Below are 42,782 nucleotides of genomic sequence, written 5' to 3' on the forward strand. Positions count from 1 at the left end.
TTTAGGCTATTTCCACCAATGGATAATAAAATGCGTAGCATTTCTTTAAAATCTAGCTTTCTTTTTCTTGTAAAATCCTTTTGTGGATTTTTACAAAAGAAATAAGAGTATGTATCCATTTCTAAGAGTATTTTATCTAAATTTCCTTTAATTAAGTCTGCATATTTGTTCATGTGGGAACCTCCTTAATTTTATACTTCCAAGGAATTCACCATAAAATTCATCATATTTGTCAAATTTTTTTGAATAGAAAAAAAGAACAGGGTATGATTTCATACTCTGTTCTTTGATAACCGCCTTCGGCGATGTCTTAACTTAATGACATTGGTTATATAACAGTCCTTTTTCCTGATATAGCACTTATTTCTGAAAATTTAGAGTTTGGATAAGGTTTTGAATATTGACAAAAATCAACCTTGATGATAACATATATAAAAAGAAGTCGAATCATAAAATATATTTTATAAAATTTAATATGTTCGGATGAAAATAGCAGGATGCAAACTGTTATTGGACGAGCCTCTGGAGAGACTCGGTATGAGCACCGAAGGGGAGAAGCTGACATAATATGAACATTCTTAAATAGCGAAACTCTCAGGTAAAAGGACAGAGGATATATTCTAATAAGAGTATATTTTAAACCAGAGGTCAAATCTTAAGATTTGGCTTTTTTTATTTTTGAAAATAATTTAAGGGAGGAATCACATGAGTCAATTGGTAAGTACTTTGAATGGACTAATTTGGAGTAATGCACTAATAATTTTATGTTTAGGAGCAGGGATTTATTTTTCTTTATCAACTCGTTTTTTACAAATTCGTCATATTAAAGAAATGGTAAAATTACTATTTGGAGGTTCTAGTTCAGAACAAGGGGTATCATCATTTCAGGCATTTGCTTTATCAGTTTCAGGTCGTGTTGGTACAGGTAATATTGCTGGGGTTGCTACTGCAATTGCCATGGGAGGACCAGGAGCACTATTTTGGATGTGGGCTATTGCATTTTTAGGTGCAGGGTCTGCTTATGTTGAGTCAGTTTTAGCACAAATTTATAAAATTGAGCAAGATGGTGAATATCGTGGAGGACCTGCATACTACATTGAAAAAGGATTAGGTGTTAAATGGTATGGTGTTACATTTGCTGTTGCAACTATAATTGCCATGGGATTCTTTTTACCAGGAGTTCAATCAAACAGTATTGCTTCAGGAGTTGAAAATGCATTTGGTATTAATCCATTTATTACTGGTATTGTAATAATTATATTTTTAGGAATGATAATATTTGGTGGAGTTAAGCGTATTAGTAAGGCGGCAGAAATAATAGTACCATTTATGGCTGCTGGATATATTTTAATTGCGTTAATAATAATTGTATTAAATATTACTAAATTACCTGACGTTATTGCATTAGTTTTTAAAAGTGCATTTAGCTTTGAACCAGCTTTTGCAGGTATAGTAGGTATGGCAATTTCTTGGGGAGTAAAACGTGGAATCTATTCAAATGAAGCAGCTCAAGGTACAGGACCACAAGCAGCAGCTGCTGCTGAGGTTGATCACCCAGCTCAACAAGGTTTAGTTCAAGCATTTTCAGTATATATAGATACATTATTTGTGTGTTCGGCAACTGGATTTATGATTTTAATTACAGGAATGTATAATGTTTATGATAAAGCTGGTGGATTTATAGTAAATAATTTAGACAATGTTGAGATAGGACCAGCATATACTCAAAAGGCTGTTGAAAGCGTTTTCCCTGCCTTTGGTAGTCAGTTTGTAGCTATAGCTTTATTATTCTTTGCGTTTACTACATTAATGGCTTACTACTATATTGCTGAAACAAATGTTGCTTATTTAATTCAAAAGAGTGGAAATAAAAAATTACTAATTAATGCATTGAGATTTGCTTTGTTAGGTTCTACTTTTTATGGTACAATAAAAACAGCTGAATTAGCATGGGGATTAGGTGATATAGGTGTTGGTTTAATGGCATGGCTGAATGTTATTGCTATATTACTTTTAAGAAAACCTGCATTTAAAGCTCTTAAAGACTATGAAGAACAAATAAAATCTGGCAAAGATTTAAAATTTGATCCTATAAAACTAGGAATTAAAAATGCTGATTTCTGGATAAAAGATAAAAAATCAAAAGAAGTTCGTTAAATACATTAATGTAAAAGGACTGCATAATTGCAGTCCTTTTTGCTATTCTACTTCTTTTTTAAATTCTTCAATACCAACTCTATCTATATAGGATCCTAATCTTTCATGTTTTTTAGCATTTTTTGCATATACTTTAACTATTTTATCTATTATTGGAAATAAATCTTCTTCATCAATATTTTCAAATAATGTATCTCCTATTCTAGGTTTTATACCACCTTTTCCACCTACTTGTATTTTAAAACCTTTTGCAGTACCCATAATTCCTATATCTCTAAAGTGATTTTCTGAACAAGAGTTTGGACATCCACTAACACCTATTTTTAACTTGTTTGGAAGATTCATTCCATGATATAAATTATCTAGCTTCATTCCAACACCAACTGAGTCTTGTTGACCTCTTTTACAGAATGTAGTTCCAGGGCAAAATTTTACACTTCTTACACATAAACCAATTGCAGCACCTGGTTTCATATCTAAATCATTCCAAACATTGTCTAAATCTTCTTCTTTTAAACCTACTATTGCAATTCTTTGTGAAGATGTTAATTTTAAAGCTTGAGCATTGTACTTATCTGCAACATCTGCAATTTTTCTTAGAGTATCTGAAGTTACTAAACCACCTGGAAGATGAGGTGCTATTGCATAAGTCTCCTTATCTCTTTGAAGAACTGCTCCTTTTTCTAATAAATCTTTTGTAGCCATAAAAAAACCCCTTTCATATAAATTATTTTTATTATTACAATGTATAGTATTCCCACTAAATATTCGCTGAAACATAAAATTTTTATAAAATTTCAATTAAAATGTAAAACTAAGTTTAATCCTAGGATAAAAGTAACATAAAAACTAATATATGTTTTTAATGTAGTAAAATTTTGAGACTGTGATATAATTATATCTAGATATAAATTTTTGGGAGTGTGATATATTTTGGATCTGAGTAGTTTGTGGCAATTTTTAGTATTATTTTTATTACTAGGAATATCATCTTTTTTTTCAGCATCAGAAACTGCTTTAATGTCTTTAAGTAAAATAAAAATAAGACATATGAAAGAAGAAAACATTAAAGGAGCAGATGTAGTAAGTAAATTAATTGAAAATCCAAATAAATTATTAGGAGCTATACTTGTAGGCAATAATGTTGTAAATATAGGTGCATCAGCACTAGCTACATCTTTATTTATAAAGCTTTTTAAAGAAAACGGAGCAGCAATTGCAACTGCTTTTATGACAATACTTGTTTTAATATTTGGAGAAATAACTCCTAAATCATTAGCTGCACAAAAATCAGAAGAAGTTTCTTTAAAGGTTTCAAAGCCTATATCTTTTATAGTTATTATTCTTAATCCTATTGTAATTGTATTCAATTATTTATCAAAAATTATAATTAAACTATTTGGTGGAAATCCAGATGCTCATCAACCATTCATAACAGAAGAAGAATTAAGAACAATGGTAGATGTAGGCCATGAAGAGGGAGTACTTGAAGTTGAAGAAAAAGAAATGATACAAAATGTATTTGAGTTTGGAGACTTACAAGCAAAAGATGCAATGATTCAAAGAACTGATGTAGTAGCTATTGATATCGAATCAACATATGATGAAATAGTTGAAATATTTAAGAAAGACCATTTTTCAAGAATGCCAGTGTATGAGGGAAATATTGATGATATAATAGGAATACTAAATGTAAAAGATTTAGTATTTGTTGAAAAGGATAAACAAAATTTTGATATAAAAACTTATGTTAGAGAACCTTTTTTTACATTTGAATTTAAAAAAATTACAGAATTATTTAAAGAAATGAGAGAAGAAAAAGTTCATATGGCAATAGTTCTTGATGAGTATGGAGGAACTGCTGGAATTGTTACTATGGAGGATTTATTAGAAGAAATAGTAGGAGATATTGAAGATGAATACGATGAAGAAGATGATGAAATACAAATTATAAATGAAAATGAATATATAGTAGATGGAAGTGCTAGAATAAATTTAGTAAATGAAATTGTAGGAACAAATATTGAATCAGAAGAATTTGATTCAATTGGAGGAGTTTTAATAGGTCAATTAGGAAGACTTCCAGAAGAAGGAGAAGTAGTAGAATACGATAATATTAAATTTATAGTTGAAAGCATAGATAAAAATAGAATAAAAACTATAAGAATGTTTATATAGTTTTTACAAAATAGAATCCAAAATATAAAGGATTCTATTTTTATTTTTTGAATATATAAAAGCTAAAAAGTAGATACTATGTGCAAAATGATTAATTAAGGTGATTATTATGTTCAATAAAGCTTTTATAAAAGATTTAAAAAAATCATTAATTTTTATATTAATATACTCAATAGTATTTATAATATTTTCTATAACTATATCATATACATTTCCCTTTTTAATAGCTCTTTTAATATCGACAATTATAAGACCTTGTACTGATTTTTTAAAAAATAAACTTAAAATAAAAAGGGAAATAGGAGCAATTATATGTACCTTATTAGTAATAATGTTAATGTTTTTTAGTTTGATAATACTTTTATATAATATAGCTGGTCAGTCAAAAGCAATTTTAAATTCAATACCAGATATGAGTACAATACATAATTATATAGATGGACAGATATATAAATTAAATGGTTTTGATTCTAATTTAGTACAAAAACTGCAAAATCAAATAGCTTATTATACTTCAAGTATATTTGATACAGGAGTTAAAATAATAAATAAAGCAGTTTACTTAGCAATAACAGTTCCAGCTATAATAGTAATTATATTTGTAACATTAATTGCTATATATTTTTTCTCAAGAGATATAGAAAAGATAGAAGAAAATTTTTTTTCTATTTTTTCAAATGAAGGAAAAGAAAAATCTAAAGAAATTTTAAGACAAGCCAATCATATGTTTTTTGGATATATGAAAGCATATTTTATTTTAATAGGAATAGGATTTATTTTTTCATTGATTGGGCTTTCTATATTAAAAGTAAAATATGCATTGATGCTAAGTTTTTTAGCAGCTATATTTGATATAGTTCCAGTGCTTGGAATAGCAATAATCTATTTTCCTTTAGCTATATTTTATTTTATAAATAAAAAGTTTATGTTAGCTATAGGAGTGATAATTCTTTTTGCTATAGTTACTATAGTAAGAGAATTATTAGAGCCAAAGCTCATTTCAGAGTCAGTGGGAATACATCCAGTAACAGCCCTAGCTGTAATATTTATAGGCCTTAAAGCTTATGGTTTTTTTGGTATGATGTATTTAATATTATTAGTTGTTTTTTATAAAATATTTAAAAACGTAGATATACTTTAAAAAATAAATATATAAAAAAATATTTTTATGAGTACAAAAAAATGGTAGAATATAAATGAAAAGGTTTTTTGGGAGGGATATATTATGACAAATGTTTTAGAAAGATTTTTGAAATATGTAAAATATGATACAAAGGCTGATGAAAATTCTAATACTTGTCCTAGTACTAATAGTCAAATTGAATTTGGTAAGGATTTAGTAGAAGAGTTAAAATCAATAGGAATGAGTGATGTAACTATTGATGAAAATGGATACATAATGGCAACACTTGAAGCAAATACTGATAAAGAAGTAGATACAATTGGATTTATAGCTCATATGGATACATCTCCAGATATGAGTGGTGCTAATGTTAATCCTAAAATAGTTGAAAATTATGATGGTAAAGATATAGTATTAAATGAAGAAAATAATATTATATTATCACCAAAAGATTCTCCTGAGCTTTTAAATTACATAGGAAAAAATTTAATAACTACAGATGGAACAACTCTTTTAGGAGCAGATGATAAGGCTGGTATTGCAGAAATAATAACAGCAATGGAGTATTTAATTAATAATCCTCAAATAAAGCATGGAAAAATAAGAGTAGGATTTACTCCAGACGAGGAAATAGGAAGAGGTGCTGACAAGTTTGACGTAGAAAAATTTGGAGCTAAATATGCCTATACTTTAGATGGAGGAGAAATTGGAGAACTTGAATATGAAAACTTTAATGCAGCAGCTGCGGTTATTACTGTAAAAGGTAAAAATGTTCATCCTGGATATGCAAAGGATAAAATGAAGAATGCACTTTTAATAGGTATGGAACTGAATGATATGCTTCCAAAAGATGAAATACCATCAAAAACTTGTGATTATGAAGGATTTTATCATTTAAATGATTTTAATGGTAATGTAGAAGAGTGCAAAATGATTTATATAATAAGAGAGTTTGATAGAAATAAGTTTGAAGAAAGAAAAGAATTAATGAAAAGTATAGTTGAAAAAATTAATGAAAAATATGGTGATAAAACTGTAATACTCGATATGAAAGATCAGTATTATAATATGAAGGAAAAAGTAGAGCCAGTTAAGCATATAGTTGATATTGCAGAAGAGGCTATGAAAGAAGTTGGGATAACTCCTAAAGTAAAACCTATAAGAGGAGGTACAGATGGAGCTAGGCTTTCTTTTATGGGACTTCCAACACCTAATATATTTGCAGGTGGACATAATTTCCATGGCAGATATGAATATATACCAACTTTTTCTATGGAGAAAGCAGTTGAGCTTATAGTTAAAATAATACAAAAATATGAACAAAAATAAATTAATGAAAAATCAAATCTCGTATTATTTAATATGAGATTTGATTTTTTATTTGAATTTTAAATATATTGTTTAGAAAATTATAAAATTTTGCAAAAAAATGATATAATAATATATACATACTAAAGAAGGGAGAATCATAAAATGAGTTTTTTTAAAAATATTTTAGAATTTGTTAATAATATAAGCTTAAATACTCTTGTCAAAAACCTAAATATGTATGTATTATATTATTATATAATTATAAATTTTTATGGATTTATATTAGTTGGCCTTGATAAAAGAAAAGCAAGAAGAAGACAGTTTAGAACTAGAGAAGTTAGGTTTTTTATAACTTCATTTATAGGTGGAGCTTTAGGTGTAGTTATGGGAATGACGGTTTTTAGGCATAAAACACAAAAGAGTAGCTTTTATAAAGGAATTCCAGCAATATTCTTGTTAAATATAATAAGTTTATTATATTTATATAAATATATTATTTTTTAATTAATTTCAAAATAGGGGGTAGAAGTATGTATGCTTTATTTTTAGTTCTAAATAAATTAGATAAGCTAGATGATATACTAGATATATTTTATCATCTAGGACTAGGGGCTACAGCTATAGACAGTGAAGGAATGGGGAAGGTACTACTTGAACATGATGTTGATATTCCTATATTTTCAGGTATAAAAAAACTTATAGAGGGTCATAAGCCTTATAATAAAACTATAGTAAGTGTAATAAGAGATGGATCTGTACTTAGAGAAGCAGTAGATAAGATTAAGAAAGAGCTTAACTATATAGAAAAGCCAGGAGTAGGGTTTTTATTTGTAGTCCCAGTTATAGAATGCCATGGTTTTGGTGTTGATGAAATGAAATAATAAAGTCCTGTATTGTATCTTGGATACAATACAGGACTTTATTATTTCATAGTTATTTCTTTTATAACAGAATTGTTATTTATATTAATAAGTTTAATACTATTATCTTCTATTAAAGCTACAGAGTGAATTTCATCTTTAGGAAGAGATGTACTACCTGGATTTAGAACTATTAAATCCTCATATTTATACAACTCTTTAATATGAGTATGCCCTGATATAAATATATCAGCTCTATAATTTTTTGCAATTTTAATTAAATCTTCTTTAGATTTTTTGTAGCCATGGCATAAAAATATTTTAAGGCTACCTAGTTGAGTAAAAACATAGGGTGCTTGTATTGGGTGGTTTATAACCATTTGATCTACATCACAGTCACAGTTTCCTCTAGTAAATATTAAATTATTTAATGAGTTAATTTTGTTTGCTAATTCTTTTGGGTTATAGCCATCAGGAAGAGGATTTCTCGGACCGTGATAAAGTATATCTCCTCCATGAAGAATATAATCACAATCGCCTAAAATATTAAGAGCTTTTTCAAAAAAAGTTAAGCTACCATGAGTGTCACTAATAATACCTATTTTCATTTGTATACCTCCTATAAAAATTTTTCAGATACTTTGCTCCAAAATTCATAATTTTTAAGCCTTAAAAGTTTTACTTTAAATTTAGAAGATTTTACACTAATTTTAGTTATTTCATTATATTTATGTTCAATACCATCGTTTACTATCAAAATAGAATTTTCAAATCTATATTCAGGACTTACATTTACAACAGAATCATGTGATAAAATTATACTAGAAGTAAATGACCTATAAGCGTTAGTGTTTATAGGTGCAAGTGGAGTTATTTGAATCAATTTTAAATGTGGATCAACAATACTCCCACCCGCAGAATAATTATATGCAGTAGAGCCCATAGGAGTTGAAACTATAATTCCGTCTCCACTAAACCTTTCTATAAAATTATTATTTACACTTATGTTTAAGTGAATAGTTCTAGATACATCTCCTTTTATTACAATTTCATTTATAGCTAAAGATTCAATACAGGTGTTTCTTGTACATATAGATGTTTCTATAGGATTTATTTCTTGTATGTAATAATCATTACTCAAATATGAATCTATAAAATTATTTATTTCAAATGGATGAAGTTCCTGAAAAAATCCTAAATGCCCTGTATTTATACCTATTATAGGAATTTTAGGAAAATTATATTCATGAACTGTTCTTAAAAAGGAACCATCCCCCCCTATGCAAATTATAAGTTCTGCATCATAACTAAATTCATCTGGAACCTTAAATCCTAGAGATTCTAATCTTGTTTTTAGAAGTTTTGCTGTATTTTGAGACTTTGTATATTCATTAGCAGTTATATTTATTATTCTATTCATAACAATCTCTCCTTTATACCCTATACATATTATATCATAAATGCAAAAATCTAATAACTTGCCTACTTAAAATATAAATAATATAATACTTTTGATAGAGTATTATATATGGACTAAGTTAATGTCTATATAGAAGGAGGAAATATTTTGTTAAGTAAAGAAAATCAAAAACATAATTTAATTTCATATGAAATTGAAGATGATGTATTAACTCTTAAGGAAGTTCTTTTAGATAAGTTAAATATGTCAGTTAGATTTATATCTAAAATAAAAAAAGATAAAAGTATATTTGTAAATGGGCAGTTTAAAAGGCTTAACTACGAGGTAAAAAAAGGAGATTTAATAAAAATAAAAATAAAAGAAGATCCTAATAATTTTGAGTGTGAGAATTTAAGGATTAATGTTTTATATGAAGATTTTGATATTATATTAGTAAACAAGCCTCCATTTATGGTAGTACACCCTACTAAAAGTCACCCAAAAGGAACACTTGCTAATGGGCTTATGTTTTATCTAAGAGATAAAAAGGAAAAGCCTAGAATAAGATTTGTAAATAGGCTTGATATGAATACATCTGGACTTTTAGTAGTAGCTAAAAATGCTTATGCACATCACATACTATCAGAGGATATGAGTAAGAACTTAGTTACTAAAAAATATTTAACTATAGTAAAGGGAGTAGTTAAAAAAGATTTTGGTACTATAGATGCTCCTATATATAGACCAAGTGATGATAGTATAAAAAGAATAGTACATGAAAATGGACAAAAATCTATAACTCATTTTAAAGTGATAGATAGGTTAAAAGATGCAACTGTAATAGAAGTGATTCTTGAAACTGGAAGAACACATCAAATAAGAGTCCATATGAATTATATAGGACATCCAATAATAGGAGATGAACTTTACGGATATGTAGACGAAAATCTAATAAAAAGACAAGCACTTCATGCTATTGAACTTGAGTTTAAACAACCTAGAACAAAAGAAAACCTAAAGTTTAAAGCAGATATACCAGAAGATATGAAAGATTTAATAAAGAAGCTAAAGGAGGATGAAAATGCTAATACATAAATTTATAATTCATGTTTTAGATAAAAATTCTGATACACCGATACTTAATGATTTTGAGGGAGAAATTAATGAAGAAGTAGAAGAGTTATTGGTTAAGCATATAAGTAAAGCATTAAAAGATGATGACTTAAAAAAATGTAAATTTAATGAAGGACCAAATATAGTTAAAGAATGCTGTGAGGAAATAATATATGATGAAATTACTTTTGTAGATAATTCAAAGAAAATAGCAAATGAGATGTTTAAAATCATAAAAAGTAATCAAAATATTTCTTCTTGTGATTTAGTTATATGTTTATACTCTATAGATGATGATAAATATGTAGGGTTATTAAAGCTTGATTATAAAAAGTCATATACTCATTCCATAGAATTTATAGAAGAAAAATTCAAAATTCAAATAGTTCCTAATGAGGTAGGGCTTCCAAGTTCATCTCAAAAGATTAAAAAATGTGCGTTTATAGGATTATCAGGAGTAAATGATGATTATCATTTAGAGGTTTTAGACAGAGATTTAAATAAAAGCTCAGATAAAGAAGGGAACTTCTTTATATCTAATTTCTTAAACTGTGATATTATAATGGACAATAAGGATAAAACAAAAATATTTAGAAATTCAACAGAAAAATGGGTAAAAAACAGTCTTTATGATGATATACAAACAGCAGCAATACTTAGAGAAAATTTAGTAAATACATTAAAGTATAAAGATGAAGTAGATATAAATAACTTTGTAGATGAAGTAATTGAAGATGAAAATTTAAAAGAAAGCTTTATAGAGCATATTTCAAGAGAAGGAATTGAGGAAGATAATTTTACAATAGATAAAGATTGGGTTGAAAAAAAGCTTAAAAAGAAAAATATAAAAACTGATACAGGGTTTGAAATAAAAGGAAATTTAGAGGACTTTGAAGATTATCTTAAATATCAAATGAAACAAAATAGCGATGGAAGTGTAGATATAATAATTAAAAATGTAAAATTTTATGAAGAAAAATAAAGAGGGAAATCCCTCTTTTTTAATTACTTATTATTTTCGATGTAATCACAAATATCTCCTATGTTTTTGAAGTTTTCAGCTTCTTCATCTGGAATTTCAACTTCAAATTCATCTTCAAGAGCCATCATTATTTCAACAGCATCAAGTGAATCTGCTTCTAAATCTTTAATTAAAGAAGTTTCTCTTGTTATAGAATCTACATCGTCAACACCTAGTTGATCAGCTATTATTTCTCTTACCTTTTCAAACATGTATTTACCTCCCTAATAAACTTTTTCAATTGAGTATTTTCAATAGTAGTTTAATATATGTTGAATTATTTTTCAACATTTTTTTTTATAGATAAAATTTATTTTTAAAAATTATATATTAAAATTATTGGAATAACAAGTCCAAATTTGAATATAAATATAATGAAACTACTACAAAGGAGGAAAATTATGAAGAAGTTTATAATTATTTTCAATGTATATCTATTAATTTTCTTTATATTATTAGGCTTTTGTCAGAATACAATATTATTGACAATTAAAGATGTAAAGCCCTATGTGAGAGAAATAAACTTTATAGTAGATGACTATAATAATAATCCCAAATATGTGAAATTAAATAAAGATATTTACTTAAATAGAATAAACAACATAAAAAGTGGATTGTCTAATATAAAAAAGCCTTATGCTTTTGATAAATATTTTAAATACAAAATAATGTCAATTGAAAAACTTCAATTAGTTTTAGAAAATGTTAACAAAGATTCAAGCAATATAAATAAATATGTTCAAGAGTATAATAAGTACAATAATTTAGCACAAAAAGAAAAAGAAAAAATTCTAAAAAGCACATTTATAAGAGTAACACATTTTAACGTATCCTCATATCATAAAAGAGAAGGAGCTAACCTTCAATAATATGAATATAGGGGGTATATAAATGGCTACTAAATTAGGAGATTTATTCCGTGGCGGATGTGGCGGATTTGGAGGATTATTTGGAGATGATGATTCTGGTTTTATATTAATATTATTATTATTAGTACTATTCTGTTGTTGTGATTTTGATTTTGATTTTGGATGTGGTGGAGATAATAGTTTTCTATTTATAATTTTAATATTAATTTTAGTATGCTTCTGCTTCAATGATGGTTGTGGATGCTAAAAAGAGCTAGTATTAATCTAGCTCCTTTTTTATATTAACAAACTTAATGCAAAATTCATATTATATAGCAGAAGGTATAACCTTCAATAAAAAATAGGAGGTTAGGTTATGGGTTGTTTTAAAGACTTTGATGGATGGTGGATAATAGGTTTATTCTTTTTATTTGTATTATTCCAAGATTGTATAGACGATATAGAAATATGTGACTGGATTCCATTTTTAATACTAATATTAATACTTTGTTCATGCAATGAATTTGACTGCTAATTAAAAAAAGAGCTAATTTTAGCTCTTTTTTTAAAAGTAATAACACATTTAATAAGATATTCATAGTATAAAGAAGAAGGTATAACCTTCAAATAAATAAAATAGGAGGTTAGGTTATGGGTTGTTTTAGAAATTTTGATGGATGGTGGATAATAGCATTATTCTTTTTATTTGTATTATTCCAAGATTGTATAGACGATATAGAAATATGTGACTGGATTCCATTTTTAATACTAATATTAATACTTTGCTCATGTAATGAATTTGACTGCTAATTAAAAAAAGAGCTAATTTTAGCTCTTTTTTTAAAAGTAATAACACATTTGATAGAAAATTCATATTATATAGCAGAAGGTATGATCTTCAATAAAAAATAGGAGGTTAGGTTATGGGTTTATTTAAAGACTTTGATGGATGGTGGATAATAGCATTATTTTTCTTATTTGTAATATTCTCAGAAACAATTGAAGACATAGAAATATGCGATTGGATCCCATTCTTAATATTAATATTAATACTTTGTTCATGCAATGAATTCGATTGCTAAAAATCAAAAAATTCTCACATAATTATGTGGGAATTTTTTTTATAAATAATAACACATTTTAAGGTAATTTCATAATATAAAGAAGAAGGTTTAATCTTCAAGTAAAAAAATAGGAGGTTAGATTATGGGTTTATTTAAAGACTTTGATGGATGGTGGATAATAGCATTATTTTTCTTATTTGTAATATTCTCAGATACAATTGAAGACATAGAAATATGTGATTGGATTCCGTTTTTAGTATTAATATTAATACTTTGTGCATGCAATGAATTTGATTGCTGTTAATAAGTAAGAATAAAGAGTTAGTTTAAAACTAGCTCTTTATTTTTTGGTTATTTTAGTGGTATAATAAATACTTGACAATTACGAAGAATATTAAATTTAAATAAGGGAAAAATTCAAAAATAAGAAGGAGTGATACTATGGTTACAATAAAGGATGTAGCTAAAAAAGCTGGAGTTTCTATATCTACAGTTTCAAGAGTTATAAACAATTCAAAACCAGTTAGTAATGAAATAAGACAAAGGGTATTAAAGGTAATTAAAGAGACGGGATATGTTCCAAATCCATTAGCTAGAAGTCTTGTAACTAAGAAAAGTCAATTAATAGGAGTGATAGTTCCTGATATATCTGATTTTTTCATGGGAGAGCTTCTAAATGGAATAGAAGAAGTGGGAAAAATATATGATTATGATATACTTTTATGTAACAGCTACGGAGAACCAGATGAAGAATTAAAGTACATAAATCTATTAAAATCAAAACAAGTAGCAGGAATTATATTTGTATCATGGAAAATGGAAAAAAGGCATGTAGAAGCTATAGAATCTGGAAATATTCCAGCAGTATATATAAGTAAGAATGCTAAAGATTTTGATATTTACTCTGTAAGTATTGATAATTTTAAGGCTTCTTATGAGATGACAAAATACTTAATAGAAAATGGCCATAAAAAGATAGCTTTTATAAAATCTTCTGTACAAGATAGTATAATGGACTCAGATAGATTTAAAGGATATAAAAAAGCTTTAGAAGAAAATAATATAAAATTAGAAGAAACTTTAATTAAAGAAGGAGATTCAACTAGTGAGTCTGGGCATTATCTTATGAATGAAATATTTGAGTTTAAAAATATTCCAGACGCAGTGTTTGCAGCAAATGATGAGGTTGCAGTAGGTGTTATTAACTGCATATTAGATAATGGATATAAAGTTCCAGAAGATATTTCAGTAGCAGGGTTTAATGATATAAAATTAGCATCTTTATATAGACCAAGTCTTACAACCATAAAACAGCCTATATATGATATGGGGGCAGTTTCAATAAGAATGATAGTAAAAATGATAAATGAAGAAGAAATAGGAGATAAAAATATTTATCTGCCTTATAAATTAATTGAAAGACAAAGTGTATCTAAAAAGTAGGTTAAAGCCTACTTCTTTTTTTGATATAATTCTTTAATTATATAACAAATTATCGCTTTAGTGTAGTAAAAAATATACTATATGTACAAAAATATTTTAAAAATAGAGGGAAAATTAGAATGATATAGAATATTTTAAAATATATATAATTTTAAGAAAACTCAAAGGAGGGATAGATTTTGGGAATAATACATATAAATGGAAGCAACCTTTCTATAGAAGATATTATTAATGTTGCAAGAAAAAATCATATTGTAGAGCTTTCAAAAGAGGCTCAAGAAAATGTTATAAAAAGTAGAAAGATTGTAGATAAATTTGTAGATGAAGAAAAAATAGTATATGGAATAACAACTGGTTTTGGAAAGTTTTCTGATGTAGTTATATCAAAAGAAGAAACTAAAATTCTTCAGAAAAATTTAATTATTAGTCATGCTTGTGGAGTAGGAAAACATTTTTCTGAAGATGTTGTAAGAGCTATAATGCTTCTTAGAATTAATGCTTTATCTAAAGGGAATTCAGGAATTAGACTTGAAACTTTAAATACATTAATAGAAATGCTTAATAAAGGTGTTCATCCTATAATACCAGAAAAAGGATCTCTTGGAGCATCTGGAGATTTAGCGCCTTTATCTCATATGGTTCTTGTTATGCTTGGTGAAGGAGAGGCTATTTATAAAGGAGAAAGAATTTCTGGAAAAGATGCTTTAAGTAAAGCTGGTATTTCTCCTGTTGAGCTTACTTCAAAAGAAGGACTTGCGCTTATAAATGGAACTCAAGTAATGACTGCTGTAGGAGCACTTACTATATATGATTCTATAAATTTACTTAAAATGGCTGACATTAGTGCAGCATTAACTATTGAAGCTTTAAATGGTATAATTACAGCCTTTGACGAAAAAGTACATAGTGTAAGACCTCATACTGGACAAATTAATACAGCTAAAAATTTATTAAATATACTAAAACAAAGTAATATGACTACTAAACAAGGTGAAATTAGAGTTCAAGATGCTTATACTTTAAGATGTACACCTCAAATACATGGAGCAAGTAAGGATGCTATAGATTATGTTAAGAAAAAAATTGATATAGAAATAAATTCTGCTACAGATAATCCTCTTATATTTCCTGATAAGGAAGAAGTTATATCAGGAGGAAATTTCCATGGCCAGCCAATGGCTTTAAGTTTTGATTTCTTAGGAATAGCCCTAGCTGAAATTGCAAATGTTTCTGAACGAAGATTAGAAAGACTTGTAAATCCAGCATTAGGAGGTCTTCCAGCATTTTTAACACAAAAAGGAGGATTAAACTCTGGATTTATGATAGTTCAATACTCAGCAGCATCTCTTGTTTCTGAAAATAAAGTTTTAGCACATCCAGCAAGTGTCGACTCAATTCCATCATCAGCAAATCAGGAAGACCATGTATCTATGGGTACAATAGCTGCTAGAAAAGCAAGAGAAATACTAGAAAATACAAGAAAGGTTTTAGCAATGGAAATACTTGCAGCAGCTCAAGGGATAGACTTACAAGAAAATAAAGGACTTGGAAAAGGAACAAAAATAGCATATGAAATAATCAGAAATCATATTGAAAAAATAGTTGATGATGTGATTATGTACAAAGAAATAGAGAAATGTGAAGAATTAATAAAATCTAATATTATAGTCGAAAGTATAGAAAAGGAAATAGGTAATCTTTGTTAGAAATATAGAAGGTGTAGTTTTTATTAAAACTATGCCTTTTATTTATTTTTTGAAAAATATAAAATATAAATAAGATAATAAAAAGGAAAAAGAGGGATTGGTATGGAGATTATAAATGTAAAACTATTTGATACACCAGTTGTATATAAAAATAATGAAAGAATTTATTTTCCTTATAAAAAATCAGAAGCTTTATTTTATTATCTTGTTGTAAACAAGCAAGCTACTAGAGAAGAATTAGTTAATCTTTTTTGGGGAGAAACAGAAGAGAGCACAGCTAAGAAAAATTTAAGAAATGCTATGTATCAAATAAGAAAAATATTTGATATGGATATTGTAATATCTCCTCAAAAATCTGTTGTTATCCTAAATTCTAAAATTAAATTAGAATCAGATTTAGATAGTTTTTTAAATAATGAAAATATATTTTTGGAAAACAATTATGGAGAATTTTTAAAAGGGTTTATAGTAAAAAATAGTGAAGCTTTTGGATGGTGGATAAGTAAAAAAAGACAGGAATATAAAGATATGTATATATATAAACTTCATAATAAAATAAAATATTTTTTAGATAAGAAGGAATACGATAATGCTCAAAAAATCGCAAAAATTTTAATTAGTGAAGATGAATTTGATGAAAGAGCATATAGAATAATAATGGATATTTACTGTAAACAGGGTTTTTTTAATAAAGCTATAGATACATATAACAAATTATCGGAAGTGCTTAAAAATGAATTAGAAGTTACTCCTGATATTAAAACTAAAGAAATTTATGATCAAATAATAAATATGAAAAGTACAAAGCAAGAAGAAAATAAAAATAATAATGAAGATCTTTTTTTTGGAAGAGAAAAGGAATTGAAATTTTTAAAATATAATTACAATAAATTTTTAACCTCTAAAGAAGGAAAATCTGTATTAATCATAGGGGAAGCTGGAATAGGAAAAAGTAAATTAAAAGATATATTTATAAATAATGTAAACAAAAAAGAAATATATTTAATAGATGCAATCTGTTATCAAGCAGAAGAAAACTATATATTAAAGCCATGGAACAGTATATTTTTCACATTATCTAATATCATAAAAAAAGAAAAAATAAATATACCAATTTTATGGAAAGAATTAATTTCTCATGTATTTCCTGTATTTAATTTAGAAGATAAGAATATAAACATAAATACTATAGAAAATATAGACTCTTTAAAATATCAATCAATAGAAAATGCTATTATATCTTTATTTAAAAATTTAGCTCAAAGGAAAAAAATATTATTAGTATTTGATGATATTCAATGGATGGACAAAACAAGTTTATCTCTTTTACAAAGTTTAATTATAGATGATAAAGAAAACAATATAATTTTTATAGGAAATCTTAGAAATTCATATGAACATAAAATTGATAAATTTATTGCTTTAATGGCAAAATTCAATAAAATAGAAAAAATAAAACTAAATAGATTTAACAAAAAAGAAGTTGAAGAGTTTTCTAAACTATTACTTCCAGAATATGAAATTAACAATTTTCTTAGTGAAAAAATTTATAAAGAAAGTGAAGGAAATATATTTTTTCTTATTGAGATTTTGAACACATTAAAAAATCAAGGAAATATAAATTTTATGTCATCTAAAATTCAAGACATATTAAAAAGTAGATTTATAGATATTTCTGATGATGCAAGAAAAATTTTAAATATAGCTTCTTTGTTTTTTGAAGGATTTACTATTAATATATTAAAGCTTATAATAGGAAAAGATGAACTGGATATTATGGATATAATAGAAGAATTAGAAAATAAATTTATTATTAAAGAAATAATCAGTGAAGATGAAATCAAATTTACATTTACTCATCAAAAGCTTAGAGAATATATATATATGAATCAATCTGCGGCTAGAAGAAAAATACTTCATAATAAAATAGGACTTATACTTGAGAAAAGTTTGAAAAATGATACTAGTGACAGAATAATGTACTCTAAACTTATATATCATTTTTCTAATGGTGGTAATAAGATAAAGAACTTAGAATATACTATTAAAAATATTAAATCTTATTTAGACTTTACTCATGAGCTTTTTCCTATAGAAAATAAAGAAATATCTATAAATAATTTACATATTAATGAAGAAGATATACAAAAACATTTTGAAAATATAGAACAAATATTAAACAGTATTGATTATAAACATGATAGTGAAATAATAAATCTGTACATATTGTTTTTTTATATGAAAGGTAGATATTTAATAAGAGAAGGTGAGTATGAAAAAGGAATTTACTGTATACAAGATGTAATAAGAAAATCAATAAATATTAAAAACTATAATTACATATTAGAGTGTTATAAACAGATGATTTATTACTGTATTCAAACATATAATTTAGATATGATAGATAAATATATAAATGAATCCTTAATTATAGCAAAAGAAAAAAATATTAAGCATGAAGTAGGGATATTATTTCGCCTTAAGGGACTTAGTTGTATTATGTCTTGTGAATATGAAAAAGCACAAGAGTTTTTGAATGAATCAATAAATATCTTTAATTCAATAAACAAAATATATGGAAATTATTCTTTAAATATTGCTGCAGCATATAATTATATTGGAGAAATAAATAGACGTAAGAAGAATTTTTTAGATTCTATAAAATATTATGATAAAGCTATAAGTATTTGTGAAAATGAAAAAATAATAGGAGGATTAAGTTTATTCAATACAAATGCAGCTCAGGCGTCATTTGACATGAAGGAATATAAACTAGCTAAAAAATATTTAAAAAAAGCAATTGATTTATATAAAGAAATAGATTCATTGTGGGGTAGATCTATATGTAATGGATATATGTCTATTGTAAGTCTAATAGAAAATAATTATAAAGATTCTTTATACTATTTAAAAGAAGCACAAAAATATAGTAAAAAGCTTAAAAGTCCTTATGAACAAGGAATTGTATGTAGAGTAGAAGCTCAAATAAAAATAGAAATCAGTAAAAATGAAAAATTACATAATATGTTTTCAGAGTATTTACCTTTAACGTATGAAGATTATTGTGATAAGGGAATAGAGTTACTAAAAAGAATAAATGGATGTTATGAAATAGAGATACTTAAAAACTTAAAAACAAATTTATAGTTTGTTTTTTTGGTGGGGGGAAATATATGGCTAGAAGATTAAAAAATAATTACAATTCTATAGAATCAGAAATTGATAATTTTTTTAAAAATATGCAAGAAAATAAAGTAATATCAACAGGAATTAATAATTTTGACCAGATATTAAATGGAGGAATATTAAATGGACTTTATGTTATAGGATCAATGCCTAGCTTTGGAAAAACTGATTTTATAAATCAAATAGCAGATAATATAGCAAAACAGGGATATGATATATTATTTTTTTCTTATCAAATGAGAAGGGAAGAATTGATTTTAAGAAGTTTATGCAGAAAAATATTTTTATTAAATCCTAAAAAAAACAGAAATATAGAAACTATAAATATAATGAGAAAAGAATGTGATGAGAATTTAATGAAGCAAGGATTAGAATATTACAAAAAAAATATATCTAAAACTATGTTTATTATTGAAGGGGATTTTAAAACAGGAGTCAAGGAAATAAAAGACAAAGTAGAAAGGCATATAAGATTAAGGCAAAAAAAACCTGTTGTTATTATTGACTATTTACAAGCTATAAAGCCTCTAGATTTTAAAATGTCAGACAAACAAAAAAATGATTACAATTTATTAGAACTTAAAAAAATTGTTAAAGACTTTAATATTCCCATATTATGCTTATCCTCTCAAAGTAGAGATAGATATCTTAAACAAGCTTATTATGACAGTTTTAAAGATACAGGAAATATTGAAGATGTAGCAGATATAGCTGTGTATTTACAGTTTAAAAATTTAGCAGAGCAATTTAGGAGTGGGACTGAGGTTGAAAAAATAAGAAAAGCTTATGAATTAAAAAATCAATATCCAAGAAAATTAGAGCTTTTATTATTAAAAAACAGAAATGGACTAGATCACAATATAGATTATCTTTATTATTATTATAAAAATAATTATTTTTCAAGTGATAGAATAAAAGAGGGAATTTAATATATTAAAAAAGGTGATTGTAAAAATCATCTTTTTTTGTGCAATTAAAAAATTTTCAATTTTTATATTTTTTATATTGCAATTTTAGAAAAAGTTGATATAATAAAAATAAAATATGAACAAGTATTCATATGAACAAATAATAAAATGGGGACTAAGGAGGATTATATGCATATAGAAAATTGTTGTAAAGGACTTGACGATAAGACTCTCAAAGAAATCAAAGAAAAAATGCCAAAGGAAGAAGCACTATATTTACTTTCTGATTTTTTTAAGGTTTTTGGAGATAGTACAAGAATAAAATTAATCTATGCTTTGTTTAATGGAGAAATGTGTGTTGGAACTATTGCTAATTTATTGGATATGAGTCAATCTTCAGTTTCTCATCAGTTAAGAATTCTAAGAAATAATAGACTAGTAAAAACGCGAAAGGAAGGAAAATTAGTTTATTATTCTCTAGATGATAAGCATGTTGAAGCTATTTATCAGATGGGGTTAGATCATATTATGGAAAAGGAAGTGAAATGATATGAAAGAAGAAGTATTAAAAAATAAAGGTGGTTGAGGTTGTAACAGCGGCTGTGGAACAGCTAAAGAAAATCATAACCACCATGATCACAGTCATGATGTAAGTAAAAAAGATTTAATAGAGTTAATCTTAGGAGCAGTCATTTTTGCATGTGCAATTTTTATTAATGGTGGCCAAGGGCTTCAACTTGGATTATTTTTAGTTGCATATGTAATAATAGCTAGAAATATAGTATTTGATGCTGTTAAAGGAATATTATCAGGTCAATTATTAGATGAAAACTTTTTAATGGCAATAGCGTCAGTTTCAGCCTTTTTAATAGGGGAATATCCAGAGGCAGTTGCAGTTATGTTATTTTATCGACTGGGAGAGATATTTGAGCATATGGCAGTAAATAAATCAAAAAATTCAATTACTGCACTATTAGATATTAAACCAGAGTTTGCTAATTTAAAAGTGGAAAATAGTTATAAAAAGGTTTCTCCAGATGAAATTAGAATTGGAGACATTATTTTAGTAAAACCTGGTGAAAAGGTTCCTCTTGATGGAATCGTAATTGAAGGTGAGTCTACATTAGATACTTCTGTAATTACAGGGGAATCTATACCAAGGGAAATTGGTATTCATAATGAGGTGTTTAGTGGTTCTATTAATAAGACTGGTGCTTTAACTATTAAAGTTACAAAGGTATTTAAAGACTCAACTGTTTCAAAAATCTTAGATTTAGTTGAAAAGGCAAATGCTCAAAAGGCTAAAACTGAAAAGTTTATTACAAAATTTGCAAGATATTATACTCCAGGAGTTGTAGGTGCTGCAGTATTGTTAGCCATTATTCCACCTATACTTTTAAAACAAGGTTTTTTTACTTGGATGCATAGAGCTGCAATTTTCCTAGTTGTATCTTGCCCATGTGCATTAGTAATATCTATACCATTAGGATATTTTGGTGGAATTGGTGGTGCATCAAGAAATGGAATTTTAATCAAAGGTGGAAACTTTATCGAGGCATTAAAGCAAGTAGATACTGTTGTGTTTGATAAAACTGGAACGCTAACAAAAGGAAGGTTTCATATAAAAGAAATACTAGTAGAAAAAGATTATAATGACAAAGAAGTATTAGAAATTGCAGCACATGTAGAATATTTTTCTAATCATCCAATTGCACAGTCTATTGTTGAAACATATTCTAATGAAATAGATGAATCAAAAGTATCAAATTTAAAAGAGTTATCTGGTAAAGGAATTAAGGCACAATTTGATAAAAAAGATGTTCTTGTTGGAAATAAAAAATTAATGAAAGATAGTGAAATAAATATTCCAAATATTAATCAAAATGGAACTAATATTTATGTAGCTATTGAAGGTAAGTATGTTGGAACTATTATTATTACTGATGAATTAAAATCAGATACAAAAAAAGGCATTGAATTATTAAAGAAAATGGGAATTTCAAAACTTGTTATGTTAACAGGGGATCATAAGAATATAGCAGAGAATATTGGTAAAGAAGTTGGAATTGATGAGGTATACTCTGAACTACTACCACATGAGAAAGTTGAGAAGTTAGAATTAATTATTGATAATCATAAGAGCAGTGGAAAAATTATGTTTGTTGGGGATGGAATTAATGATGCTCCTGTACTAGCGAGGGCTGATATAGGTGTAGCCATGGGTGGATTAGGTTCTGATGCTGCAATTGAATCTGCAGATGTTGTCTTAATGACAGATGAGATAAGTAAGATTTCTATGGCTATTAGAATTTCAAAGTACACTAATAAGATTGTATGGCAAAATATTATACTTGCACTTGGAGTAAAAGGAATTATTCTTATTCTTGGTGCATTGGGAATTGTTAATATGTGGGGAGCAGTTTTTGGAGATGTAGGAGTTGCAACTATAGCAATACTAAACTCTATGAGGGTATTAAAAGCAAAATAGAATTTTATAAAAAATATTAAACCCAACACATTAAAAATATACTGGGTTTATGAACAATCTAAGAGCATGTAGTTTACATGCTCTTAAATCATATTATAGAGTTTTTAATCATCATCATATTCATCATCATCAAAGCTAAAATCTAATTTTTTATTTTTATCTTCTTTTTCTCTATCTATATAACATAAAACATTTAATCTGGCTTCTCCTATAATTTCTACATCTAAAGTATATTCAATTTGAATTGATATTGTAGGAATACCGGACTTATTAATAATCATAGAGCCTAGAGATGTTGGTTGTTTAGAGATTCTTGATAAAACCTTTTTGCTATAGTACTCTTCACCTTCTAAAACGGGTATAGATATTATTTCTGAGAATTTTTCATAGCTTTTAACAACATTTGTGTTGTCATTTTCTTCATACCATACGTGAACTTCAAATTCTCCTCTTACGTTAATTTTAATATAATTTTTTGAGATTTCTTCAATTTTACTTTCTTCTATCTTGGCGTTCCTTATAGCACATCCTAAGATCTGAGTAGGTATCCCAATATCATCGATATCTAAATATATACTGTTTTTACATGTTTGTGATTTCCTACCACAAACTGTATTAGTGATAATAGTACTTATCTTTCTGTTATTTTTGTACTTATTATCCATAATAACCCTCCTCTCTTATACTTATATATAATATTCCTACAAAAATAGAAATGTGATAGTATAAGCATTATTTTTTTTGTATCAAAGAAAATACAATAAATCATATATTGGTATTAGGGTTGGGGCTTTAATTTAAGGGGGTGATAAATATGAGAAAAAAAGCATTAGTAACAGGGTGTGCTGGATTTATTGGATCTCACTTATGTGAAAAACTTATTAAGGAAGGATTCCATGTTATAGGTATAGATTGTTTTACTGATTATTATTCTAAGTCAATAAAGAAGTCAAATTTATCTTTATTAATATCAAATCCTAATTTTATTTTTATAGAGGGAGATTTAATTAAAATTTCATTAAAAGAATATTTAAAAGATGTAGAGTTTATTTTTCACCAGGCAGGACAGCCTGGGGTTCGGGGAAGTTGGGGAAAAGAATTTGATGTTTATATAGATAATAATATTTTTGCAACACAGATTCTTTTAGAAGAAGCTAAAGATTATAATATTAAAAAGTTTGTTTATGCTTCATCATCTTCTGTTTATGGTAATACAAATATACTTCCTATGAAAGAATCGCAATTACCTGAACCTTTTTCACCTTATGGAGTTACAAAATTAGCAGCAGAACAATTATGTCATCTTTATTATGAAAATTATGGTTTACCAGTTATATCTCTTAGATATTTTACTGTATTTGGTCCAAGACAAAGACCTGAAATGGCTATTAGTTCATTTATAAGATCAATGTTTAATGATAAAGAATTAGTTGTATATGGAGATGGAAATCAAGTTAGAGATTTTACTTATATAGATGATATAGTAAGTGCTAATTTATTAGCTGCTTACTCAGATATTAAAGGAGAAGTATTTAATGTAGCTAGTCAAAATCCTGTAAAACTAATAGATGTAATATATATGTTAGAAAAAATAATAGGAAAAAAAGCTATAATAAACTTTAAGGAAAGTCAAAAAGGAGATGTAAAAGATACTTATGGTGATATAAGTAAAATAAAAAAAATGTTAGGATATAATCCTTATTTTGATATTGAAAAAGGATTAGCAAATCATGTTAAGTATATGGAAAAGCTGAAAATATGAATTTTAATATATTAACAATCACACTTATAAAGCAAATGAATATAATATAATGACAAGAGAGAAATACAAATAAAATTAATATTAATTTTAAAATCGCTTTTAAGGGGGAATTTGATAATGAAATATCAAGAAAAATATGTTGGTTCTAAGGAAGAATTATTTACATTTTTAAAAGAAAATTATTCTAAATTAATGAAGGATTTACTTGAAATAGAAGGCAAAAAGGTAAAAATACCTGAAGATAAGGAATTAGAGTATAAAATAAAATATGAAAATGATGAATTCGAAGGGTCATATGCTGTTAAAATAACTTGGGTAAATAAAGAAGAATTTGAAGAAGATGATGAATTCTAGCAATAAAATTAGTATGGGGGAGTAATCCCCCTATTGTTATATTTAAGGAGGAAATGAAATGGAAGATATAAAAGGTGTTTTAGATAAATATGATATAGAGGTTATCAACATTAAACTAGAGTCTTATAAAGGAAAGAAGGGAGTTTGGTGGGTTAAAACTCCATATGATTACAAAATATTAAAAAAGCAATCTTTTTCAGATAAAACTTTAGAATTTATAATTGATGCAGTAGAGCATCTTACTAGGAATGGGGTTTATATACCTGAGATAATAAAAACTAAAGATGGAAATAAATATGCTTTAATAGATGGAACATGCTATGTATTGAGCCAGGCTATTCAAGGCAAAACACTTAATTACTCAACTTCAGAAAATATAAAAAGAATAGTTCAGGAGTTAGCTAATTTTCATAAAGGCTCTAAAGGATTTAAACCATCTGAGAATTATAAAACTAGAACACATCTTGGGCTTTGGATAGATAAGTACAAAGATGAAATGAATAAAATTAAAAAGTACTATGATATGGAAGTTTCAAATAGTTATCATTCTGAATTTGGAAGGATTATATTAAATGAATTCCCTCATTTTTATAATAGAATTGAAACAGCAGTGAATGGATTTGATGAACCCCATTATCATAAATGGGTTAATGAAGTTAAAAATACTGGAGGATTATGTCATCAAGACTTTACAGCTGGAAATCTTGTACTAGCAGATTCAGGTAATTTATATGTATTAGATACAGACTCTCTTACTGTTGACATACCTTTAAGAGATATAAGAAAAATATTAAATAAAATAATGAAAAGAAAAAATGGTGGATGGGATTATGAATTAACTAAAGATATTCTAAGATGGTATCAAATGAAGAATCCTCTTGAAGATTATCAATGGGAAGTATTAAAACCTACTTTAACATATCCTCATTTATTTTCAGGTATTATGAGAAAATACTATGAAAAAAGAGAAAAAACTTGGACTGAAGCTAAATATGTAAAAAGGTTAAAAGAAATGATAGATATTGAAAAATCAGTAGAGCCTATTATAAAAAATTTCAATGATATTATTCCTGTTTAACTATTAAGAGGGGGATCATAAAATGGAAAATTTAATCAATTTAGCAAAGAGTGTACTGTCAAACTATAATATTAATCCTGATAATATAAAAATAATTCAAAATAGTGGATTGAAAACTCTTTGGAAGTTTAATTGTAAGGACAAAACTATGTGTTTGAAGAGATTAAGACATAGCAAAGAAAAAGCATTATTTTCAGTAAATGCACAAATTAATGTTTACAATAATGGAGGACATGTTCCAAAAGTTTATTTAAATTCTAATAACAATCCTATTACAGAATATAATGAACAATTATTTGTTTTGTATGAATGGATAGATGGTAGAGATTTATATTTTAATAATCCTACAGACTTTAGATTGGCACTAGAAGGTTTAGCAAAATTTCATATAGCATCTAGAGGATATGTACCTCCTAAAGGAGCTAAAATTTCATCTAAACTTGGAAGATGGAATGAGCAGTATGAGTCTATGAAAAAAAGAATGCTTAAATGGAAAGAAGAAGCTAAAAACAATTTAAGTAATATTTCTCATAAAAGCTATTATGAAAATATAGATTCAATTATAAATATTGCAGATATGGCATTAAATGGTTTAGAAAAATCAGCATATAAAGACTTAACAAATATAGAATTGAGTAAATCAACTTTATGTCATCAAGATTTTGGTGAAGGTAATGTTATTTTTTCTGGAACAGAGTCTTATGTTATAGATCTTGATGGAGCAACTTATGATTTAGTTATAAGAGATTTAAGAAAAATCATAGGAAAAAGAATGCAAAAACGTGGGAAGTGGCAAGAAGAAATTATAAATACCATATTAAATTGGTATGAAAAAAATAATAAATTATCATTAGAAGAAAAAGAAATATTAAAAATTGATTTATTATATCCTCACTGGTTTTTTGGAGAAGTAAAGAATTTATATAAGAAGAATAAATATTTAAGTCCTAATAAAATAGAAAGAATTGCAGAACTAGAGAAAAGTAAAGTTAGAATTTTAAAAAATTTGTTCTAGAGAGGAGAATGCTATGAAAATTGCTTTTGTTTGTACAGAAAAGCTTCCGGTTCCTCCAGTTCTAGGAGGAGCTATTCAAATATATATAGAAGGAGTATTACCTATTTTGTCAAAGCATCATGAAATAACTGTTTTTAGTTTGCAAAATAGCAATCTTCCTAATGTAGAGAAAAAAGGTAATGTAAAGTATATTAGAGTAAAAGGAAGAACTCGAACTGAATATGTTAATAATGTCAGGGATGAACTTACAGATGAATTTGATCTTGTTCATGTATTTAATAGACCTCGATGGGTACCTATATTAAGTAAATCTTTACCTAATACTGCTTTTAGCTTAAGTCTTCATAATGAAATGATGTTACCTAAAAAAATAGATTCTCAAATGGGGCAAGAGTGTGTAGATAGGGTAGAGTTTATTACTACTGTAAGCAAATTTATAGCTGATGGAGTAAAAAGTTTGTATCCAAGTGCTGAAAATAAATTAAAGCCAGTTTATTCAGCTACAGATGCAAATAAGATAAAACCATTTTGGAGTGAGGATGTTATACAGGATAGAATAAATATGAGAAAGCAATATGGACTTGAAAATTCGAAAGTTATTCTTTATGTAGGTAGATTATCTGTAAAGAAAGGTCCACATGTTTTAGTTGAGGCTATGAAAGAAGTAATGGATTCTCATCCAAATACTTCATTAGTGTTTGTAGGAAGTAAATGGTATGGCAATAATGCTACAGATGAGTATATAAAGAAATTACAAAATGAAGCGAAAGGATTAAAAAATCCAGTTGTTTTTACTGGTTTTTTAACTCCATATGAAATACCTAAATATTATAATATAGGAGATATATTTGTATGTACATCTCAATGGGAAGAACCTCTTGCAAGAGTACACTATGAAGCCATGGCAGCAGGTCTTCCTATTATAACTACTGACCGTGGTGGAAATGCTGAAGTTATAGAAGAAGGAGTTAATGGATTTGCAATTAAAGACTATGACAATCCTCAGGCTTTTGCAAAACATATTAAATATCTTTTAGATAATGAAGATGAAGCAATCAATATGGGGAAAATGGGAAGAAAGTTTGCAGTAGAAAAGCATAATTGGGAAATAATAGCAAATAGACTTTTAAAACTTTTTGAAAGCATAAAAGGCTGTTGATGTATCAACAGCCTTTTATATACCCTTTTCCAATTGAATAATAATTTATATTATTTTTTTCAACTTTTTTAATATCTAACACATTTCTACCATCTATAATAAATGGATTTTTCATTTTTTTCTTAACAACTTCTAAATCTATATTTGAGAATTCTTTCCAATCAGTACATATAATCATAGATGAAGAATCTAATAAGGTATCATATAAATTATCAAAGTACTGTATATCAGGGAATAATTTTTTTATTTCATTTGAAGCCATTGGATCATAAGCTTTAATAACAGCACCTTTTTTCAATAATTCTTCAATTATATATAGAGAAGGAGATTCTCTAATATCATCAGTTTCACTTTTAAATGTAAGTCCTAATATAGATATTATTTTTCCTTTTATATCCTTATATTCATCTAATAATACCTTAACAGGTAGTATTCTTTGATATTCATTTACTTTTATAGCACTCTTAACTATTTTAAAATCAGAACCGTATCTTTCACCAATTTTCACCAAACCTATAGTATCCTTTGGAAAACAAGATCCTCCAAATCCAATTCCTGGTTTTAGAAATTGAGGAGATATTCTTTTGTCTAGTCCTAAGGCATAAGAGATAGTATCAATATCTGCTCCAACTTTATTACATAAATTTGCTATTTCATTTATAAAAGAAATTTTTGTTGATAAAAATGCATTAGAAGCATACTTTATTAACTCTGCTGTTTCTGGTGTAGTAAATATAGTAACAATTTTAAAGGGCTCATATAATTTTTTTATAATATCTTTAGCTTTTTCACTATCATGTCCAATTACTATTCTATCTCCATGTAAAAAATCATATATTGCTTTTCCTTCTCTTAAAAATTCTGGATTAGAAACAACGTCAAAATTTTTAGGATTTACTCCATTTTCTATAAGAAGTTTTTTCACATATTTCTGAGATCCAACAGGTACTGTACTTTTATTAACTATAACCTTATATTCATTAATAAAACTAGAGATTTCATTAATTACATTTGTAATTTGACTCATATCTACATTTCCATCTTTTGTAGATGGAGTTCCTACTGCAATAAAAATAACATCTGATTTATTTACACCTTCTTTTAAATTATCTGTAAATAAAATACTTTTAGAATTTAAGCTTTTATTTAGTAATTCATTGAGGCCTTCTTCAAATATTGTTGGTATACCTTTATTTAATTTTTTAATTTTTTCAATATTTTTTTCTACACAAATTACTTTATTGCCCATTTTTGAGAAGACAACAGAAGTAATTAACCCTACATATCCACCACCTATAACACAAATATTCATTAAATTCACCTTCTTAGCTGTCAAATTCATTGTTAGTCTATAAGTAGTGTAACACTACTATATAAACATTATATGGAAAATATAATTTAGGGTGATAAATTAGACGTTTTATAGACGGCAAATTTATATAATTTAAAAAAGTGAATTTTTAGATTATTGTGGCAAATATATTTTTAGAGGGGGAGTTTTTTATGATATCTAATATTGATATTTCAAATGCTATGACAATAAAGCTTGATAATGAATTACCAAAAATGCCTAAATTTATTGAAGGAATAAGAAGGGCACCTAAAAGAGAATTTACTTTAAATAAGTTTGAAACTGAACTTGCATTAAAAAATGCACTTAGATATATACCGGAAGAATTTCATGAAAAATTAGCACCTGAGTTTTTAGATGAGCTTTTAACTAGAGGAAGAATTTATGGATATAGATTTAGACCAGAAGGAAATATAAAAGGAAAATCAATAGATGAATATAAAGGAAAGTGCATAGAAGGAAAAGCTTTCCAAGTTATGATAGATAATAATTTAGATTTTGATATAGCACTTTATCCTTATGAGCTTGTTACTTATGGAGAAACTGGACAAGTTTGTCAAAATTGGATGCAATATAGACTTATAAAAAAATACCTTGAAGAATTAACAGTAGATCAAACATTAGTTATTCAATCTGGACATCCTGTTGGTCTTTTTAAATCTCATCCAAATGCTCCAAGGGTTATAATAACTAATGCTTTAATGATTGGTATGTTTGATAATCAGGAAAACTTTAATAGAGCCATGGCTCTTGGGGTTGCAAATTATGGACAAATGACTGCTGGAGGATGGATGTACATAGGGCCACAAGGAATAGTACATGGTACATACTCTACAATACTTAATGCAGGAAGATTAATGCTTGGAGTACCTCAAGATGGAGATTTAAGAGGAAAATTATTTGTAACATCAGGTCTTGGAGGAATGAGTGGAGCACAAGGAAAGGCTGTTGAAATATCAAATGGAGTTGGAATAATAGCAGAGGTTGATTACTCTAGAATCCAAACTAGATATAATCAAGGCTGGGTAAGTAAAATTACTAATTCTTGTGAAGAAGCTTTTAAAATTGCTAAAGATTATATGGAAAAAGAAGAACCTTGTGCAATAGCTTATCATGGAAATATAGTAGATTTACTTGAATATGCAGTTAATAATGATATAAAAATAGATTTATTATCAGATCAAACTTCTTGCCATGCTGTTTATGATGGAGGATATTGTCCTCAAGGGCTTACATTTGAAGAAAGAACGAATCTTTTAGGAAAAGATAAGTCTAAATTTAAGGAACTTGTTGATAATACATTAAGACATCACTTTGAATTAATAAAAGAGCTTACTAAAAAAGGAACATATTTCTTTGATTATGGAAATAGCTTTATGAAGGCAGTGTATGATGCAGGAGTTAAGGAAATTGCCAAAAATGGTGTAGATGAAAGAGATGGATTTATATTCCCGTCTTATGTAGAGGATATATTAGGACCTCAATTATTTGATTTTGGATATGGACCATTTAGATGGGTATGCTTAAGTGGTAGTGAAGAAGATTTATTAAAAACAGATAAAGCAGCTATGGATTGTATAGATCCAGATAGAAGATACCAAGATAGAGACAATTATATTTGGATAAGAGATGCTCATAAAAACAAATTAGTAGTTGGAACTAAGGCAAGAATACTTTATCAAGATGCAATGGGAAGAACAAGAATAGCTCTTAAGTTTAATGAAATGGTAAGAAAAGGGGAAATAGGCCCTGTAATGCTAGGAAGAGATCATCATGATGTTTCAGGAACAGATTCTCCATTTAGAGAAACTTCTAATATAAAAGATGGAAGTAATATAATGGCAGATATGGCAACTCACTGTTTTGCAGGAAATGCAGCTAGAGGTATGAGCCTTATAGCACTTCACAATGGTGGAGGAGTTGGTATTGGTAAAGCTATAAATGGTGGATTTGGAATGGTTCTTGATGGAAGTCAAAGGGTTGATGATATATTAAGATTAGCTATGCCATGGGATGTTATGGGAGGAGTTGCAAGACGTGCTTGGGCTAGAAATCAAAACTCTATAACTACAAGTATTGAATATAATGAAATGAATAAAGGAACAGATCATATAACTCTTCCTTATATAGCAAGTAATGAGTTAGTGAAAAGTATTGTTGAAAAAGCTTTTGAAAAATAAATTTTAATTAGGAGGGTGTGAAGATGGCTAAGATAGTACAATGTGTTCCAAATTTTAGTGAAGGTAGAGATTTAGAAAAAATAGAAAAAATAGTTGAGCCACTTAGAGGAAAAGAAGGTGTTAAGCTTTTAAATTATGAAGCAGATAAAGATTATAATAGAGTTGTTGTAACTGTAATTGGAGAGCCTGAAGCTGTAAAAAATGCTATTATTGAATCAATAGGAGTAGCGACTGCTGTTATTGATATGACAAAACATGAAGGACAGCATTCTAGAATGGGAGCTACAGATGTAGTACCTTTTATTCCTATTAAGGGAATGAGTATGGATGAAGCTGTACAGCTTTCAAAGGAAACTGCAAAGGAAGTTTGGAAAAGATATAATATACCAGTATTTTTATATGAAAAAGCAGCAACAAAACCTGAAAGAGAAAATTTAGCCACAGTTAGAAAGGGACAATTTGAGGGAATGCCTGAAAAACTTAAAGATCCTAATTGGAATCCCGATTTTGGAAATAATAACATACATCCTACAGCTGGAGTTACAGCTATTGGAGCAAGAATGCCTCTTATTGCTTATAACATAAATTTAGATACAAGTAATATAGAAATAGCTAAAAAAATTGCAAAATGCATAAGACATTCAAGTGGAGGATTAAGATTTGTAAAAGCAGGACCTGTTGAGATACCAGAAAGAGGAATAGTTCAAGTCACAATGAATTTAACTGATTATACTAAGACTGCAATGTATAGAGCTTTTGAAATGGTAAAAATGGAAGCAAGAAGATATGGTGTAAATGTTCTTGGAAGTGAAATAGTTGGACTCGTTCCTATGGAAGCTTTGGCTGATACAGCAGCTTATTATTTAGGACTAGAAAACTTTGGTATGGATAAAATCTTAGAATCAGGACTTATGGAGTAGGTGATTGAATTGAGGGCAGATTTAATTATAAAAAACATAGGAAACTTAGTCACAATGAGAGGTTCAAATGGACCTAGAGTAAAAGAGGAAATGAATAATATTGAAATACTTAAAAATGCTTATGTTGCTGTAAAAGATGGAAAGATATTAGACGTAGGACAAGGATATATAGTAGATGAATTAATAGGAGAAAATACACAAATTCATGATGCAAAGGGTCTTACAGTAACACCGGGACTTGTTGATCCTCATACTCATTTAGTTCATGGAGGATCTCGTGAAAATGAATTTGCTTTAAAAATAAGTGGAGTTCCATATATTGAAATATTAAAAAGAGGTGGAGGAATATTAAGTACAGTAAAATCAACTAAAGAAGCTTCTTTTGATGAATTATATAATAAAGCTAAAAAAAGTCTTGATATTATGCTTGAATATGGAGTAACAACTCTTGAAGCAAAAAGTGGATATGGACTTGAACTTGATATAGAAGTAAAACAACTTGAAGTTGCTAAAAAATTGAATGAAACTCATCCAGTAGATATAGTATCTACGTTTTTAGGAGCTCATGCTATACCTACTGAATATAAGGAAAATCCTGATGAGTTTGTTAATTTAGTAATAGAAATGCTTCCGAAGGTTAAAGATTTAGCAGAGTTTGTTGATGTATTTTGTGAAGAGGGAGTTTTTTCAGTAGATCAAACTAGAAGAATACTTCAAAGAGCAAAAGAGCTTGGATATAAGTTAAAGCTTCATGCAGATGAAATAGTTCCAATAGGTGGAGCTGAGCTTTCAGCAGAACTTAAAGCTACATCTGCAGATCATTTAATGGCAGCAAGTGAAGAAGGAATGAAATTAATGGCTCAAAATAAAGTTATAGCTAACATTCTTCCTGGAACATCATTTAATTTAATGAAAAATTATGCTAATGCTAGAAAAATGATAGAACTTGGAGTTGCAGTATCTTTATCTACAGATTATAATCCAGGAAGTTGTCCTACTGAAAATATACAACTTATAATGCAGTTAGGTTCCTTAGGTCTTAAAATGACTCCAAGTGAAGTATTAACAGCTGTAACTATAAATGCTGCATATGCTATTGATAAAGCTCATGAGATAGGTTCTATTGAAGTTGGTAAAAAAGCTGACTTAGTAGTATTTGATTCTCCAAATATTGAATATATAATGTATCACTTTGGTATAAATCATGTACATAAAGTTTACAAGGAAGGAAAACTAGTTGTAGAAGATAGAAGAGTAGTATACTAAGGGGGATTTTTTATGAAGCTTATAGATATGAAAGTAGTAGATTTTAGTAATGAAGTAGATTCATCTTCACCTGCACCAGGAGGAGGATCAGTATCAGCTCTTGCAGCTAATATAGGAATAAGTCTTGGAAGAATGATGGGAAATTTAAGTTTTGGTAAGAAAAAATATGAAAGTTTAGATGAAAATATAAAAGAAGAATTTAAAAATAGATTTGAAAAATTAGGTGAAATAAGAAATTCTCTTTTAGAACTTGTAGATAAAGATACAGAGTCTTTTAATGAAGTTATGAAGGCATTTAAGCTTCCTAAAGAAACAGAAGAACAAAAGAAAATTAGAAAAGAAGAAATACAAAAGGCAACTATAGGATCTATAGATGTACCATTTGAAACTGCAAAACTTTCCTTAGAAGGTTTAAGACTTATGGAGTATTTTATAGATTATGGAAATCAAAATGCCATAACAGACTTAGGAGTAGGAAATCTTTTACTCTATGGTGGTCTTGAAGGAGCAATACTTAATGTAAAGGTAAATTTGTGTGGATTAGATGATAAAGGATTTGTAGAAAATAAAAGCAGAGAATGTGAAGAAATGCTAAGTGAAGGAAAAGATATAAAAGATAAAGTTCTTATTAAAATACATGAAAAAATAAGTTAAGTAATTTAAGTCCCAATTAAATTAATTGGGACTTAAATTATGGATATTTTTATTTTTTTAATTCTTTCATTATTTTATCAAGCTTTTGTTGTTGTTTTTTATTTAATAAAGGTTTTAGTTTTTGTAGTATTTTATCTTTGTTATCTATTTTTTTAGATACTTTTTTTAGTTCATCCATTAATTCTTCTTCAGTTTTTCCTTCGTACTCATTTTTAATTTTTTCTTTCATTTTATTTATTTTTTCCTTATCAACATTAGCATTTTTTAATTTTTCTTTGTCTATTTTCATATTGATTACCCCCTTTATATCTAATATATGCATTAAATATATAAAAGAGTAACAAAATTTATATAACACACATAATATATAGAATAAACGGTATTATTATATTGGGGGGGAATTATGTGAATAATAAGATGTTAATAGCATTAGCTATACTTGCTTTACAAGGGGATAAAATTTTTGATTCAGAAAATAACATTTTTGAAAACTTTAGGATAACAGATTTTGATGATAGAAAATTAGAAAAAGGGATAGAGATACTAAGCAGAAGTAAAAAATATATGAAAAAGGATGAAAAAATTATTATAAATAAGGCGGAAAGTATGTTAGACTTAATAAGAGGTATAACAAAGCTAAATAGGATAAATGATTTAAGAGATTTTGATGAAAGTGATTTCTTCAGAAGTATGGATGTTAAAGATAAAAGAAATATGATGGTTAAGGAAATAATAGATGTATTTCCTGAAGATAAGAAAAATAAGATTAATAAGATATTAGACATGAAAAATAAAATGTTTTTATTAAAAGACCTTGTGACTTCAGGTGCTTTAGAACAATTAGGTAGTATAAATGACTTAGAGGATGCGTTAAGTTCTGATGATGAAGAAAGTTAAAAGTAAATTATGTAGAATAAATAGGAAAATAAGTAAAAAAATTTTCAGAAATGGAAGTTAAAAATACTTTTAAAAACTTAGAAAGTGGTATATAATAATAACAAGAAAAACATCTGAAATGTAGGAAGAGAGGGGACGTTAGAATCAAATGACGGGACACCCACCTGGGTGAAGCTCGGGTATGAATTTAAAAGGCAAACGGCATTATGGATTAAACTTAAAATTAAATCTGAGGTGTTCGTTATAACCTAATAAATTCAACCTACAAATAGTATACGGGAGTTCAAGTTCATTTGTGGATAACAAGCCTTTGATAAATTAAAAGGACGTTAGAATCAAATGACGGGACACCCACCTGGGTGAAGCTCGGGTATGAATTTAAAAGGCAAACGGCGCCATGGATTAAAGAGGCTCGATTTTGGGCCTCTTTCTTGGTTGTAAGAAAGATAAAAAGATGGAAGGTTACTTCCATCTTTTTTTTGCTTTAATTAAAGTTATAGAATGTAATATAAAAATTATTATACTTGAAGCTATGAATCCATAAATAAATCCATATATATTTATATTATTTATAGGAATTAGAAAATATATACATAAAAGTTGTACTAAAAGTCCAATTATATTATTAATAGTAGCTCTGTATTCCTTTTCAATAGAATGAAGTATACCTGATAAAGTATGATTTAATACCATAAAAAAGCAACTTACTGAAATCAATTTTAGATATTTACCTGCTAAATTACTTTTATATACAAAGTAACATATTTCTTCTCCAAAAAACATATAAATTAAACTTGCTGAAAAACCTATAGAAGCACTTAAAAATATAGAAAAAAAGATTTTTTTATTTATTAATTTATAATTTTTTTTAGGAATTTCCTGAGAAATGCTTGGAATTAAATTTACAACTAAAGCTGATGTTACAGTAAAAGGTAAAAATAAAAAAGGAAAAACCATTCCTGTAATAGTACCATATATGTTCATTGCATTTGTATACTTAAGTCCACTTAAAACTAATCTGCTTGGAATTAGAATAGAGCTTATAGATTGAATAATTACTGTAAAAACCCTATTAAAAGTTATAGGAAATGCTATTTTTGAGATTTTACTTATTCCTATAAAGAAATCTCTTAATCCTATTACATAATTGTTTTTTAAATTAGGCTCTTTAGTCAAATTAATAGTAACGAATAATATATTTATAATTTCACCAACTGATAATCCTATTAGAGGAATCAAAGAATATAAACTGGCATTTTTTATGTATGAAAATATGAAAACCACAAATAATATTCTACTAATTTGTTCTAGTATTTGACCTACGGCAGGGACTTCTACCTTTTTTAATCCGTAATAATAGCTCCTTAATATATTTGATATAGTAATTAATGATATAGCAGGAGTAATGGATAATATAAATATTTGATAATTTGGTGAATGCAAAAGTTTTAAACTTATAAATTTAGAATTTAAGGATACAAATACTGATATAAATATAGAAATAAAAAAAGATAGATATAAAGTGGATATAAAAAGTACATTTATATTATGTTTGTTATTTAAGCTTTTTTCTTTTGAGATCAAGCTGTTTAAAGCTACAGGAATTCCTGTAGTTGTAATAGATACACAAAGCATTAAAAAGTGAAAAATTATATGAAATATTCCAAGACCGCCTGCTCCTATTTTTCTTGATAAAAATATTTTATATAAAAATCCTATTATTCTGACTATAAAGTTAGAAATAAAAAGTAAAGTAGTTGAATATACAAGATTTGGAATTTTCAACATATCACCTCCTCTTCAAATATATTATTTATATTAGAGTTTTATAACTAAATAAGTTTATGAAATATTTGATGTTGAAAATTTTTAAAATATAGTTTAAAATAAGGAAACCTGAAACGTAGAAAGGAGCTGGTTTTCGTGAAGATTTTAATAAAAAATATTGATATAATTCGTTGTAAAGAAGAAGTTAAAGTAGAAAAAAATGTTTTTGTTGGTATTGAAAATGATAAAATAAAATTTATATCAAAAAATTTTCTAAGTGATTTTAAAGCTGATTATGAAATCGATGGAAAAAATAAATTATTAATGCCCGGATTTATAAATTCACATACTCATTTACCGATGAGCCTTCTTAGAAGTGTGGGATCGGATACATCTTTAATGGATTGGCTTTATAATCATATATTTCCTAAAGAAAGAACACTTACTAAGAATCATATATATTTAGGTTCACTTTTAACACTTGCTGAAATGATAAAGTGCGGAACTACTGGAATAAACGATATGTATTTTATGGCAGGAGAAGTTGCAAAAGCTGCTTATGATTCTGGAATAAGAGCAAGTATTGGTGTAAATATAGTTGGAGATGAATTTAAAGATAATATGAAATTAGAAATCAAAGATATATATGAAAGATATAATAATATAGATAATGGAAGAATTAATATTAATTTAGCACCTCATGCTATGTATACCTGTTCTAAAGAACTTTTAAAAGGTGTACTTTCATATGCCAAGAAATTAAATGTAAGTATACACACTCATATAGCAGAGACACAAGATGAGTATAATTATAGTATGGAAAAATTCGGAGTAAGTCCTGTGAAATACTTTGATGATTTAGGATATTTTGATTTAAAAGTTATGGCAGCCCATTGTGTTCATTTAAATGATGAAGATATAGATATAATGGTTAGAAAAAAGGTGATTTGTTCTCATAATCCAACATCAAATTTAAAACTTGCAAGTGGAATATCACCTATTCCTAAACTTTTGAAAAAAGGAGCAATAGTGACAATAGGAACAGATGGTTGTGCAAGTAATAATAATGTAAATATAATAGAAGAAATGCATATAGCATCTTTAATTCATAAAGGGTACAATTTAGATCCAACTTTAGTCAAATCATCACAAGTTCTAAAAATGGCAACAACAAGTGGCAAGTATATATTTGGAATAAATAATATGGGAGATATAAAGGAAGGGTATAAAGCAGATCTTACAATAATAGACTTAAACAAACCTCATCTTTATCCAAATAATGATACTATATCAAATATAGTTTATTCAGCTCAAGGTAGTGATGTAGATACTGTAATAGTAGATGGAAAAATACTTATGGAAAAGAGAGAACTTAAAACTATAGATTTAGAAAAGGTTTATTATGAAATAGAGAAAATAAGCTAGTAAAATACTAGCTTATTTTTATGGTTGAGAATGTATACAATAATACTTGCATAGTAAAGAGAAAAAAATAGAAAAAGCAGATATATATGAATGATAAAAAAAAATATATGCAATTGACAAACAAATGAAAAATTGATATAATAATATTGCAAAGATATATAAGGGAGGGGTATTGATGAGAAAATTAATTAATGATAGAATAAATGTTAGTGATAAAGTAAATATTAATGATATAGATAAATTTGAAGTGAATTATAAAAAGTGCAAAGTGATAACTTGCATACACTGTGTTGCAGATAGATGTAATAATGAGATTTGTGAAATGTATGAAAGGTCATTTATTCAAGAAGGATAATAAAATATAAAAGGGATTAGCTCTTTTATAAGGGCTGATTTTTATTTACCTAAAAAGGGCATCCTACTTTAAAAGTAAGATACCCTTTTTTTAATCTATGCAATTACAGTCACAATCAAAGTCTAAATCACAATCAGATTTAAACTGATTAACTATTTCTTTAGGAAATAATTTAGGGAAATCATAACAATCACATATTATTTGGTTTTCTGTCTTAGGTTGGCATAATCCTGTTGTTAGAACGCAAATTTGAACAGGAACTTTTACTTTCTTTTCACAAATAAAACAGAATGTAAGAACTCCATCTAATATTAAGTTACATGAATTATTAACAATCAACTTACATGGTGTAAACTTACATGATGCATTACAAAGCTCAGATAAAAATGGTTTTGCAGCTGAATCCAATGAAGGTATAAATAAATTTACTGCTACAGGAAAAGTAATTGAACCTTTTATTTTGGCTCTTGCTTTAAAATGGCTATCTGAATTTAATACTTTTCCTTTAAGAGTTACTTTAACTTCAAAGTTAACTTTTATTTTTTGAGTTATATTAGCTTCAGTCCCTTTTTTATTACAATCTTTATTATCTAAATCTAAATCTGATATATCAATATCAATTATACCTCCTGGCTGTTTTATAGGAGTACTTGATAGTGTTTCTCCATTTATGATAGTTGTGACTTTTGTAATTTTGAATTTTTCTATTTTACATTTTTCTTTTTCAATTTTCAAACAATCTCCAGGTTTAAGACATTTATCTACTATTATGTCAAATTTTTGATCACATACTTCAAAGTCTTTTTGAGTTTTAAAAATTGTGGAATCAAATACTTTGTTAACAGCTATACATTCTGTTTTTATTTTATCTATACAGTCTGATGTATTACAATCACACTTTTTATTATATGACATATTCACATTACCTCCATTTGAAATATAGTAAGCATCTATTTTAATATATGAAAGCTAAATTTATATTGTTACGAATTAGCTTATTCATTAAAGCATATATTTTAGTAAAAATATATTTTAAAGAGGTTACTGTTATGAACAAAAACAATCAAAAGGATTGGACTGTTTTAATTTATATAAATGGAAACAATGATATTGAACCTGAAATACGAAAAGCTATGTTAGATATAAAAAATATTGTTATAAATGATAATATAAATGTATTAGTTCAAATTGGAAGAGAAGAATGGGAATTGGTTAAAATTATAAGACCTATGGATTCTTTACCTGAGTCAGATGATAAATGGGTGGGGGTAAGGAGGTATTATTTTTCAAAAGAAAATAATACCTTGCTTAAAGATTTAGGAAAAATAAGTATGGCTGATCCTATGTGCTTATATGATTTTATAAAATGGGGTATTAAAAATTACCCTTCTAAAAATTATATGTTAATACTTGGAGGCCATGGCTGTGTATTAAAGGGTGCATTAGCAGATTATAGCCAAGACAATCCTTATATGATGGGTATTCCAGAAATGAATATTGCAATTGATAAAGCATGTAAAAAAATAAATAGTAATATAGATATTTTAGTTATAGACATGTGCTACTTCAACTTACTTGAAATAATATATGAATTTGGAAAAGATAAAGAGCATTCTGTAAAAAATATATTAACATATATAGGTGAAGGACCTATTCAAGGACTTCCTTATGATAAAATGATAAATTTATTAGAAGGAAATAATACAGATTATATAATAAAAAAAATTATTAATAATCTAAATTACAATTTAGCAGCTTTTGAAGTTAATAATACTAAATTTAAAGAAATAAAGAGTCTGTTTAATGATTTAGGTGATTGTTATTTAAATAACAAAAAAGAAGAGTTAAAGCCTTATGAGATAATTTCTTATTTAGATATTAAACAACCATGGCATAGTATCGTAAAAGATATTCAAGCTGAAATGAACTCTATTATTATTCACTCTAAACGAATAAATAATAATCTAGGAAGAATAAATCTTATGACTCAAGTTCCATCTGATTTTAATCAGCTATATGCTTATTATAAATTAAGCTTTAATCAAAATAATAAATGGTCGTATCTAGTAAGTAATAAAAAAGCTATCGATAGTATAAAATTAGAATTAATCCCTATAAAGATATCTCATAAAGCTATATGTGAACTTATTTCAATAATGAATCCATCGTTAAATGTAGATGATAAAGAAATTATATTAAATAATCTATTTAAATACAAAAATTGGAAACTAAAGTAAAAAAAATAGTGCGAAGTTAAATGCACTATTTTTTATCACTTCTAAAAATAGGAGTTATTTCTTCTTCAGAAAAAGGAGTTCCTCTAGGTGGTCGTTGTTTTAACGGTTTTTGATTACATCCAGGGGTGCATATTTCATCTTCACCAAACATACATTTAGGTAGATTGGGATCAGATGGATTTTTAATGTCACCATCTTTAATAGCAACAATACCTGGTATCTTTTCAAAACATCCATCTAGTATAAATGAAAATGTTATTTTGTTAAGGTTATTAGGGTCGATAGTACCATTGTTTTTATCCCAATGTATGGTAGCTGGTAAATTATTAAGACAATTTCCTTGTCCTGAGTCGTTAACTTTCCCTCCGCCTCTATCAATAAAATTAGATTCAGTAAAAGTTTCACATATTTCTACAGAAAAGTTACTAAGAGCATCTAACCTATCATAAGTTATATCTGTAACTATATATTCCCATAATTGCATATTATTATTACAAGAAACTTTTACTTTTATATTATAATTTAACACTTTATTGTTAGACTGTTTTATACCTAATATTGTAGTTTCTGTAAGGCATGTAGCCATTATATACCTCCTTTCAAATTGAGATATAATTGTAGAACTCATTATTAATACGGTTATTTTTTATTTAACAGTAAGTGTTCCTGGAGCTTGTTGACATAGTTGAACTAATAATTGTACTATTTGATCAAGTTTCATTTCTAATTTAATATTTTTAATTGCCTGTTTAATTTTAATAGTTTCACCGTCATTATCACCGACAATACTTAACGTGTCCTCTCCACTGATAGACTCTAGTTGACATTTTGGTGTTAAACCCTCCTCTATACATTTTCTATCAATTTTACACTTTTTAAAAGTAAATGTAAAATCTTGGCATATGCGTGATACAGGAAATTCAACTATTTTTGGAGCTCCACCAGATACTTTTTTAATAGCAATGCTTTCACATATTAAAAATCCTAAAAATGTAACTTCGAATTTTCCAGTTTTTTCAATAAATTTCGTTCTACATCCTGTAGATATAATAGAAACCTTAGTGTTTTCTTTATCAATTTCAACCGCTTGACTAGGGAATGGATTATCAATCGTATTAAAGAAAGTAAAAGGTCCTGGAATAGTAAAATCATCTTCACAAAGCACTCTATTTGTTTTTATTAATTCACAACCACAACAAAAGCCTAAGCATTTATTATCATCAGCCATAATTTAAAATCCTCCCTCTATATACTTTTATTTTCTCTTAAATACTCTCTATTTCTTACAATTTCATAAATTGATAGATATAATTTTTGGATATAACTTCAACATATTCAATTTTATGGATATAGAAATGTATAACCCCAGAAAATCAGTGTTTTTACCAAAATATTACTGGAATTAATCCACTAATTTCATGGCGACGTACCCTCCCATGTCTCACAGGATCAATGTCCCTAAATTCCTTCGTTCAGTCTATCCATGATGTGGTATCAGCTATGCTCCTTTGCGGGGTCAAATGCCCTAATGGTTAATATATCTGCTGAATTCCTAGC

At 27.1% G+C, this 42,782-nt stretch carries 44 protein-coding genes, 1 other RNA gene and 1 riboswitch; of the genes, 34 read left to right on the top strand and 11 right to left on the bottom strand.

Translation table 11 applies throughout. The annotated features are described in order from the left end of the window. The first annotated feature begins 512 nt into the window (after window positions 1–512). A riboswitch (glycine riboswitch) is annotated at window positions 513–620 on the top strand. 85 nt (window positions 621–705) lie between these two features. Next, window positions 706–2,157 (top strand): alanine/glycine:cation symporter family protein, encoded by a 1,452-nt coding sequence (locus BUA77_RS05295; protein ID WP_072888044.1) that lies wholly within the window; start codon window positions 706–708, stop codon window positions 2,155–2,157. 42 nt (window positions 2,158–2,199) lie between these two features. Here BUA77_RS05295 and BUA77_RS05300 read toward each other — a convergent pair whose 3' ends face one another. Further along, complete coding sequence (locus BUA77_RS05300; RefSeq protein ID WP_072888046.1) at window positions 2,200–2,862, bottom strand: nitrite/sulfite reductase domain-containing protein; 663 nt, start codon at window positions 2,860–2,862, stop codon at window positions 2,200–2,202. Between the two features lie 228 nt (window positions 2,863–3,090). Between BUA77_RS05300 and BUA77_RS05305 the strand changes: the two genes are divergently transcribed. The 5 genes from BUA77_RS05305 (at window position 3,091) to BUA77_RS05325 (ending at window position 7,650) form a co-directional block, all read left to right on the top strand. Beyond that, the gene (locus BUA77_RS05305; RefSeq protein WP_072888048.1) at window positions 3,091–4,335 is read left to right on the top strand and encodes an HlyC/CorC family transporter; all 1,245 of its coding nucleotides are present in this window, start codon (window positions 3,091–3,093) and stop codon (window positions 4,333–4,335) included. A 109-nt stretch (window positions 4,336–4,444) separates the two neighbouring features. Continuing rightward, window positions 4,445–5,476: a sporulation integral membrane protein YtvI gene (gene ytvI / locus BUA77_RS05310; RefSeq protein WP_072888050.1), complete on the top strand. Its 1,032-nt coding sequence runs from the start codon at window positions 4,445–4,447 to the stop codon at window positions 5,474–5,476. A gap of 84 nt (window positions 5,477–5,560) precedes the next feature. Further along, entirely contained in the window at window positions 5,561–6,787 is a 1,227-nt protein-coding gene (gene pepT / locus BUA77_RS05315; protein ID WP_072888052.1) for a peptidase T, read from the top strand. 144 nt (window positions 6,788–6,931) lie between these two features. Continuing rightward, window positions 6,932–7,273: a DUF1294 domain-containing protein gene (locus BUA77_RS05320; protein ID WP_084605528.1), complete on the top strand. Its 342-nt coding sequence runs from the start codon at window positions 6,932–6,934 to the stop codon at window positions 7,271–7,273. 26 nt (window positions 7,274–7,299) lie between these two features. Then, window positions 7,300–7,650: a hypothetical protein gene (locus BUA77_RS05325; RefSeq protein ID WP_072888054.1), complete on the top strand. Its 351-nt coding sequence runs from the start codon at window positions 7,300–7,302 to the stop codon at window positions 7,648–7,650. Between the two features lie 41 nt (window positions 7,651–7,691). Here BUA77_RS05325 and yfcE read toward each other — a convergent pair whose 3' ends face one another. Further along, on the bottom strand, window positions 7,692–8,237 hold the full coding sequence (yfcE, locus tag BUA77_RS05330; RefSeq protein ID WP_072888056.1) for a phosphodiesterase: 546 nt from the start codon (window positions 8,235–8,237) through the stop codon (window positions 7,692–7,694). 11 nt (window positions 8,238–8,248) lie between these two features. Continuing rightward, window positions 8,249–9,049, bottom strand: coding sequence for an NAD(+)/NADH kinase (locus BUA77_RS05335; protein ID WP_072888058.1), 801 nt, complete (start codon window positions 9,047–9,049; stop codon window positions 8,249–8,251). 147 nt (window positions 9,050–9,196) lie between these two features. Here BUA77_RS05335 and BUA77_RS05340 point away from each other — a divergent pair, with 147 nt between their 5' ends. Then, a complete protein-coding gene (locus BUA77_RS05340; protein WP_072888060.1) occupies window positions 9,197–10,123 on the top strand; it encodes an RluA family pseudouridine synthase in 927 nt (308 codons plus the stop codon). Further along, window positions 10,110–11,123 (top strand): nucleoid-associated protein, encoded by a 1,014-nt coding sequence (locus tag BUA77_RS05345; protein WP_072888063.1) that lies wholly within the window; start codon window positions 10,110–10,112, stop codon window positions 11,121–11,123. The genes BUA77_RS05340 and BUA77_RS05345 overlap by 14 nt, the downstream gene beginning before the upstream one ends. Window positions 11,124–11,146: 23 nt before the next feature. Here the strand turns inward: BUA77_RS05345 and acpP are convergent, their stop codons facing one another. Beyond that, entirely contained in the window at window positions 11,147–11,374 is a 228-nt protein-coding gene (gene acpP, locus BUA77_RS05350; RefSeq protein WP_072888065.1) for an acyl carrier protein, read from the bottom strand. Between the two features lie 189 nt (window positions 11,375–11,563). Here acpP and BUA77_RS05355 point away from each other — a divergent pair, with 189 nt between their 5' ends. The 12 genes from BUA77_RS05355 to BUA77_RS05390 all read left to right on the top strand — a co-directional run bounded on the left by BUA77_RS05355 (window position 11,564) and on the right by BUA77_RS05390 (window position 22,805). Next, on the top strand, window positions 11,564–12,031 hold the full coding sequence (locus BUA77_RS05355; protein ID WP_072888067.1) for a hypothetical protein: 468 nt from the start codon (window positions 11,564–11,566) through the stop codon (window positions 12,029–12,031). A 22-nt stretch (window positions 12,032–12,053) separates the two neighbouring features. Continuing rightward, window positions 12,054–12,278 carry a hypothetical protein gene (locus tag BUA77_RS05360; protein WP_072888069.1) on the top strand — a complete coding sequence of 75 codons (225 nt, stop codon included), beginning with the start codon at window positions 12,054–12,056 and terminating at the stop codon, window positions 12,276–12,278. Between the two features lie 108 nt (window positions 12,279–12,386). After that, a complete protein-coding gene (locus tag BUA77_RS14145) occupies window positions 12,387–12,545 on the top strand; it encodes a hypothetical protein (RefSeq protein WP_200773924.1) in 159 nt (52 codons plus the stop codon). 116 nt (window positions 12,546–12,661) lie between these two features. Then, a complete protein-coding gene (locus BUA77_RS14150) occupies window positions 12,662–12,820 on the top strand; it encodes a hypothetical protein (protein WP_200773925.1) in 159 nt (52 codons plus the stop codon). Window positions 12,821–12,933: 113 nt separating this feature from the next. Next, window positions 12,934–13,092 (top strand): hypothetical protein, encoded by a 159-nt coding sequence (locus BUA77_RS14155; protein ID WP_200773926.1) that lies wholly within the window; start codon window positions 12,934–12,936, stop codon window positions 13,090–13,092. A 124-nt stretch (window positions 13,093–13,216) separates the two neighbouring features. Beyond that, window positions 13,217–13,378, top strand: coding sequence for a hypothetical protein (locus BUA77_RS14160; protein WP_200773927.1), 162 nt, complete (start codon window positions 13,217–13,219; stop codon window positions 13,376–13,378). A gap of 137 nt (window positions 13,379–13,515) precedes the next feature. Continuing rightward, window positions 13,516–14,517: a LacI family DNA-binding transcriptional regulator gene (locus BUA77_RS05365; RefSeq protein WP_072888071.1), complete on the top strand. Its 1,002-nt coding sequence runs from the start codon at window positions 13,516–13,518 to the stop codon at window positions 14,515–14,517. Between the two features lie 179 nt (window positions 14,518–14,696). Continuing rightward, window positions 14,697–16,223, top strand: a complete 1,527-nt coding sequence (gene hutH, locus BUA77_RS05370; RefSeq protein WP_072888073.1) for a histidine ammonia-lyase — start codon at window positions 14,697–14,699, stop codon at window positions 16,221–16,223. A 102-nt stretch (window positions 16,224–16,325) separates the two neighbouring features. Then, window positions 16,326–19,370 (top strand): AAA family ATPase, encoded by a 3,045-nt coding sequence (locus BUA77_RS05375; protein WP_072888075.1) that lies wholly within the window; start codon window positions 16,326–16,328, stop codon window positions 19,368–19,370. 26 nt (window positions 19,371–19,396) lie between these two features. Then, entirely contained in the window at window positions 19,397–20,338 is a 942-nt protein-coding gene (locus BUA77_RS05380; protein WP_072888077.1) for a DnaB-like helicase C-terminal domain-containing protein, read from the top strand. A gap of 168 nt (window positions 20,339–20,506) precedes the next feature. Continuing rightward, on the top strand, window positions 20,507–20,866 hold the full coding sequence (locus BUA77_RS05385) for an ArsR/SmtB family transcription factor (protein WP_072888079.1): 360 nt from the start codon (window positions 20,507–20,509) through the stop codon (window positions 20,864–20,866). A 289-nt stretch (window positions 20,867–21,155) separates the two neighbouring features. After that, window positions 21,156–22,805, top strand: a complete 1,650-nt coding sequence (locus tag BUA77_RS05390) for a heavy metal translocating P-type ATPase (RefSeq protein WP_084605530.1) — start codon at window positions 21,156–21,158, stop codon at window positions 22,803–22,805. Between the two features lie 104 nt (window positions 22,806–22,909). Here BUA77_RS05390 and cotE read toward each other — a convergent pair whose 3' ends face one another. Beyond that, window positions 22,910–23,470, bottom strand: coding sequence for an outer spore coat protein CotE (cotE, locus tag BUA77_RS05395; protein ID WP_072888081.1), 561 nt, complete (start codon window positions 23,468–23,470; stop codon window positions 22,910–22,912). Between the two features lie 149 nt (window positions 23,471–23,619). Here cotE and BUA77_RS05400 point away from each other — a divergent pair, with 149 nt between their 5' ends. From BUA77_RS05400 to BUA77_RS05420, 5 genes are all read left to right on the top strand, one after another. Beyond that, window positions 23,620–24,567: an NAD-dependent epimerase/dehydratase family protein gene (locus BUA77_RS05400; protein WP_072888083.1), complete on the top strand. Its 948-nt coding sequence runs from the start codon at window positions 23,620–23,622 to the stop codon at window positions 24,565–24,567. A gap of 117 nt (window positions 24,568–24,684) precedes the next feature. Next, complete coding sequence (locus tag BUA77_RS05405) at window positions 24,685–24,921, top strand: hypothetical protein (protein ID WP_072888085.1); 237 nt, start codon at window positions 24,685–24,687, stop codon at window positions 24,919–24,921. 58 nt (window positions 24,922–24,979) lie between these two features. After that, window positions 24,980–25,999, top strand: a complete 1,020-nt coding sequence (locus BUA77_RS05410) for a CotS family spore coat protein (RefSeq protein WP_072888087.1) — start codon at window positions 24,980–24,982, stop codon at window positions 25,997–25,999. Window positions 26,000–26,021: 22 nt separating this feature from the next. Then, a complete protein-coding gene (locus tag BUA77_RS05415; RefSeq protein ID WP_072888089.1) occupies window positions 26,022–27,014 on the top strand; it encodes a CotS family spore coat protein in 993 nt (330 codons plus the stop codon). Between the two features lie 13 nt (window positions 27,015–27,027). Next, on the top strand, window positions 27,028–28,173 hold the full coding sequence (locus BUA77_RS05420) for a glycosyltransferase family 4 protein (protein ID WP_072888091.1): 1,146 nt from the start codon (window positions 27,028–27,030) through the stop codon (window positions 28,171–28,173). Window positions 28,174–28,177: 4 nt separating this feature from the next. Here the strand turns inward: BUA77_RS05420 and BUA77_RS05425 are convergent, their stop codons facing one another. Continuing rightward, a complete protein-coding gene (locus tag BUA77_RS05425; RefSeq protein ID WP_072888093.1) occupies window positions 28,178–29,485 on the bottom strand; it encodes a UDP-glucose dehydrogenase family protein in 1,308 nt (435 codons plus the stop codon). A gap of 191 nt (window positions 29,486–29,676) precedes the next feature. Between BUA77_RS05425 and BUA77_RS05430 the strand changes: the two genes are divergently transcribed. The 4 genes from BUA77_RS05430 to BUA77_RS05445 are packed head-to-tail and all read left to right on the top strand — an operon-like array spanning window position 29,677 to window position 34,544. After that, window positions 29,677–31,704, top strand: a complete 2,028-nt coding sequence (locus tag BUA77_RS05430) for a urocanate hydratase (protein ID WP_072888095.1) — start codon at window positions 29,677–29,679, stop codon at window positions 31,702–31,704. 23 nt (window positions 31,705–31,727) lie between these two features. Continuing rightward, entirely contained in the window at window positions 31,728–32,624 is an 897-nt protein-coding gene (gene ftcD / locus BUA77_RS05435) for a glutamate formimidoyltransferase (protein WP_072888097.1), read from the top strand. Next, window positions 32,625–33,890 (top strand): imidazolonepropionase, encoded by a 1,266-nt coding sequence (gene hutI / locus BUA77_RS05440; protein WP_334292346.1) that lies wholly within the window; start codon window positions 32,625–32,627, stop codon window positions 33,888–33,890. A 12-nt stretch (window positions 33,891–33,902) separates the two neighbouring features. Then, on the top strand, window positions 33,903–34,544 hold the full coding sequence (locus BUA77_RS05445; protein ID WP_072888101.1) for a cyclodeaminase/cyclohydrolase family protein: 642 nt from the start codon (window positions 33,903–33,905) through the stop codon (window positions 34,542–34,544). Window positions 34,545–34,593: 49 nt separating this feature from the next. On the opposite strand, the gene BUA77_RS05450 is transcribed toward BUA77_RS05445, so the two are convergent. Further along, complete coding sequence (locus BUA77_RS05450; protein ID WP_072888103.1) at window positions 34,594–34,833, bottom strand: hypothetical protein; 240 nt, start codon at window positions 34,831–34,833, stop codon at window positions 34,594–34,596. A 116-nt stretch (window positions 34,834–34,949) separates the two neighbouring features. Between BUA77_RS05450 and BUA77_RS05455 the strand changes: the two genes are divergently transcribed. Both BUA77_RS05455 and ssrS read left to right on the top strand, forming a co-directional pair. Next, on the top strand, window positions 34,950–35,441 hold the full coding sequence (locus tag BUA77_RS05455; RefSeq protein WP_072888105.1) for a hypothetical protein: 492 nt from the start codon (window positions 34,950–34,952) through the stop codon (window positions 35,439–35,441). 223 nt (window positions 35,442–35,664) lie between these two features. Then, window positions 35,665–35,849, top strand: a non-coding RNA gene (ssrS, locus tag BUA77_RS05460) — 6S RNA. Window positions 35,850–35,903: 54 nt separating this feature from the next. Here the strand turns inward: ssrS and BUA77_RS05465 are convergent. Then, window positions 35,904–37,229: an oligosaccharide flippase family protein gene (locus tag BUA77_RS05465; protein ID WP_143151305.1), complete on the bottom strand. Its 1,326-nt coding sequence runs from the start codon at window positions 37,227–37,229 to the stop codon at window positions 35,904–35,906. A 135-nt stretch (window positions 37,230–37,364) separates the two neighbouring features. Here BUA77_RS05465 and BUA77_RS05470 point away from each other — a divergent pair, with 135 nt between their 5' ends. Next, the gene (locus BUA77_RS05470) at window positions 37,365–38,633 is read left to right on the top strand and encodes an amidohydrolase (protein WP_072888109.1); all 1,269 of its coding nucleotides are present in this window, start codon (window positions 37,365–37,367) and stop codon (window positions 38,631–38,633) included. Window positions 38,634–38,808: 175 nt separating this feature from the next. Next, window positions 38,809–38,988 (top strand): hypothetical protein, encoded by a 180-nt coding sequence (locus tag BUA77_RS05475; protein WP_072888111.1) that lies wholly within the window; start codon window positions 38,809–38,811, stop codon window positions 38,986–38,988. 90 nt (window positions 38,989–39,078) lie between these two features. Here BUA77_RS05475 and BUA77_RS05480 read toward each other — a convergent pair whose 3' ends face one another. After that, window positions 39,079–39,903, bottom strand: a complete 825-nt coding sequence (locus BUA77_RS05480; protein WP_072888113.1) for a hypothetical protein — start codon at window positions 39,901–39,903, stop codon at window positions 39,079–39,081. Between the two features lie 134 nt (window positions 39,904–40,037). Between BUA77_RS05480 and BUA77_RS05485 the strand changes: the two genes are divergently transcribed. Then, the gene (locus tag BUA77_RS05485) at window positions 40,038–41,225 is read left to right on the top strand and encodes a clostripain-related cysteine peptidase (protein ID WP_072888115.1); all 1,188 of its coding nucleotides are present in this window, start codon (window positions 40,038–40,040) and stop codon (window positions 41,223–41,225) included. Window positions 41,226–41,250: 25 nt separating this feature from the next. Here BUA77_RS05485 and BUA77_RS05490 read toward each other — a convergent pair whose 3' ends face one another. Together BUA77_RS05490 and BUA77_RS05495 are read right to left on the bottom strand one after the other, a co-directional pair. Next, on the bottom strand, window positions 41,251–41,811 hold the full coding sequence (locus BUA77_RS05490; RefSeq protein WP_072888117.1) for a hypothetical protein: 561 nt from the start codon (window positions 41,809–41,811) through the stop codon (window positions 41,251–41,253). 60 nt (window positions 41,812–41,871) lie between these two features. Continuing rightward, window positions 41,872–42,453: a hypothetical protein gene (locus BUA77_RS05495; RefSeq protein ID WP_072888119.1), complete on the bottom strand. Its 582-nt coding sequence runs from the start codon at window positions 42,451–42,453 to the stop codon at window positions 41,872–41,874. Window positions 42,454–42,782 lie beyond the last annotated feature (329 nt).

Source organism: Tepidibacter formicigenes DSM 15518 (genome assembly GCF_900142235.1).
GTDB classification, from domain to species: domain Bacteria; phylum Bacillota; class Clostridia; order Peptostreptococcales; family Peptostreptococcaceae; genus Tepidibacter; species Tepidibacter formicigenes.

Excerpts from the sequence above, each read along its gene's own strand:
- BUA77_RS05335 (WP_072888058.1), bottom strand. The coding sequence starts at position 9,049 with ATGAATAGAATAATAAATATAACTGCTAATGAATATACAAAGTCTCAA.
- BUA77_RS05385 (WP_072888079.1), top strand. The coding sequence starts at position 20,507 with ATGCATATAGAAAATTGTTGTAAAGGACTTGACGATAAGACTCTCAAA.
- BUA77_RS05410 (WP_072888087.1), top strand. The coding sequence starts at position 24,980 with ATGGAAGATATAAAAGGTGTTTTAGATAAATATGATATAGAGGTTATC.
- BUA77_RS05390 (WP_084605530.1), top strand. The coding sequence starts at position 21,156 with ATGGCAATAGCGTCAGTTTCAGCCTTTTTAATAGGGGAATATCCAGAG.
- BUA77_RS05365 (WP_072888071.1), top strand. The coding sequence starts at position 13,516 with ATGGTTACAATAAAGGATGTAGCTAAAAAAGCTGGAGTTTCTATATCT.
- BUA77_RS05490 (WP_072888117.1), bottom strand. The coding sequence starts at position 41,811 with ATGGCTACATGCCTTACAGAAACTACAATATTAGGTATAAAACAGTCT.
- BUA77_RS05475 (WP_072888111.1), top strand. The coding sequence starts at position 38,809 with ATGAGAAAATTAATTAATGATAGAATAAATGTTAGTGATAAAGTAAAT.
- acpP (WP_072888065.1), bottom strand. The coding sequence starts at position 11,374 with ATGTTTGAAAAGGTAAGAGAAATAATAGCTGATCAACTAGGTGTTGAC.
- BUA77_RS05295 (WP_072888044.1), top strand. The coding sequence starts at position 706 with ATGAGTCAATTGGTAAGTACTTTGAATGGACTAATTTGGAGTAATGCA.
- BUA77_RS05480 (WP_072888113.1), bottom strand. The coding sequence starts at position 39,903 with ATGTCATATAATAAAAAGTGTGATTGTAATACATCAGACTGTATAGAT.
- BUA77_RS05425 (WP_072888093.1), bottom strand. The coding sequence starts at position 29,485 with ATGAATATTTGTGTTATAGGTGGTGGATATGTAGGGTTAATTACTTCT.
- BUA77_RS05380 (WP_072888077.1), top strand. The coding sequence starts at position 19,397 with ATGGCTAGAAGATTAAAAAATAATTACAATTCTATAGAATCAGAAATT.
- pepT (WP_072888052.1), top strand. The coding sequence starts at position 5,561 with ATGACAAATGTTTTAGAAAGATTTTTGAAATATGTAAAATATGATACA.
- BUA77_RS14160 (WP_200773927.1), top strand. The coding sequence starts at position 13,217 with ATGGGTTTATTTAAAGACTTTGATGGATGGTGGATAATAGCATTATTT.
- BUA77_RS05345 (WP_072888063.1), top strand. The coding sequence starts at position 10,110 with ATGCTAATACATAAATTTATAATTCATGTTTTAGATAAAAATTCTGAT.
- BUA77_RS14150 (WP_200773925.1), top strand. The coding sequence starts at position 12,662 with ATGGGTTGTTTTAGAAATTTTGATGGATGGTGGATAATAGCATTATTC.
- BUA77_RS05325 (WP_072888054.1), top strand. The coding sequence starts at position 7,300 with ATGTATGCTTTATTTTTAGTTCTAAATAAATTAGATAAGCTAGATGAT.
- BUA77_RS05445 (WP_072888101.1), top strand. The coding sequence starts at position 33,903 with ATGAAGCTTATAGATATGAAAGTAGTAGATTTTAGTAATGAAGTAGAT.
- ftcD (WP_072888097.1), top strand. The coding sequence starts at position 31,728 with ATGGCTAAGATAGTACAATGTGTTCCAAATTTTAGTGAAGGTAGAGAT.
- BUA77_RS05360 (WP_072888069.1), top strand. The coding sequence starts at position 12,054 with ATGGCTACTAAATTAGGAGATTTATTCCGTGGCGGATGTGGCGGATTT.
- BUA77_RS05375 (WP_072888075.1), top strand. The coding sequence starts at position 16,326 with ATGGAGATTATAAATGTAAAACTATTTGATACACCAGTTGTATATAAA.
- BUA77_RS05400 (WP_072888083.1), top strand. The coding sequence starts at position 23,620 with ATGAGAAAAAAAGCATTAGTAACAGGGTGTGCTGGATTTATTGGATCT.
- BUA77_RS05405 (WP_072888085.1), top strand. The coding sequence starts at position 24,685 with ATGAAATATCAAGAAAAATATGTTGGTTCTAAGGAAGAATTATTTACA.
- BUA77_RS05415 (WP_072888089.1), top strand. The coding sequence starts at position 26,022 with ATGGAAAATTTAATCAATTTAGCAAAGAGTGTACTGTCAAACTATAAT.
- BUA77_RS14155 (WP_200773926.1), top strand. The coding sequence starts at position 12,934 with ATGGGTTTATTTAAAGACTTTGATGGATGGTGGATAATAGCATTATTT.
- ytvI (WP_072888050.1), top strand. The coding sequence starts at position 4,445 with ATGTTCAATAAAGCTTTTATAAAAGATTTAAAAAAATCATTAATTTTT.
- BUA77_RS05430 (WP_072888095.1), top strand. The coding sequence starts at position 29,677 with ATGATATCTAATATTGATATTTCAAATGCTATGACAATAAAGCTTGAT.
- BUA77_RS14145 (WP_200773924.1), top strand. The coding sequence starts at position 12,387 with ATGGGTTGTTTTAAAGACTTTGATGGATGGTGGATAATAGGTTTATTC.
- BUA77_RS05355 (WP_072888067.1), top strand. The coding sequence starts at position 11,564 with ATGAAGAAGTTTATAATTATTTTCAATGTATATCTATTAATTTTCTTT.
- yfcE (WP_072888056.1), bottom strand. The coding sequence starts at position 8,237 with ATGAAAATAGGTATTATTAGTGACACTCATGGTAGCTTAACTTTTTTT.
- cotE (WP_072888081.1), bottom strand. The coding sequence starts at position 23,470 with ATGGATAATAAGTACAAAAATAACAGAAAGATAAGTACTATTATCACT.
- BUA77_RS05465 (WP_143151305.1), bottom strand. The coding sequence starts at position 37,229 with ATGTTGAAAATTCCAAATCTTGTATATTCAACTACTTTACTTTTTATT.
- BUA77_RS05495 (WP_072888119.1), bottom strand. The coding sequence starts at position 42,453 with ATGGCTGATGATAATAAATGCTTAGGCTTTTGTTGTGGTTGTGAATTA.
- BUA77_RS05450 (WP_072888103.1), bottom strand. The coding sequence starts at position 34,833 with ATGAAAATAGACAAAGAAAAATTAAAAAATGCTAATGTTGATAAGGAA.
- BUA77_RS05300 (WP_072888046.1), bottom strand. The coding sequence starts at position 2,862 with ATGGCTACAAAAGATTTATTAGAAAAAGGAGCAGTTCTTCAAAGAGAT.
- BUA77_RS05420 (WP_072888091.1), top strand. The coding sequence starts at position 27,028 with ATGAAAATTGCTTTTGTTTGTACAGAAAAGCTTCCGGTTCCTCCAGTT.
- BUA77_RS05485 (WP_072888115.1), top strand. The coding sequence starts at position 40,038 with ATGAACAAAAACAATCAAAAGGATTGGACTGTTTTAATTTATATAAAT.
- BUA77_RS05320 (WP_084605528.1), top strand. The coding sequence starts at position 6,932 with ATGAGTTTTTTTAAAAATATTTTAGAATTTGTTAATAATATAAGCTTA.